A 56,885-nucleotide genomic window follows, 5' to 3' on the forward strand; every position below is an offset into this window, starting at 1 on the left:
CAGCCACAGGAAATTCGCGATGATCGACAGCGCCGCGATGATGACCGCGGTGACCCTCGCCCACGTCTGACCCGCCATCAACGCGATACCCACGAGGACCATGAGGATGCCGAGAACGATGTGGATCCAGCCCCAGCCGGTGAAGTCCAGCTTGTACATGTATTCGACGCCGCGCACGAACACTTCGTCCTCTGCGACGGCGGCGATACCTTGGAAGAGGGAGATGATGCCGAGGGTCACGAGGATCACCGCGGCTCCGATGGAGGTCCCCGCGGCGATCCCTTGTCTGACCCCGCCGTCCCCCTGATTGACACGCACATCTTCGGACATATCGGTCCCTTTCACGAAGTGAGTGGTATCGGTAGTATGCGCGCGGTTCGCCTTCTCGGCATGTTTTTGATCATCGAGATCGGGACACCGGCCCACAGCCGACACGGGGCGGGGCCCGGGCGGGAATTGCGCGGGGCGGCACTGGATGTCGGCGGCGTCCCGCCTGCCAGCGGAAACACGGCGGAGCCCGGCGCGGAGGGCTATCGTCGAGGAGGCCGAAACGCAGTACCCGTCCTCTCACGAAAAGAGACCACCGTGACCGGTACCGAACTCGACGAGATGGGGCCCATCGACTATCTCGTCATCGAATTCCCTGCCGACCGCCCTCCGAACGGTTCCGCACTGCCGCACCTCGTCGACCTGGTCGAGCGCGGCATCATCCGTGTGCTGGACCTCGAATTCGTCCAGAAGAGTACCGACGGGTCCGTCACGGGTATCGACATCGCCGACGTCGGCCTCGAAGGCGACTTGGACGTGACGTTGTTCGCCGAAGCGTACTCCGGGCTGCTCGACGACACCGATCTCGCCGACGCCGGCGAGGCACTGGAGCCCGGGTGCTCGGCCGCCGTCCTGATCTACGAGAACACCTGGGCCGCGCCGTTGGCAACAGCATTGCGCCGCAACGGCGCTCAGCTCGTCGCTTCCGGCCGGGTGCCGGTACAGAGCATCCTGGCGTCGCTCGACGCCCTCGAATCCGAGAGCTGACGACAGCCGCACATCCGAGAGAAAGGTCGAATCCATGCCCGGATTGCTCCGCGGCGTCGCCCGGACCGCCGTCATCGCGGGAACCGCGACGTCCGTATCGAATCGGGTCTCGCGTCGCCAGGGCCGACGTTGGGCTCAGCAGGAACAGGAAGAGTACGCGCGAGCGCAGCAGCAGGCCGCGCCGACACCGCCGCCACCGCCGCCCGCGCCCCCGGCTTCGGGTGGCGTCGACCGGCTCGAGGCACTCAAGCAGCTCGGCGAGCTGAAAACTCAGGGCGTTCTGACCGACGCCGAGTTCGAAGCGGAGAAGGCCCGCATCCTCGCCGGCTGACTCCGCGTGCACGCCTCTCCCGGCGCGCCCTCCCAACGACATTCGGGATGAGCGCGCCGGGAGCCGAGGCGACCGTCCGCGTCAGCTCACGGTCGTCTGCCCCAGTGCGCGGGCCTTGAGCTGCTGGAACTCCGCTTCGTTGATCACACCCGAGTCCAGCAGCGCCTTCGCCTCCGAAATATGTTCGGCGGGAGACTTTCCCGCCACCTGGCGGATGTACTCGTCCGTGGCCTGTTTGGCCTCGGACTGCGCCTCTCGTGCACGCGCTGCCATCCCCCGGCCGCGGACCACCAGGTACACGAGCGCACTCAGGTACGGGAACAGCACCAGCACGATCAGCCACGCGGCCTTGGCCCAGCCGGAGAGATGGTGATCCCGGAACAGGTCGACCAGGATCTGGAACAGCACGATCAGGTACGCCACGAAAGCGAACACCACGACCGTGTACCACACGTAATCCCAAAACGAATCCATGACGTGAACCCCTTCCGAGTAACCGTGCAAACCGATCCCTCCCGAGGAGGGATCCACCGGCTATCTTTGCTCCCGCGGGGCGCGCAAACCCCGAACTTCGCGAAAAAAGGGATATTCGGGTCTGCTCAGATACCGGCGCGCGCCTTCACCAGGCCCTGGTCGATCGCGTCGACGAGCTGCTGCCGGTCGCGCTCGTTGCGCTGCGAGTAGACGTCGGCGAACGTGGCGATCGCGTCGTCGAATTCCGCGTCGGAACCGAGGTACGCCGCGATCGAGATGCGATCGCTCGACCGCGCGTGCCCGTAGGCGAGCACCCGGCCGCACAACCTGCCGTACAACGTCATTCCCGTCGGGGTCATCGCTTCGACGACCGCAGAGCCCTTGCCGTCGCGGAGCTGGCGGATGTAGAAGTCCCGGCGGATCCCGTCGGCGCCGGTCCCCTGCTGCCAGCCGAGGAAGATGTCGCTGGCGGCCTGCATCAGCCGCTGCCCGTTGACGACGCGTTCACCCTCGTTCGAGAACGTCGGCCCGTTCACGTAGTCCGCCAGCACGGAGCGCTGCGCTTCCTTCGCCTGCAGGAACAGGGGATCGTCGTCGTCCTTGCCTCGCATGAGCAGGATCCATGCCCGGGTTCCGACACTGCCGACCCCGACGACCTTGCGGGCCGCCTGCACGAACTCGAACTGCTCGAGCAGGACGCGGCGGTCCCATTGGAGTGTCGCCCGGTAGGACCGGATCCGCTGATGGAGCTCCTGATAGATCAGTTCGGTGTCGAGATCCGCGAAGACCTCCTCGACCGGGACGATGAGCGGTGGTGCGCTGATGATCCGGCGTTCCCCGTCCACCACCGTGGTCAGCTTGCCGAGCGCCTGCACGCTGTCGCGGTGCATCGACTTCTCGATCAGCTTGCGCGTGCGTTTCTTCATCGACGAATCGAGTTCGTCCCGCAGATCCACGAGTTCGGTGGACGGTTCGACGTGCGAGTACCAGACCGCGAGGTTTCCTCGCTCGGCCTGCGCAAGCATCGTCTCGCGGTATTCGGCGGCACACGCCCGGGTGATCCGTTTGCGTTCCTTGCCGGTGAACCCGTTGTCGCGAGCGGCGACCGCGAGACTCGCCACGAGCCTCTTGACGTCCCATTCGAACGGACCGGGATAGGTCTCGTCGAAGTCGTTGACGTCGAACGCCAGCTTGCGTTCCGGGGTGGCGAAGATCCCGAAGTTGCTCAGGTGCGCGTCGCCGCACAACTGGGAATGCAGCCCGCTGTCCGGCGTGCGGGACAGGTCGTCGGCCATCACGAGGGCGGCGCCGCGATAGAACGCGAACGGTGAACTCGACATCCGTCCGTAACGGACCGAGATCAGTTGGGGGATGCGGGTCTCGGCCTGCTTCCGGAGCAGGGCCAGCGGGTCGCGGCCGTCGTCGGGTGAGACTTCGGCGAGCGCGGCGATCGGGGTGGCGCGCCGCGCCGCGAGACCGACCTCGACACGCTCTTCACGCGTGGGGTGCGGAACGACGTGCCCGTTCGTGTCCGACATGGCTGATCCCTCCGAGCGGCTGCGCCGTCGTTCCGGTCCACACGGCCGGTCGTCCGGCAAGCAGGATGTGCGGGTGCCGGCGGCCGGCCGGCGGGTTCCACGGTATCCCGCTCACGGCGCCACGGTGCGGCGAACGACGCACCGATCGCCGTGTGCGGCCGAAGGACCCACCCGCCGGGCGCGACCGAGAGGCGCGGCCCGCTCGGAGAAGCGGTCAGCCGGTCACGCGTGCCGCGTTGCCCGCATCGACGGGCAGCACCGTGCCGCTGATGTGCGAGGATCCCTCGGCGGCGAAGAACAGCACGACCCGGGTGATCTCCGCGGGGTCGAGCCACGGCACCGGCTGTGCGTGCAGGGACGTGAACACCGGGGCCACGTCGTCGGCGGTCGGCTTCTCGAGGTCGGGCCGCAGCATGCCGTACAGGAAGTCGTTGTGGATCATCGGGGTCGAGATGTTGCCGGGAGCGATCGCGTTGACGGTGATGCCGTGCTGGGCGAGGTCGAGCGCGGCGCTCTTGGTCAGACCGATGACCCCCCACTTGGACGCGCTGTAGGCGGCCATGTTCGTGTTGCCGGCACGTCCGAGCATCGAGGATATCGTCACGATCCGGCCGTAGCCGCGCTCGATCATGCCGGGCGCGACCGCCCCGATGGTGTTGAACACGCCCGTGAGGTTCGACGAGATCGCCTCGTCCCACATGTTCTGCGGCATCATCTGCACCGGTGCGGCCACGGAAACCCCGGCGTTGGCGACCGCGATGTCGATGCGGCCGAACTCGTCGGTGGCGCGCGCGACGAGGGCGTCGAGTGCGCCGCGGTCGGCAGTGTCGAGTTTCTCGGCGATCACCCGCCGGCCGGTGGCCTCGACCAGGCGGACGGTTTCGGCGAGGTCGTCGTCGGTCGCGAGTGGGTAGAACACCGCGTCGCTGTTCTCGCAGCGATCACAGATCACGATGTCGGCGCCGCGCTCGGCGAGGGCGACCGCGTGTGAGCGCCCCTGTCCGCGTGCGCCACCGGTGATCAGCGCGACCTTGCCTTCGAATTCGTTCACGTCCACTCCTGTGTCTCGGCTGTCGGAACATCGATACGTGAGTGGGATCGGTTCTACCAGAACCGATCCCACTCAACGGGCCACGGAGGTCAGCGCGTCAGGACCAACCCCGACGTGGGCACCCCGGTGCCGGCCGTGACAAGGACGTTCTCGACGTCCGCAACCTGGTTGACCGACGTGCCACGGACCTGCCGGACCCCCTCCGCAATGCCGTTCATCCCGTGGATGTACGCCTCGCCGAGCTGACCGCCGTGCGTGTTCAGCGGCAGATGCCCGCCGAGTTCGATACCGCCGTCGGCGATGAAGTCCTTCGCCTCACCGGGCTTGCAGAACCCGAGTTCCTCGAGCTGCATGAGCACGTACGGGGTGAAGTGGTCGTAGAGGACCGCCGTCTGCACGTCCTGCGGCGTCAGACCCGACTGTTCCCACAACTGGTTGCCGACGATCCCCATCTCCGGCAGACCCGTCAACCCGTCGCGGTAGTAGCTGGTCATGATGAACTGGTCCTGCGCGCTGCCCTGGGCCGCACCGGCGATCAGCACCGGTGCCTGCTTCAGGTCCTTCGCGCGTTCGGGGGTGGTCACCACGATCGCGACACCGCCGTCCGACTCCTGACAGCAGTCGAGCAGGTGCAGCGGCTCGGCGATCCACCGGGAGTTCTGGTGGTCCTCGATCGTGATGGGCTTGCCGTAGAAGAACGCGTTCGGGTTGGTCGCGGCGTGCTTGCGGTCCGCGACCGCGACCGCACCGAAATCGGCACTCGTCGCGCCGGTCACGTGCATGTACCGTTGCGCGGTCATCGCGACGAACGACGCCGGCGTGCTCAGACCGTGCGGATACGAGAACGCGTTGTCGGTGCCGGACGAGTTGACCTGCGTGGCCAGTGCCGAGTTGACCTGGCCGAAGCGGGCACCCGAGCGCTCGTTGAATGCGCGGTAGGCGACGACGACGTCGGCGACGCCGGTGGCCACCGCCATGGCAGCCTGCTGCACCGTCGCGCACGCGGCACCGCCGCCGTAGTGGATGCGCGAGAAGAACTTCAGGCTCGGGATCCCCACCGAGCGCGCGACCGCGACCTCGGTGTTGGTGTCCATCGTGAACGAGGTGAGACCGTCGACGTCCTCGGGGCGCAGCCCGGCATCGTCGAGGGCGGCGCGAACCGCTTCCGCGGCCAGCCGCAGTTCACTGCGCCCGGAATCCTTGGAGAAGTCGGTGGCGCCGATCCCGACGATCGCGGCGCGACGGGACAGCCCGCTCATGCGGTACCTCCGATCACGAGGGTGGCCTTCGCGTTGATGTGGTTACCGAGACTGTTGCTGCCCACGATGTCGAGGGTGATCAGACCGTCCTCGACGGAGGCGACGGTGCCGGTCAGGTTCAGCGTGTCGTACGCGTACCAGGGCACACCGAGCCGCAGCGAGATCGACTTGACAACGGCGCGCGGGCCCGCCCAATCGGTGACGTAACGCTGCACCAGGCCGGTGTCGGTGAGGATGTTGACGAAGATGTCCTTCGAGCCCTTTTGCTGCGCGAGGTCGCGGTCGTGGTGGACGTCCTGGAAATCCCGGGTGGCCAGCGCGGACGACACGATGAAGGTCGGGTCGCCGTGGATGGACAGGGCGGGCAGGGTTTCCCCCGCGGTCACGGTCCCGATGTTCGAATGCACGGTGTTCATGCGGTCTCCTGACGGGGTGTCCAGGCGTAGAGCGTCCACGGCTGTCCGCCGGTCTCCTCGTCGCCGGGGAAGTCGAGGTAGGTCACCTCGACGGGCGCGCCGATGCGCACGTCGGCGGGATCGACGCCGCGCAGCTCACCGAGCATGCGGATACTTCCCCCGTCGCTTCGCTCGCCCCCAGCGCCCTCCTCCAGCTCGACCAGCGCGACCACGAACGGCAGCGAGCGGCCCGGCACCTTCGGGGCGTGGTGCACGACGTAACTGAAGACGGTTCCGCGCCCGGAAGCGACGACATAGTCGGTGGTTTCGGTCTTGTCGAGCCACAGCGCGGCGACCGGCGGGTGCTGCAGGGAGCCGTCGGGCCGACGCTGGATGCGCAGCTCGTGCGCGGCGACGCCGTCCCAGAAGAACTGCGTGTCCTGCGACGCAGACGGCCGCAGCATCCGGGTCGGGTCGAGATCCTCCGGCACGTCCGCGGTGTCCGCGACGGGTGCCGGTTCCTTGACCGGAGGAGCGAATTTCAGGATGCGGAACAGCATTTCGGCGACGACCTCGTCGCCGACCTTCCAGATGTTGCGTGTGGTGAAGAACCATCCCTCGCCGAGACCGGTCTTCTTCGGGCCCACCACATCCTCGAGGGTGGACTCGATCGTGACCTCTTCACCGGGGCGCAGATAGCGGTGGTAGACCTGGTCGCAGTTCGTCGCGACCACCGAGGTGTACCCGGCATCGTCCAGGATGTTGGTCATCCGGCCGAGCGGATCGTCCTCCTCGCGCTGTGCGCCGAGTCCGCGCATCGTCCAGACCTGCGCCATCGCCGGCGGCGCGACGAGCCCGCCGTGCCCCGCCGCGGCCGCGGCGTCCTCATCGGTGTAGATCGGGTTCTCGTCGCCGATCGCCTCGAGCCAGTTCCGGATCATCGGCATGTTCACCGGGTCGCGACCGGAACGGGCCTTCGACGGGCCGTCGCTGCGGACACGTTCGGCGGCGGCGAGGATCTCCTCGGGTGTCGTCATCGGAAGTCCCTCTCTCACCGCGGGACCCGGGGCATGCCCAGGCCCGCCGTCGCGATCAGCTCGCGCATCACCTCGTTGACGCCGCCACCGAAGGTGATGACGAGGTTCCGCTTGATCTGCATGTCCAGCCAGCTCAACAACTCACCGGTGGCGGGATCGGCGGGATCGCCGTGACGGCCGACGATCTCCTCCGCGAGGCGCCCGACCCGCTGGATGCGTTCGGTGGCGAACACCTTGGTTGCCGAGGCGTCCGCGATGTCGACCGCCTCTGATTCGCTCGCCGCGACCTGCCAGTTGAGCAGTTCGTTGAGCCGGAAGGTCGCGTGGATCTCGCCGAGCGCGCGACGGACATCCGGTTCGCCGAGCAGATCGTTCGCCTTCGCCCATTCGGACACGTGGTCGTAGAGACCGCCGACCTTGCCGGCCGGTCCGAGCATGACGCGCTCGTGGTTGAGCTGGGTGGTGATCAGCTTCCAGCCCCGGTTCTCCTCGCCCACGAGCATGTTCGCCGGGACCCGCACGTCGCTGTAGTAGGTCGCGTTGACGTGGTGGGCGCCGTCGCACGTGATGATCGGGGTCCAGGTGAACCCGGGATCGGTGGTGTCGACGATGAGGATCGAGATGCCGCGGTGCCGCGAGTCTGCGGCACCGGTGCGCACCGCGAGCCAGATGTAGTCGGCGTCGTGGCCACCGGTGGTGAAGATCTTCTGGCCGTTGACGATGTAGGTGTCGCCGTCGCGCACGGCGCTGGTGCGCAGCGCGGCCAGGTCGGTGCCGGCCTCCGGTTCGGAATAGCCGATCGCGAAGTGCACCTCGCCGGCGAGGATGGCGGGCAGGAACTTCCGCTTCTGTTCCTCGGTGCCGTACACCTGCAGGGTCGGTCCGACGGTCTGCAGGGTCACGCTCGGCAGCGGCACGTCGGCGCGGACCGCTTCGTTGGCGAAGATCTGCTGTTCGATCTCGCCGAAGCCGCGGCCACCGAATTCCTTCGGCCAGCCGACTCCGAGCCAGCCGTCCTTACCCATGCGGCGGATGACCTCACGATAGGTGGGGCCGTGCCGTTCGGTGCGCATGATCGCGGCCTCCTCCGGGGAGATGAGGTCCGCGAAATAGGCCCGCAGTTCCGCCTGCAGCGCGCGCTGCTCGTCGGTCAGATCGATGAACACCGGGCCCCCACGAGGTCGAGTCGGTACGAGGCGCCGCCGATGAGGCGCGCCAGATCCTTGGCGGTCGAGGAATAACGGTGCAACGGGTAGGTCACGTCGACCCCGATGCCACCGTGCAAGTGGTGCAGGACACGCATCGCGGGCGGCAGTTCCTCGGCGATCCAGTACGCGGTGACGTCCAGATCGTCGTCCACCGTCGCCGAGCGGGCCCCGTCGTGGGTGACGCGCCAGTTCGATGCGAGCGCCGCGACGTGCAGGGTGCGCGCGGTGACGTAGACGTCGGCGATCTGCTGTGCCACGGCCTGGAAGGTCGCGAGCGGCTTGCCGAACTGGTGCCGCGTGCTCAGGTGCTCGGCGGTCAACGCCGTCGCACCGTCGAGCAGGCCGTCCGCATACGCGCCGATCGAGGCGAGCGCGAGACGGTACAGGACCGCGATGTCGGCGGCGGGGTCCGCCCCGTCGCCGAGGAGCACTCCGACCGCTCCGTCGAACCGTACCGAGAACTCGGGGTCGCCGGTCGCGGACGGGCTCGGGGTCGCGGTGACGCCCTCGGTCGTCGCGTCGACCGCGACGACACCGGCGTCGGTGGGTACCAGAATGTGCCGCGCGGTGCCGGCGTGCGGCACCGCGACGAAGTAGCCGGTGACCGCGTGGCCGCCGTCCACGGGCACTGCCGTCGCGGCCGGCGCGGCCGGGAAGGGCCGCCCCTGCTCGGACAGTGCCGCGGTGAGCACAGCGCCACCCGGAACGTCTGCGAGCAGAGCATCCTGCTGCGCGTCGGTGGCCAGTGCGACGACGGGAAGCACCCCGAAGCCGAGCGTGGCCAGGACCGGAACCGGGGCGGCCTTGCGCCCGATCTCGGTCAGCACCGTCGCGACCTCACCGACGCCGAGTCCGGCGCCGCCGAGGCGTTCGGGCAGAGCGAGTGCGAGCAGGTCGGCGCCGGCGAGCGCTGACCACAGATCGTCTGCGCTCAGGTCGCGGGCGAGCAGGTCGACGGCGACTTCCGCCACCGCCTCCTGCGTCTCGTCACGTGCGAAGTCCACAATTCCACCTTCGATTAGAACGTGTGCCACGTTGTAACACCCCTGAGCGGTTCCATGGAACGCAAGTCCCGGTCACCGGGGCAGCCCCAGCAGACGCTCCGCGGCCAGGCTTAGAAGAATCTGTTCGGTGCCGCCCGCGATGGTCAGGCAGCGCGTGTTGAGGAACTCCCGGCTGAGCGGTCCCTCGACCCAGCCCGCCTCCCCGGCCAGATCCATCGCCAGCTCGGACGTGTCCTGCCGTTGCCGAACACCGATGAGTTTGCGCACGCTCGACGCGGGCCCCGGGTCCTGACCGCCGAGCTGGGCGAGGGTCGTGCGCAGGTCGAGCAGGGAGCCGGCCATCGCCTCCCCGATCTGGACGGCGATGCGATCCTCGGCGACCGGGTCGCCGGGGCTGGACAACTCGATGAGGTCTTCGATGGCCTTGCCGAGCGACGACTTGCTGCCCATCGCGACCCGTTCGTTCGCGAGCGTGGTGCGCGCGAGTTTCCATCCGCCGCCGAGCGAACCGACCACGCAGTCGTCGGGCACGAACACGCCGTCGAGGAAGACCTCGTTGAACAGGGCGTCGCCGGTGATCTCGCGCAGCGGCGAGACGGTGATGCCCGCGGACTTCATGTCCACCAGGAAATAGGTGATGCCCTTGTGTTTCGGCGCATCACGGTCGGTGCGGGCCAGGCAGATCGCCCAGTCCGCGACCTGCGCGAGCGACGTCCACACCTTCTGCCCCTGCAGTTTCCAGCCGCCGTCGACCTTCTCCGCGGTCGTGCGCAGCGCCGCGAGATCGGAACCGGCGCCGGGCTCGGAGAAGAGCTGGCACCACACGACGTCACCGCGCAGCGTCGGCATCACGAACCGCTCGATCTGTTCCGGTGTGCCGTGTTCGAGGATCGTCGGCACCGCCCACCAGCCGATCACCAGATCGGGCCGGTCCACACCGGCGGCGGCGAGTTCCTCGTCGATGAGGATCTGCTCGGCGGCGCGGGCGCCACGCCCGTACGGGGCGGGCCAGTGCGGTGCGAGATAGCCGGACCCGGCGAAGGCGTTGCGGCGCTCCGGCTCGGAAAGACTTGCGAAAGAGGCTATCTCGGCGCGGATGCGGGCGCGGTCGTCGTCGAACTCCGACAGGTCGACACCGAGGTGGCGTCGCACCCCCGCGCGGGTGAGAGCCGTGACCCGTGCGCGCCAGGACGTGGATCCGCCGAGCAGTTGACGGGTGGCGACCGCGCGGCGCAGATAGAGGTGGGCGTCGTGTTCCCACGTGAACCCGATGCCGCCGAGCACCTGGATGGCGTCCTTCGCGGTCTGCACCGCGGCGTCGAGGGAGATCGCGGTCGCTACGGCCGCGGCGATCGGTAGTTCCTCCGGCGTGGCGTCGACGGCGGATGCCGCGTCCCACGCGGCGGCACGGATCTTCTCGGTGCGGCAGAGCATCTCGGCGCACAGGTGCTTGACGGCCTGGAAGGAGCCGATCGGTTTGCCGAACTGTTCGCGGATCTTCGCGTATTCGACGGCGGTGGTCAGTGCCCAGCCGGCGACCCCGGCGAGTTCGGCGGCGGCGAGTGTCGCGGCCAGGTCGCGGACCAGGCCGGCGCGTACGGTCACGACACGGTCGGCGGGGACCGCGACCGAGTCGAGGCGCACCCGCGCGAGGGCGCGGGACTTGTCGAGGGTGTCGAGCGGGTCGAGGTGCAGACCGGCACTGTCGGCGTCGACGAGTGCCCAGCGTTCGTCGTCCCCGCCGGAAGCGGTGGTACGGACGAGGACGGCGACGCCCGGTTCCGCGGCGATCGCCGGTCCGGCATCGCCGCTGAGAGTGAGGCCGTCGGCGGCTTCGGTGGCTCCGACCGCGAGATCGAGCGCGGCGGCGACCGGGATCGTGCCCTCGCCGAGCAGGGCGGCGGTCTTCGCCGCGGAGTCACCGCCGGAACCGAACACGAGGGCGGCGAGTGCGGTCGTGAGAACAGGTCCCGGTGCGAGTTCGTGCGCGGCCTGCTCGAGCATCACGGCCAGGTCGACCGTGGTGGCGCCGAGCCCGCCGGCGGATTCGGGGACGGCGACGCCGAACAACCCGAGTTCGGCGAGCGAACCCCACCCGGGCTGCCACATTTCCGCTGGCTGATGGCGTAGCTTGTCTATCGGTGCCGCGGCGCGCGCCCATGCACGCACGGAGGCCTGGACAGCCCGCTGCTCTTCGGTGGTGGCGATACTCACAGCGGATCTCCGCCTTTCAAAAAATGACATCAACGTCTAGAACGTGTTCTAATATGACACCGGTTCAGAGTCAAGGTGTGAGGAAAAGAAGTCGATGACGACACCGTCCAGCTCGCGTTCGAGCGGGAACGGAACCTTGGCCGCCCTCACCGAGGACGACCTCAGTTCCAACGCCCAGAAGGAACGCCGCAAGCGGATTCTCGACGCGACCCTGGCACTCGCCTCCAAGGGCGGGTACGAGGCCGTACAGATGCGCGCGGTCGCCGAACGCGCCGACGTCGCCGTGGGCACGCTCTACCGATACTTCCCGTCCAAGGTGCACCTGCTGGTCTCCGCGCTCGGCCGGGAGTTCGCACGCATCGAGGGCAAGGGCAAGATCCCCCCGGGTCACACCCCGCTCGAACGCATGAATCTGATGCTCGGCCTCATCACACGGGCCATGCAGCGCGACCCCCTGCTCACCGAGGCGATGACCCGCGCGTTCATGTTCGCCGACGCGTCGGCCGCCGCCGAGGTCGACCGGGTGGGCAAGCTCATGGACCGGCTGTTCGCGCGCGCCATGACCGAAGGCGAGCCGAACGAGGACGAACTGGCCGTCGCACGCGTCATCAGCGACGTGTGGCTGTCCAACCTCGTGGCGTGGCTGACCCGCCGCTCGTCGGCGACCGACGTCGCGCGGCGCCTCGAACTCACCGTCGAACTGCTTCTCGGTGACGGCTCCCGGCGACCCGCAGCCGTGCCCGTCGTCGGCACCTGAGAGCACGGCCACCGGACGTGTAACAGGGAACACGTCCCGAACCGGACATCCGGAGCGACGGGCGGGGCCTATTCCCCTACCGTGGGAAGAATGAGCGCCCAAGACCTCCCGATCGACCTGCGCCGCGCACTCGTCACCGTTGCGCGTTCCCCACGGCTGCTCGTGGCGTCGGACTACGACGGAACGGTCGCGCCCATCGTCGCCGATCCCGACAAGGCGTTCCCTCATGCCGAATCGGTGCGCGCCCTGCGTGCTCTCGCGAGCCTGCCGTCGACGTCGGCCGCAGTCATCTCCGGTCGCGCCCTCAAGGACCTGGCCGCTCTGTCGCGACTCCCCGCCGAGGTTCAGCTGGTCGGCAGCCACGGCTCCGAGTTCGACATCGGATTCGTGCACGCCGTCGACACCGACGCCAGGCAACTGCTGCGCGACATCGTCGAGGGGCTCGAGAGCGTCGCCCGGCTCTACGACGGGGTGCACGTCGAAACCAAACCGGCCAGCGCGGCCCTGCACGTGCGCAACGCCGCCACCCGCGACGCGGAACTCGCGCTGGCCACCGTCCGCAGCGACCTCGCGCGCCTGCCCGGCGTCCAGGTCACCGAGGGGAAGGCCGTGATCGAGCTGTCGGTCGTGCCCACCGACAAGGGTCGCGCGCTCGACATCATCCGCCATCAGGAATCCTCGACGGCGGCCGTGTTCTTCGGCGACGACGTCACCGACGAGAAGGCGTTCCAGTCACTCCACGGCCCGGACGTCGGAATCAAGGTCGGTGACGGCGAGACGGCCGCGGAGTACCGGGTGTCGAGCACCGAGGACGTCGCCGCGGCCCTCGCGTTCCTGCTCGAGCAACGCCGCACCTGGCTGTCCGGTGCCGACGCACCGCGCATCGAGCGTCTCACGATGCTGGCGAGCCCCCGGTCGAAGGCACTGATCACCCCGGACGGCACCGTGTCGTGGCTGTGTCATCCGGAGCCGGACTCGGCCGCGGTCTTCGCGCATCTGCTCGGCGGGGACGCCGCCGGACACTTCACGATCGGCCCGCTGCGCGCAGCGCTGCCGCTGAGCCAGCGGTACGTCGACTCCACCATGACCGTGGTGACGCGCTGGGCGAGCCTGGCCGTCATCGACTACCTGCCGCACGACGTCGAACAGGGACGGACCGATCTGACGCGCGTGATCACCGGCACCGCGAAGGCGGTCGTGACGTTCGCGCCGCGACCCGAGTTCGGGCAGGGTCAGGTCTCCCTCGAAGCGAGCGACGACGGCCTGCGCGTCTTCGGGCTGAACGAGCCGTACGTACTGCGCTCCCCCGGCGTGCGCTGGGACATCACCACCGACGGAACACAGCAGACCGCCCACGCGGTGGTGGACCCGGCGGAGAACGACATCATTCTCGAGCTTCGTTGCGGGACAGAAGATCTGAGTCCACACCCGGTTGCGGAGGTCGAGCGGCGCGCGGAGGCCGAGGCATACTGGTGGCAGTGGGCCGCCGAACTCGACCTGCCGCCGTTGAAGCCGGACCTCATCAAGCGCTCGGCGCTGACCCTGCGCGGTCTCGTGCACGAGCCGACCGGCTCGATCCTGGCCGCGGTGACGACGTCGCTGCCCGAGGAGATCGGTGGTGTCCGCAACTGGGACTACCGCTACTGCTGGCTCCGCGACGCCGCGCTCACTGCCCACGCGCTGGTCAGCGTCGGCTCGCTCGCGGAGGCCGAGTCCTATCTGGACTGGGTGCACCGGGTGCTCGAGACGATCCCCGGTCCGGAACGCCTGCACCCGCTGTATTCACTTGCCGGCGGTCCGCTTCCGCCCGAGGCTGTGCTCGACACCCTGCCCGGGTACGCCGGGTCGCGACCGGTGCGGGTCGGCAACGCCGCCAACCAGCAGGTGCAGCTCGACGTGTTCGGCCCGATCGTCGACCTGATCTCGGCGCTCGCGCACCGGCGCGAGGAACGCGGCGTCCCGCACGCCGAGGCGCTGACCGACCGCGACTGGGACCTGGTGTGCGCCATGGTCACCGCCGTCGAGCGCCGCTGGTTCGAACCGGATCACGGTATCTGGGAGATCCGCGACAACCCGCGGCACCACGTGTACTCGAAGGTGATGGGCTGGCTCACCGTCGAACGCGCCCTGACACTCGCCACGAAGTTCGGTCGTCCGGCCGGTGAGGGCTGGGCGGATCTTCGCGACGAGATCGCCGGCGAGGTGCGGGAGAAGGGCTGGAACGACGAGGTTCGCTCGTACACCGCGGCCTACGACGGTACCGACCTCGACGCTGCGACGCTGTTCGTCGGGCTGACCGGGCTGCTCGACCCGAGCGACGAGAAGTTCCACGCCACGGTCGTGGCGACCGAGGCCGAGCTGCGCAGCGGATCGACGGTGTACCGGTACCGGCACGAGGACGGCCTGCCCGGCACCGAGGGCGGTTTCCATCTGTGCGCGGCGTGGCTCGTCGAGGCGTACCTGCTGGTCGGCGCCCGATCCCAGGCCGAGGCACTGTTCGCTCAGCTCGTGGCGGCGGCCGGCCCGACCGGTCTGCTCAGCGAGGAGTACGACCCGGTCGCCGAGCGTGCCCTGGGCAACCATCCGCAGGCGTACAGCCACATCGGGCTGCTGCGCTGCGCCCAGTTGTTGTCGGGCCAGACCACGTAGCTCTTCGCACACGGAAGCGACAGCCGCACACGTCCTGGACGTGTGCGGCTGTCGCTCTCGTCGGCGAATTCTTTCAGCGAATTATTCTGCGCACCAGAGTCTTTCGGCCGGACCGACGGTGCGGCCCGGGAGCAGTTCGGTTTCCAGCGTCTCAACCTGACCGAACCCGGAATGCGACGGCGCCGCGAGCAGGAGTTCGCCCGTGCGGCGGCCCTTCTCCTTCTGCGGCTGCCGCATGGTGGTCAGTCCCTCGCGCAGCGCCTCGTCGATGCCGTCGAAGCCGGTGATCGACAGGTGACCCGGCACATCGAGCCCGGAATTGTGCGCCCACGCGAGCGCGCCGAGCGCGAGGACGTCGGTGGTGCACATGAGCGCGGTGATCCGCGGATCGGCCGTCATCGCCTGTGCGGCACCGGCGGCGCCGTCGTCGGCGGTGTGGGCATACCGCTCGACGACGGTGAGTTCGGCGGGGTCGAGGCCGGCGGCGGTCATCGCCTCCTGTACACCACGGATCCGCTCGTGCTGCACGTGGAAGCTGTCGGTGGCGAAACGCGACGCGTCGGCGACACCGTCGTGGCGGTCGCGGGCGAGCCGCATGCAGACGACGCCGATCCGCTGATGCCCCAATCCGATCAGGTATTCGGCGAGGCGGCGCATCGAACCGCGGTCGTCGATACCGACGAGCGGCGCGGTGGAGATGCCACGCGGCTGATCGCACACCACGATCGGCAGGTGCCGTTCGAGCACGGCCGCGAGATAGGGGTCGCCGTCGGGCACCGAGTAGACGACGAATCCGTCGACGGAGGACCGGTGCACGACCTGCGCGGCCTCCTCGTCGTCGCGCCCCGGGCCCGCCGGGACCAGGAGCAATCCCTGACCGGCGACCTCGCACGCCTCGGATAGCCCCGACAGGAAGCTCATCGCCGCGGGGTCCCGGAACGAGTAGCTCAGCGCTTCGGTGAGCAGGACCCCCACGGTGCCCGCCTTGCGGGTGCGCAGCGACCGCGCCATCGGGTCGGGTCCGGGATAGCCGCGCCGCTTGGCGACCTCGAAGACACGTTCGCGCAGTTCGGCGGACAACTGATCGGGGCGGTTGTACGCGTTGGAAACCGTGGTCCGCGAAATCTTCAGCTCGGCCGCGATCGAGGCCAGGGTGGCCTGGCGGCGAGGCTGTCGGGACCTGGGCATGCACGGACCGTAGCGGTGTGTCGACCATCACGGCCACCCGGGTGGGGTCCGAAGTCCCCTTCCGGTCCGCTAAAGTAGAACGGTAACGGTTTCCAATAACGTTAGGGTGCCTGCCCGCGGACACGCCCGACGTCGAATCCAGGAGAAGGATCTGTGCGACTGTCCCCCCGCACGCGTGCCGCAACCGCCGCCGTAGCCCTCGCCGGAGTCACCGCGCTGAGCCTGACCGCATGCGGTTCGGGTAGCGACTCCGACTCGGGCGGAATCAAGGTCGTCGCATCGACCAATGTCTGGGGTTCGGTCGCCCAGGCCGTGGCCGGCGACAGGCTCGAGGTCCGGTCGCTGATCACCGAGCCTTCCGCGGACCCCCATTCCTACGAGGCCAGCCCGGCCGACGCGGCGGCGCTCAGCGACGCCTCGCTCGTCGTCTACAACGGCGGCGGCTACGACCAGTTCGTCGACGACGTCCTCGAGGCCACGAACACCGGCGCCGCGACCGTCGACGCGTTCGCGCTGTTCGAATCCGGCGAGAACAGCGACCTGCATGCCGGGCACGACCACGGAGCCGAGGCGACCGATAGCGGCGGAGCCGAGGCGACCGATAGCGGCGAAGCCGAGGCGCACGAGGACGCTCACGAGGAAGACGCCCACGACCACAGCGGCGGCGGTCACGAGGGTCACGATCACGGCGGTGTCAACGAGCACGTCTGGTACGACCTCGCGACAGCCGACGCCGTCGCGCACGCCGTCGCCGATCGTCTCGCCGAACTCGATCCCGAGGGTGCGGACGTTTACCGCGCGAACGCGGCCGCCTTCCACACGCAGTTGCACGAGGTCTCCGATCGCACCGCGGCTGTCGCGGCCGCGCACCCGCAGGCTCCGATCGCGCAGACCGAACCGATCGGGCACTACCTGGTCCAGGCCGCGGCACTGAACGACGTCACCCCCACCGATTTCACCAACGCCGTCGAGAACGGCACCGATCCCTCGCCCGCGTCGATCGCCGCGACCCGTCAGCTTCTGCTCGACAAGCAGGTCAGGGTGCTGATCTACAACCCGCAGACGGAGGACAAGGTGAGCCGCGAGATGCGCAATGCCGCCGAGCAGTCCGGCATCCCCGTCGTGGAGGTGTCCGAGACGCTGCCCGAGGACGTCGACTACGTCCGGTGGCAGACGGACACCGTCGAGAAGCTGACCGCCGCACTCGGTACCCCGGCCTGATCCACCCGCTCGAGAACACGGACTCCGGTGAGCACACACAACCCCGGCGGTTCCCCCGCCGTCGAACTCCGCAAGGCCCGGCTGTCGTTCGGCGACCGCACGCTCTGGCAGGACCTGGACCTGACGGTCCGGCCCGGCGAGTTCGTCGCGGTGCTCGGCCCCAACGGTGCCGGTAAGTCGTCGCTGCTCAAGGTGCTGCTCGGACAGCTCCCGCTCAGCGCAGGCACCGCCACCATCGCCGGTACCCCGGCGAGGACCGGGAACTCGCACGTCGGATACGTGCCGCAGCAGAAGTCGCTCGACGAGGGTGTGCCGCTGCGCGGCCGCGACCTCGTCGGCCTGGGTGTCGACGGGCACCGCTGGGGCACCGGGGTCCGTTTCTGGAAGACCCGCCGCACCGCCGTGGACGCCGCGATCGCGCAGGTCGGAGCCGAGTCGTACGCGAACGCCCCGATCGGCACACTGTCCGGCGGTGAACAGCAACGACTGCGTATCGCGCAGGCGCTCGTCGGCGACCCCCGTGTTCTGCTGTGCGACGAACCGCTGCTCAGCCTCGATCTCGCCAACCAGCACCTGGTGTCCTCCCTCATCGACCGGCGTCGCCGCGACCACGACACGGCCGTGCTGTTCGTTACCCACGAGATCAACCCCATCCTGCCGCTCGTCGACCGCGTCCTCTATCTCGTCGACGGACAGTTCCGCATCGGCACCCCCGCCGAGGTCATGACCTCGGAGGTGTTGTCGGAGCTGTACCGCACGGACGTCGAGGTCCTCGAGATGCGCGGCCGCCTCGTGGTCGTCGGCACCGGCGACGCCATCGACGCGCTCGGCAGCGCCGGCGGACTGCGCCCCGGCGAGGGCGTCCATCACGACCATCACGAGGATCACGCATGAGCAGCAAATTCACCGACGCGATGAGCCGCATGTTCGACTGGCAGGCCACCGTCGATCTGCTGCAGTACGACTTCGTGCAGCAGGCACTGCTCGCCGGCGCGATCCTCGGCCTGCTGGCCGGCATCATCGGCCCGCTGATCGTGAGCCGGCAGATGGCGTTCTCGGTGCACGGCACGTCCGAGTTGTCGCTGACGGGTGCCGCCGCGGCGCTGCTCGTCGGTGTCTCCGTCGGTCTCGGCGCGGTTTTCGGCGCCGTCGTCGCGGCGATCCTGTTCGGTGTCCTCGGCACCCGCGCCCGCGAACGCGACTCGGTGATCGGCGTGGTCATGGCGTTCGGGCTGGGTCTGGCCGTGCTGCTGCTGTGGGCCTACGACGGCCGCACCGGCGCCGCGTTCTCGCTGCTCACCGGCCAGATCGTCGCGCCCGGTGGCACCGGGATCGCCGTGCTGGCCGTGTGCGCCGCGGTCGTCGTCGGCACGTTGGTCTTCATCTACCGGCCGCTGTTGTTCGCGAGCACCGACCCCGAGGTCGCCGCCGCGCGCGGCGTCCCGGTCCGCGCCCTGTCCATCGTGTTCGCGGTGCTGGTCGGCATCACCGCCGCGCTCGGAGTGCAGATCGTCGGCGCGCTGCTGGTGATGGCCCTGCTCATCACGCCCGCCGCAGCGGCCGCGCGGGTCGCGAGCAGCCCACTCGTCGCGACGGTGCTGGCGGTGGTGTTCGCGGAACTCGCCGCGGTCGGCGGCATCCTCCTGGCCCTCGCCCCGGGCGTGCCCGTCTCGAGTTTCATCACCGCGATCGCGTTCGTCATCTACCTGGTCTGCCGGTTCATCGGATCGGCCCGGCAGCGACGGGGCGCCGGGCGGGCCGTCGCCGCGCACTGACGTCGGGCCCTTCCGAGCGGGGTCGATACCCTCGATCCATGGCGACGGTGGACACGGCAGACCAGCAGAATCGCGGGACCGGTCGGTGGGAATTCTGGATCGACCGCGGCGGCACCTTCACCGACGTCGTCGGCCGCCGCCCCGACGGCACGCTGGTCACCCACAAACTGCTGTCGGAGAACCCGTCCCGCTATCGTGACGCGGCCGTCGCAGGCATCCGCGCGCTGCTCGACGTACCCGGCGACGCACCGGTGGGCGCCGATCTCGTCGAGCAGGTCCGCATGGGCACCACCGTCGCGACGAACGCTCTGCTCGAACGCAAGGGCGTGAGTACCGCCCTGGTGATCACCGCCGGCTTCCGTGACGCCCTGCGCATCGGCTACCAGAACCGGCCGCGCATCTTCGACCGCAACATCGTGCTGCCCGAGTTGCTGTACGAGCGGGTGATCGAGGTCGACGAACGCGTCCGCGCCGACGGAACCGTGTTGCGCGCACCGGACCTCGACACACTCGAACCCGCATTGCGTGAGGCTCACGCGGACGGCATCGACTCGGTCGCGGTGGTGTGCATGCACAGTCACCTGTATCCGGAACACGAGCGTGCCGTCGGGGAACTCGCCGAGAAGATCGGGTTCGGCCAGATCTCGCTGTCCGCGGTCGCCAGCCCGCTGATGAAGGTGGTGCCCCGCGGCGACACCGCCGTCGTCGACGCCTACCTGTCGCCGGTGCTGCGCGGCTACGTCGACCGGGTCGCCGAGCAACTGCCCGGCGTGCGGCTGATGTTCATGCAGTCCAACGGCGGCCTGACCGAAGCGCAGCATTTCCGCGGCAAGGACGCCATCCTGTCCGGTCCGGCGGGTGGCATCGTCGGTATGACCCGCATGTCGGAGATCGCCGGGTTCGGGAAGGTCATCGGATTCGACATGGGTGGCACGTCCACCGACGTGTCGCACTTCGCCGGGGAGTACGAGCGGGTGTTCGACACGGTCGTCGCGGGTGTGCGGCTGCGCGCGCCGATGATGGACATCCACACGGTCGCCGCGGGCGGCGGTTCGATCCTGCACTTCGACGGCAGCCGCTACCGGGTCGGTCCCGATTCGGCGGGAGCCGATCCGGGTCCGGCGTCCTATCGCAACGGTGGCCCGCTGACGGTCACCGACGCCAACGTGATGCTCGGCCGCGTCCAGCCCGAACACTTTCCGCACGTGTTCGGGCCGGACGGCGACCGGCCGCTCGACACCGACACGGTGCGTGCCGGGTTCACCGACCTGGCCGCGGAGATCCGCACCGCCACCGGTGACGACCGCTCCCCCGAGCAGGTCGCCGAAGGGTTCCTGCAGATCGCGGTCGCGAACATGGCGAACGCGGTGAAGAAGATCTCGGTGCAGAAGGGCCACGACGTCACCGAATACGCGCTCACCACCTTCGGTGGGGCGGGCGGCCAGCACGCCTGCGCGGTGGCCGACGTACTCGGCATCCGCACGGTGCTGGTGCCGCCGCTGGCCGGCGTGCTCTCCGCCCTCGGGATGGGCCTGGCCGACACGGCGGCGCTGCGCGAGCAGTCGGTCGTCGTCGACCTGTCCGACGAGGCGATGCCGCGGCTCGACGGGGTCGCCGCCGAACTCGAGACCGGCGCCCGCGCCGAGCTGCGCGACGAGGGCATCCCCGACGACCGGATCGTCGTGGCCCGATCCGCACACCTGCGTTACGACGGCACCGACACGTCGGTGCCTGTGCCGCTGGCCGATCCGGCGTCGATGATCGCGGAGTTCGAAGCGGTGCACCGCCGGACGTACTCGTTCCTCATGGACCGGCCGCTGATCGTCGACGCGGTCGCGGTCGAGGCCACCGGCCCGACCCGCCGTCCCGATCTGGCCGGTCTGGGTGCCGGCAACCCGGAGGACGCGGTTCCCGTCACCGTCCGGATGTTCGTCGACGGTGGATGGCGCGAGGTTCCGTTGTACCGGCGCGAGCATCTGGCACCGGGCACCGAGGTCGCCGGTCCCGCGATCGTCGCCGAGAGCCTCTCCACAACCGTCGTCGAGAACGGCTGGTGGGCAACCATTTCCGATCACGGACACCTGGTACTGGATCGCCGGGAAGCACTGGCCGGCGCGCAGGTCGGGACCGAGGCCGATCCGGTGCTGCTGGAAATCTTCAACAACCTGTTCATGTCGATCGCCGAACAGATGGGCACCACCCTCGAATCCACTGCGCAGTCCGTCAACATCAAAGAGCGGCTGGACTTCTCGTGTGCGCTCTTCGATCCGGACGGCAACCTCATCGCGAATGCTCCGCACATCCCGGTGCATCTCGGGTCGATGGGAACCAGTGTGCAGGAGGTCGTGCGGCGGCGCGCGGGTGCGATGAAACCGGGCGATGTCTACGCCGTCAACGATCCGTACCACGGGGGCACCCACCTGCCGGACGTCACCGTCATCACCCCGGTCTTCGAAGCAGGTACCGATACCATCCTGTTCCATGTCGCTTCACGCGGCCACCACGCCGAGATCGGTGGTCTGACACCGGGTTCCATGCCGGCCGGGAGCCGCGACATCCGCGAGGAGGGGGTGCTCTTCGACAACTGGCTGCTCGTCGAGGGTGGTAACTTCCGCACCGGCGAGACACGCGAACTGCTCACCTCCGGGCAGTATCCGTCGCGCAACCCCGACACCAACCTCGCGGACCTGCGCGCCCAGGTCGCCGCGAATGCGCGTGGCGTCACCGAGGTCGGCCGGATGATCGAGCACTTCGGGCTCGACGTCGTGCAGGCGTACATGCGGCACGTGCAGGACAACGCCGAAGAGGAAGTGCGGCGCGTCGTCGACCGGCTCGAGGACGGGCACTACCGGTACGAGACGGATTCGGGTGCGGTGATCGAGGTCCGCGTCACCGTCGACCGTGACGACCGCTCGGCGACAATCGATTTCACCGGGACGTCCGCGCAGTTGCCGACGAACTTCAACGCGCCGTCGTCGGTGGCCCGCGCCGCGGTGCTCTATGTGTTCCGGACACTCGTCGCCGACGACATCCCTCTCAACGACGGATGCCTGCGCCCGCTGCACATCGTGATCCCCGAGGGATCGATGCTCGCGCCGGAATATCCGGCCGCGGTGGTCGCGGGGAACGTCGAGACATCGCAGGCTGTGACCGGCGCGCTGTACGCGGCACTGCGGGTGCAGGCCGAGGGCGCCGGCACGATGAACAACGTCACCTTCGGCAACGCGCGGCACCAGTACTACGAGACGCTCGGCTCCGGGTCCGGCGCCGGCGACGGATTCGACGGCACCTCGGTGGTCCAGACGCACATGACGAACTCTCGGCTCACCGACCCGGAGGTCTTCGAATGGCGGCTGCCGGTGCTGCTCGAGGAGTACTCGATCCGGGCGGGCAGCGGCGGCAACGGTCGCTGGCACGGTGGTGACGGCGGCACCCGGCGGATCCGGTTCCTCGAGCCGATGACCGTCAGCACCCTGTCCGGGCATCGACGTGTGCCGCCGTACGGTATGGCCGGGGGCGAACCGGGGTCGCTCGGCGCGAACCGGATCGAACGCGCCGACGGCGGCGTGACAGAGATGACCGGGTGCGATTCGGTGGACGTGGGGGCGGGCGACGTGCTCGTCGTGGAAACACCGGGCGGAGGAGGGTACGGCCGGCGCTGACCGCGCGGCGCGGCCGGCCGGTACCGCATCCGAGAACGGACACGCCGGGCCGAGAAACACCCGCGATGCCCGCGCCTCCAGCAAGATCGAAAAGGCCACCTCACTCGACCGTCAGGAGCCTCGATGCGATCGACAATCCGCGCCGCACTCATCACCGCGGCGTCCCTTCCACTCGCCGTCGCCGTCCCGGGCCTCGCCGCGGCCGCTGCCGCCGGTGAGGTCACCTACGCCTTCGGCGTCGACGGCAACAGCGTGACCAACACGATCACCAACACCACCTCGGGCCCGCTGACCTGCACGACCTCGCTCGCACCAGCGCCGGGCGGGGTTCTGCCCCCGGTCTGGGAAGTCACCGGTGCCGGCCAGACGCTCTACGATTCGGGCGAGGTACAGCCCGGCAGCACGGTGCAGACGGTGGTCGATGTACCGGACGGCCCGTACGTCGCGCTGGCGTCCTGCGTCAACGCCGACAACACCGCCATGTGGGTGTCCGACTACCCCGGCATCGGCGAGACCCTCGCTCTCTTCCCGCTCGAGGCATTCACGGTCGAGCAGGCATCACCGGTCGTGATCGTCCCGACCGAGACGCCCGCCGTCCCGGCACCGAGCGGTGGGCAGGCCCCGAACCCGGGTTTCGGCAGCAGCTGAGTCCCGGCCGGCAGGGCGGATCGACCGGTCCTCACGACACCTCGGACCGCATGGGACGCGGTTCGGCTCAGCGTGCGTGATCTCCGGGCACCCGACGGCCCGGTGCGGGAGAATTTCGGTATGGCATGGCTCGAGATCGTTCGCAGCGGAGCTTTGACCACAGTCCAGGATCGTGGGCGCGCCGGAGACGCCGAGGCCGGGATCTCCGAGTCCGGTGCGGTGGACCGCACCGCGCACGACGCGGCGAACCGGCTCGTCGGCAACGACCCGGCCGCCGCGACCCTCGAGGTCACCGTCGGCGGGCTCGCGGTACGCAGTGTCGGGGCGACGATCGTCGCGGTCACGGGCGCACGGGTCGCGGTCGCGGTGAACGGCCGTCCGCAGGGCGACTACGCGATGCTGCGCCTCGGTGACGGTGACATTCTCACGCTCGGTGCACCGTCGGAGGGTTTGCGCACCTATGTGGCGGTACGCGGCGGTATCGACGTGCCGGAGGTGTTCGGTAGCCGAGCCACCGACACACGGGCCGGTACCGGCCCGGCGCCGGTGGCCGTGGGCGACCGGCTCCTGGCGGGCGGACTCGCCGCCGAACTCCCGGTGGAGTGTCAGATCCCACCACCGGCCGGCACGCCCGACCCTGCGGTGCTGCGGGTACGCCGCGGACCGCAGGAGCGGTGGTTCAGCGCCGGATCCCTATCCGCACTGACACGCGAAACATGGTCTGTCACAACAGAACTGGACCGAGTAGGCATCCGCCTGCACGGTCCAGGGCCGCTGCACCGGGCGGGCGGTGACCGGTTCCCGGGCGAGCCGACGGTCGCGGGCGCGATCCAGGTGCCCCCGGAGGGGCATCCGATCCTGTTGCTCGCGGACCACCCCGCCGTCGGCGACTATCCGGTGATCGCGGTCGTCGTACCCGAGGACGTGCACATCGCCGCGCAACTGCGTCCGGGACACCGCGTGCAGTTCCGTCGCACGCGCTGACCCGGCAAATGCGGCAGAGACGCTCGGCTACCCGCGACGCTGGCGCGCGATGTCGGCGAGGACGACGCCCGCCGCCACCGACGCGTTGAGCGACTCGACGTCGCCCGCCATCGGGATCGACAGGATCGAATCGCACGTCTCACGCACGAGACGGGACAGACCCTTGCCTTCGGAACCGACGACGATCACGACCGGATCGGTGCCGTCGAAATCGTCGAGGCTCGTGTCGCCGCCCGCGTCGAGCCCGACGACCCGCACACCCTGCGACTGCCAGTCCTTGAGGGTGCGGGTGAGGTTCGTGGCCCGCGCGACGGGAAGCCGCGCCGCGGCACCGGCGCTGGTACGCCACGCGACGGCGGTCACCGCCGCGCTGCGACGCTGCGGGATCACCACGCCGTGACCACCGAATGCGGCGACCGAGCGGATGACGGCACCGAGGTTGCGCGGGTCGGTGATGTTGTCGAGCGCCACCAGCAACGGCCGCTCGTGGTTGTCGCGTGCGGAGGCGAGCAGATCGTCCGGGTGTGCGTACCGGTACGGCGGCACCTGAAGGCCGATGCCCTGGTGCATGCCGTTCGCGGTGAGCCGGTCGAGTTCGCTGCGCTGCACCTCGAGGATCGAGATTCCCGTTTCGGCGGCACGCTGGACGGCCTCCTTGAGACGCTCGTCGGACTCGGCGCCGATCGCGACGTACAGCGCGTTCGCGGGCACACCTGCCCGCAGGCACTCGACGACCGGGTTGCGGCCGAGCACCATTTCCGGACCGTCCTCGGACTTCCGCCCCGCCGGTCGACGACTCCCGCCGCCACCACCGGTGCGCTGGTCGGCGGTCTTCGCAGCGGCACGCGCACGCCGGGCGGCGGGATGGTACGGCCGGTCCTCGGCCTTCGGGGTCGCACCGCGTCCCTCGAGACCGCGACGTCGCTGGCCGCCGGACCCGACGACCTGCCCTTTCTTGCTTCCGCCCTTGCGGATCGCACCGCGGCGCTGAGAATTGCCAGCCATCACTGCCCTGCTTTCAAGGACCACTCGGGTCCGTTCGGCGTATCGGTCACTTCGATGCCCGCCTTCGCCATGCGGTCGCGCACCTCGTCCGCGACCGCCCAGTTCTTCTCCGCGCGCGCCGCCTGCCGCCGTTCGAGTTCGGCGGCGACGAGCACGTCGAGTGCGGCGAGCGCCGCCGAGTCGTCGCGGGACTGTTCCTGCCAGTGCGGATCGAGGGGGTCGACACCGAGGATGCCGAGCATCGCGCGGACCTGACCGGCGATGTGCACGGCGGTGTCGAGATCGCCCGCGTCGAGCGCCTTGTTGCCCTCGCTGCGGCGACCGTGGATCTCGGCGAGCGCCTTCGGCACGCCCAGGTCGTCGTCGAGGGCCGCGGCGAACGCCTCGGTCCAGGTTCCGGCCGGAACGTCACCGGCGCGGTCGCGGGTCTTGAGCACGAACGATTCGAGGCCCCGGTAGGCGGCGGCCGCTTCCTGCAGCGCCGCATCGGAGTACTCGAGCATCGAACGGTAGTGGGCACTGCCCAGGTAGTACCGCAGTTCCTGCGGCCGGACATGCGTGAGGACATTCGGGATCGACAGCACGTTGCCGAGGGACTTGGACATCTTCTCACCGCTCATGGTGACCCAGCCGTTGTGCAGCCAGTACTGCGCGAAGCCGTCGCCCGCGGCCTTGGCCTGCGCGATCTCGTTCTCGTGGTGCGGGAAGACCAGGTCCATGCCGCCGCAGTGGATGTCGAAGGCCTCACCGAGGTAGTAGCCGGCCATCGCCGAGCACTCGAGGTGCCAGCCGGGCCGGCCGCGACCCCACGGAGTCGGCCAGGACGGCTCGCCGGGCTTCGCGGCCTTCCACATCGTGAAGTCGCGCGGGTCGCGCTTGCCGAGGCCGGCACTCTCGCCCTGGTGGACGTCGTCGAGCTTGTGCCCGGACAGCGCACCGTACTGCGGGTAGCTGAGCACGTCGAAGTAGACGTTGCCGTCGGCCTCGTAGGCGTGGCCCGCCTCGATGAGCCGCTGCATGAGGTCGATCATCTGGGTGATGTGGCCGGTCGCTCGGGGCTCCACCGACGGCGGCAGCACACCGAGGGCGTCGTAGGCGCGGTTGAAGGCACGCTCGTAGGTCGACTTCCACTCCCACCAGGGACGACCCGCTTCGGCGGCCTTCCGGAGGATCTTGTCGTCGATATCTGTGACATTTCTCACAAAAGCTACGTCAAGGCCTTGCGCGGACAGCCACCGACGCAGTACGTCGAACGCCACGCCGCTGCGCACGTGACCGATGTGTGGCTCGCCCTGCACGGTGGCGCCACACAGGTACACCGAGGCATGGCCGGGGACCAGCGGAACGAAATCCCGCACGGCCCGCGTTTCGGTGTCGAAAAGGCGCAAGGTCACGACCAGCGATCCTACCGTTCCGATTCGGACGGCAGGACCAGAGCAGTCGCGATGGCCGCCACACCCTCGCCGCGGCCGGTGAGGCCGAGCCCGTCGGTGGTGGTCGCCGAGACCGAGACCGGCGCCCCGAGCAGGTCGGACAGGACCCGCTGCGCTTCGTCGCGGCGCGGCCCGATCTTCGGGCGGTTCCCGATGATCTGCACCGCGGCGTTCCCGATCGTGAAGCCGTCCGACTCGAGCAGCCGCCGGACCTCGGTGAGCATCGACGCACCGCTCGCCCCGGCCATCTCCGGCCGGTCCGTTCCGAACACCGCCCCGAGATCGCCGAGACCGGCAGCGGAGAGCAACGCATCGCACAGTGCGTGAGCTGCGACGTCACCGTCCGAGTGCCCCGAGCACCCGTCGGTCCCTTCGAACAACAGCCCCGCCATCCAGCACGGTTTCCCTGCCTCGACGGGGTGGACGTCGGATCCGATACCGACTCGCACGGTGCTAACGCTCCTGTTCTCGTTCTGCCGTTTCCCTGGGATCCGTGTCCGACGCGAGCAACGCCCGGGCCAGGACCAGATCCAACGGCGTCGTTATCTTGAAGGCGAGCGGGTCGCCTGCGACGGTGTGCACGGACTCGCCGAGTCGTTCGACGAGTCCCGCGTCGTCCGTGGCATCCCCGGCGTCGTCGTTCGCGCGGCGCAGCAGCGCGACGTCGAAACCCTGCGGGGTCTGCACCGCGCGCAGGGTGGAGCGGTCCGGTGTGCCGGTGACCCGCCCGTCCGCGTCGACGCTCTTGATGGTGTCGGCGACCGGTAGAACCGGGATCACCGAGTCCTGCCCGTCGCGCAACTCCCGGGTGACGCGCGCACAGAGGTCCGGCGGAGTCAGCGCCCGCGCCGCGTCGTGGACGAGCACGAATCTGGCATCGCCCGCCGCGTCGAGTCCGGCCCGCACCGAGTCGGCGCGTTCGGCACCCCCGGCGACCACCGTGACGCGAGCCGCGGGCCCCGTTCCGACGAGCTCGCCGGCGGGGATCCCTGCCAGTTCGGGGGGAACGACGATGACGACGCGGTCGACCGCGCCGGAGTCGATCATGGTGCGTACCGCACGCTCGAGCATCGTGCGGCCGCCGAGTTCGACGAACGCCTTGGGCAGGGATTCGCCCAGACGGACGCCGCGGCCGGCCGCCGGAATGATTCCGACGACCGGCCCGCTGCGATCGTTCAACTGCTGTTTTTCGATGTTCGCTGCAGCCACGCGTCAGGACGCGGCGGCGAGAACCTCGTCGAGCAGCGTCTCCGCCTTGACGTCGTCGGTTCCCTCGGCGAGCGCGAGCTCACCGACGAGGATCTGCCGCGCCTTGGCGAGCATGCGCTTCTCACCTGCGGAAAGTCCGCGATCCTGCTCGCGACGCCACAGATCGCGCACGACCTCCGCGACCTTGTTCACGTCGCCGGAAGCGAGCTTCTCGAGGTTGGCCTTGTAGCGGCGCGACCAGTTGGTCGGCTCCTCGGTGTGCGGCGCGCGCAGAACCTGGAAGACCTTGTCGAGCCCCTCTTGCCCGACCACGTCGCGAACACCGACGTATTCCGCGTTCTCCGCAGGAACCCGTACAGTCAGGTCGCCCTGCGCGACTTTCAGAACCAGATATTCCTTCTGCTCACCCTTGATGGTGCGTGTTTCGATAGCTTCGATCAGCGCCGCACCGTGATGGGGGTATACGACGGTGTCTCCGACCTTGAAAATCATGTGTCCCGTGCCCCTTTCGATTCTTCGAGTTTAACACGCGGCCACACGCTGCCCTCATCAACGGTGCAGGTCAGGGGCACGGACACGTGCGCGTAGGGCTTGACAGGCAATCGGTTCCGTGCATCTCGTGACTTCTGCCACACGGCGTCAATATCATGAGCGGTAGAGCGCGCGCGAGCGGCGCCGCCCCACCGTCGTGCCGCGACAACGCCCCCGGGGAAGACCGCGCCGCCCGCAACTACTACTCTGCCTAGTGGATTGCGAGCCTTACTCGAGTGGAGGACAACCCGTGACTGCTCCGAACGCGCCGACTCGCCGAGTCGCGACTGCTCTCGCCCTGGCCGCCGGGGCAGCGCTCACGCTGTCCGCATGCGGCGCCGGCCAGATCAGCCAGACCGCCACCCAGGTCGCGGCCGTCAACGGCAACAGCGGCAACGTCGGCCAGATCGCACTGCGCAATGTGCACGTGATCTACCCGAACTCCGAGGAGTTCTCCATCGAGCCCGGCGGCAAGGCCGCACTCGGCTTCAGCATCGTGAACCTCGATCCGTACACCGCGGACAGGCTGACCGGCATCTCCACCGATTACGCGGCCGCCGCGACCGGTGTCGGCGACCTCGAAATTCCCGCCGGCGGCTCCGTCGTCGCGGGTCTTCCGCCCGCCGAGGCCGCGGACGCCGAGGCGCTCGTCGTCGACGAGTCCCCGAAGCCGGCCGGTGACGAGGAGGAGCCCGACACCTCGGCTCCCGTCGTCGTCGAGCTGACCGGCCTGAAGGAGGGCGTGCGCCCCGGCCTGACCATCCCGGTCACCTTCACGTTCGCCGAGGCCGGCGACGTGACCATCAGCGTTCCCGTCGACGCCGGACCGGAGCTCGAGCGGCACGAGTCCGAGATGTCGCCGGTGGTCGGCGAGGGTCACTGACCCCGTTTTCGTAGCCGGCACGGGGCCGGGCGAGCATCCGCTCGCCCGGCCCCGTGCTTTTCGGTCGGCCCTGATGTCGGTCCGCGCCTCTATCCTGCAGCGCGTGGCCAAGACGAAATCGATCTACCGATGCAGCGACTGCGCGCACACCGTCGCGAAGTGGGTGGGACGTTGTCCCGAGTGCGGCACCTGGGGATCGATGGACGAGACAGCGGCTGTTCCCGCCGCGGTCGCCGCGCGCCCCGGGACATCGCTGGCGCGGGCCGGTGCCGCGGCGGTCCTGCCCACCACGCCCGCCACTCCCCTGACGCTGGTCGACGGCAAGGCCACGCACGCCAAGCCCACCGGGATCCCGGAACTGGACCGGGTGCTCGGCGGCGGGGTGGTTCCCGGATCGGTCGTGCTGCTCGCCGGCGAACCCGGCGTCGGTAAATCCACATTGCTGCTCGAGGTCGTGCATCGCTGGGCCCAGCGCAGTCCCGACGACCGCTCGCTGTACGTCACGGGTGAGGAATCCGCCGGCCAGGTGCGCCTGCGCGCCGACCGCACCGGCTCGGTGCACGACCGGGTGTTCCTCGCTGCCGAATCCGATCTCGCGACGATCTTCGGTCACGTCGAGCAGGTCAAGCCGACGCTGCTGGTCGTCGACTCCGTGCAGACGATGCTCGCCGCGGACGTCGACGGTGTCTCCGGCGGCGTCACCCAGGTGCGTGCCGTCACCAGCGCCCTGACCTCGCTCGCCAAGGCCAGCGGCGTTCCGGTGCTGCTGATCGGGCACGTCACGAAGGACGGCGCGGTCGCCGGGCCGCGGTCGCTCGAGCACCTGGTCGATGTCGTGTTGCACTTCGAAGGCGACAAGCATTCGACACTCCGCATGGTGCGCGGCGTGAAGAACCGTTTCGGGGCCGCCGACGAGGTCGGCTGTTTCGAACTGTCCGAGGACGGCATCGCCGGGGTCAGCGATCCTTCCGGCCTGTTCCTGCAGCACCGCACCGACGAGGTCGCCGGGACCGCGATCACCGTGACCATGGACGGCAAACGTCCGCTGCTCGGAGAGTTGCAGGCACTCGTCGTCCCCACCAACAATCCGTCGCCTCGGCGGGCGGTGAGCGGGCTCGACTCCGCGCGGGTGGCGATGGTCCTCGCGGTGCTCGAACGTCACTGCAGGCTTCCGCTGGGAAAGTCCGACGTGTACGCGTCGACGGTCGGCGGCATGCGCATCACCGATCCGTCCGCGGACCTCGCGCTGGCGCTCGCGGTTGCGTCGGCGGTGCGGGAGCGTCCGCTGCCCGCGGGCACGGTACTGCTCGGTGAAGTCGGCCTCGCCGGGGAGATCCGCCGTGTGTCCGGTGTGGGGCGGCGGCTCGCGGAGGCCGGTCGCCTCGGCTTCACCCGCGCGCTGGTTCCCCGCGACACCGACGGCGTGCCGAAGTCGGTGAAGGCGACCGAGGTGGGCAACATCGTGCAGGCACTCGCGACGCTGCGGAACTAGCGCTTCCGTCAGCGGGCGATGGTTCCCTTCACCCTGTCGGAGAAGGATGCGAACATATGTTCGTGTCCGATGCGACGATCCTGCACGCCGACCTCGACGCGTTCTACGCGTCGGTCGAGCAACGCGACGATCCGTCGCTGCGGGGCCGCCCGATCGTCGTCGGCGGTGGGGTCGTGCTGGCCGCGAGCTACGAAGCGAAGGCGTACGGGATCAAGACGGCGATGCCCGGGCGAGCCGCCCGCGCCCTGTGCCCCGGCCTGATCTCGGTGCCACCACGCATGGATGCCTACAGCCGCGCGAGCAAGGACGTGTTCGCCGTCTTCGACCGGACCAGCCCGCTCGTCGAGGGCATCTCGATCGACGAGGCGTTCCTCGACGTGGGCGGTTTACGACGGATCGCGGGCACACCACTCGACATCGCGGTCGGGTTGCGGCGCGACGTCGCCGACCAGGTCGGGCTGCCGATCACCGTCGGGGTCGCGCGCACCAAGTTCCTCGCGAAGGTCGCCAGCGGCGTGGCGAAACCGGACGGGCTGCTGCTCGTGCCACCGGACGGAGAACTGCAGTTCCTGCACCCGCTGCCCGTCGAACGCCTGTGGGGTGTCGGCAAGGTCACCGCCGCCACCCTCCACGCCCACGGCATCCGCCGCGTCGCCGACGTCGCGGACCACAGCGAGACCGACCTGGTGTCGTTGCTCGGCAAGGCGACCGGCCGGCACATGCACGCCCTGGCCCACGGGTTCGATCCCCGGACCGTCCGCTCCCGGCGTCGGCGCCGCTCGATGGGCGCCCAGCACGCCCTGGGCCGCGGATACCACGATCCCAACTCGGTGGCCGCGACCCTGATGCTCCTCGTCGACAAGGTCACCCGGCGAATGCGGGCCGCCGGGCGGCTGGGCCGCACGGTCGTGCTGCGGCTGCGCTTCGCCGACTACACCCGCGTCACGCGCTCGCACACCCTGCCCGTCGCGACCGCGCGCACCGACACGGTCCGAGACACCGCCCTCGAGCTGCTGCACACCGCGTGGCCGCTCGTCGCCGACCGCGGACTGACCCTCGTCGGGGTCGCGGTCACCAATCTCGACGGCGAGGACACCGAACAGCTGGAACTGCCGTTCGACGAGCGGGTCGACAGGCCCGCCGATCCCAAGCCCGAGGTGGTCACGCACCGGCCGATCGACCGGCACGCCCTCGACGCGGTGCTCGACGACGTTCACAGCCGGTTCGGATCCGGGTCCCTGACGTCCGCGACGCTCCTGGGCCGGGATCACCGCCCAGGGGTGCCACTCCTGCCGGACTGACCTCGGCTCAGACCGACGACGTGCCGTGCGGCGAGGCCGGGACGCCGTCGACGTAGTCCTTCGCCTTGTCGAAGTGCTCGAAATCGACGGTGAGGAACAGGCCGCGGGACGTGGCGACGACGACATCGGGATCGGCCATCGGACCGTCGACGATGCGCGCCTCCGAACTCGTGTACACCTTGCGGCGCACCGTGCCTTCCAGCCGGGCCCGGAACTCGAGCACCGAACCGAGCGGGATCGGCCGCGCGAAATCGACTTCGAGGTGACCGGTGACGACCGGACGCTGCAGCACCATGCACGCCATGCCCTGAACCTCGTCGAACGCGGTGGTCAGGATGCCGCCGTGGATGAAGCCCGGTCCGCCCTGGTAGTAGGTGGCGACGTCGAGCCGTCCGCGGACCTCGAGCCCGTCTCCGACCGTGCAGTGCATCTTCAGCCCGCCCGGCTGGTCGTCGCCGCATCCGAAGCATTTGCTCCAGTGCTGCGGCAGCGCCTCCCCCGGCCGGGGATGGTTCTCCGGGATCTCCGGCAGAACGAGGTCGTCGGGCAGCGTCCAGGTACTACTCATGACGAAGTAATGTAGTTCCGCGTTCGGCTGCCTCCGCCGGGTAGACCGTGCAATTGTGATTGCCGCCGCATGGCCGCACACGGGAGGAGCAAGGTATGACCGACGTGTCGTCCGCGACGCTGCGCGACACGATCGCCCGCCTGGCGCCCGGCACGGCACTGCGCGACGGACTCGAACGGATCCTGCGGGGCCGCACCGGCGGACTGATCGTCCTCGGGTTCGACGAGCGCGTCGCAGCCCTGTGCGACGGCGGTTTCGAACTCGACGTCGAGTTCGCGCCGACCCGGCTCCGCGAACTGTCGAAGATGGACGGTGCCGTGGTCGTGTCCACCGACGGCAGCCGCATCGTGCGCGCCAACGTCCAACTCGTTCCGGATCACCGCATCCCGACGGTCGAGTCCGGGACGCGGCACCGCGCGGCCGAGCGCACCGCGATCGAGACCGGCTACCCGGTCGTGTCGGTGAGCCAGTCGATGAGCATCGTGAGCGTGTACGTGGCCGGGCACCGGCACGTCATCAACGATTCCGCGACGATCCTGTCCCGCGCCAATCAGGCGGTCGCGACCCTCGAGCGGTACAAGGCGCGACTCGACGAGGTCACCCGCCAGCTGTCCGTCGTCGAGATCGAGGACTTCGTGACGTTGCGCGACGCACTGACCGTCGCGCAGCGACTCGAGATGATGCATCGAGTGTCCGTCGAGATCGAGCAGGACGTGCTCGAACTCGGCACCGACGGTCGTCAGCTCGCACTGCAGCTCGAGGAACTGGTCGGCGACAACCAGCTGGCGCGCCAGCTCATCGTCCGCGACTATCTCGCCGGGACCGAGACCCCGTCGTTCACCGATGTCGAACGCACCCTCGAGGTACTCGGCCGGCTGACCGACGTCGACCTGCTCGACCTCACCGTGCTGGCCCGCGCCTTCGGATATCCGGGGACCATCGAGGCCCTCGACACCGCGATGAGCCCGCGCGGGTACCGCGTCCTGCATCGCGTGCCGCGGCTGCAGACCGCGCAGATCCATCGACTGGTCGGATCCTTCGGGACCCTGCAGGGACTGCTCGCCGCGACCGCCGCGGACATCCAGTCCGTGGACGGCATCGGCGCCCTGTGGGCCAGGTACATCCGCGAGGGGCTGTCGCGCCTCGCGGAAGCATCGATCAACGGTCCCTACGACTGAGCGCCGCGCTCACGCGACGTTGAACGGCTCCGGGGTGCTGCGCAGGCCACCGAGCTGCCCGACGACGCTGTATGCGCCCGGCCCGACCGGCTCGCGCGGCGCCTGGCAGCCGGGCGCCGACGTGGTGCCGGACCACTTCACCGAGAACGCCGCCTGGTCGCCCGGGGCGAGCGCACGCAGGTCGGCGGTGGACTCCGGGAAGCAGTCGGTGTTCGACCACAGCCGGGTCGCCCCGTCGAGGCTGTAGACCATCACCTGCTGCAGACCGGCGCCGAGATCGCGCTCGCACCGCTCGGTGCCGATGTTGGTGATGACGATCGTGAACGCGGGTTCGTCGCCGACGCGATAGTTCGGCTGATCCGAGGTGACCCGAACGGCCAGCGACTGATCGGGACACTGCCCCGCGGCGACCGGCGCAGCGGTGGTCGCCGAGCCGGTGGTGTCGGGCGCCGACGTTCCCTCCGCCGACGTCCCCGATGCCGACGTCCCCGACGACGAGCCGCCACCCGACCCTGCCGCGGTTGCCTCCGCGGTCGCGTCGGCGGACGTGGCCGGGGTCGCCGTCACCGACGTCGACGTGACCTCGGCTGCGGTGTTCTCCGTCTCCGGATCGTCGCCACCACCGGTCAGTGCCAGTACGAGCCACACGACGAGTGCCAGCACGACCACACCGACACCGATGGCGAGCGCGCGGCGGCGCCAGTAGATCTCAGGGGGCAGCGGCCCGTTCGGTTCAAGCACGCCTCACACGGTAGGTGCAGGTTCGGGCCGGTGCCACACCGTGCTCGGCGTGTCGCGTCAGTCGACCGTCACACCGATGTCGCCGACGTGGTTCTGGAGTTTGACGCGACCGTCGGAAAGTGCGTAGGTGACACCGACGATGGCGCAACGGCCGTCCTCGACGCGCTCGGCGATGATCCGCGAGCGCTGCATCAGCAGCTTCGTGGTCTCGGCGACGTGGCGGGCCTCGAGTTCGTCGGGGTCGGTGAGTCCCTCGTTGCGGCCCATGAGGATCGACGGCGTGACCCGCTCGACGACGTCGCGGATGAATCCGGGAGGGACGTCACCGTTGTCCAGCGCGGACAGGGTGGCCTTGACGGCACCGCAGCTGTCGTGACCGAGAATCACGATGAGCGGCACGTTCAGGATCGCGACGGCGTACTCGATGGAGCCGAGGACCGCGCTGTCGATGACGTGACCGGCGGTCCGCACGACGAACATGTCGCCCAGACCCTGGTCGAAGATGATCTCCGCGGCCACGCGGGAGTCGCCGCAGCCGAACAACACGGCTGTCGGATGCTGGCCCCCGACGAGTTCGGTGCGGCGGTCGATGCCCTGGCTGGGGTGCTGCGGGGCGTCGGACACGAACCGCTCGTTACCCTCGGACAGGGCCTTCCAAGCGGAGATGGGATTCGAATTAGGCATGGCGCCATTATTCACCCGGCCGCGTGACGCAGATCCCTCGGTGGGGGTTACCGACCGGGAACAACACCCGACATTCCGACAGGAGGACGTGTGAGATGGCCGTCGACGCGACCGCGCTGCTGCGCTGGTACACCGCCGAGGCGCGGGATCTTCCGTGGCGACGCGAGGGCGTCACCGGCTGGCAGATCCTCATGTCGGAGGTGATGCTCCAGCAGACGCCCGTGGCCCGGGTCGCGCCGATCTGGGAGCAGTGGGTGCAGCGCTGGCCGGTGCCGTCGCTGATGGCGGCGTCGAGTCAGGCCGACGTGCTGCGTGCGTGGGGCAAGCTCGGCTATCCGCGCCGCGCGCTGCGCCTGCACGAATGCGCCGGGGTACTCGCCGCCGAGCACGGTGACGTCGTTCCGGCGGACGTCGACACCCTGCTGGGCCTGCCCGGCATCGGGGCGTACACGGCACGAGCGGTCGCGTGCTTCGCCTACGGGCAACGGGTTCCGGTCGTCGACACCAACGTGCGGCGCGTCGTCGCCCGGGCCGTCCACGGCCGGGCCGAACCGGGGAATCCGTCGACGACCCGCGATCTCGCGGACGTCGAGGTGCTGCTGCCGCGTACCCGGTCGCGCGCCGCCACGTTCTCCGCCGCTCTCATGGAACTCGGTGCGACCGTCTGCACCGCCCGCTCCCCCGAATGCGGACGTTGTCCCCTGCCGAGTTGCGCGTGGCTCGAGGCGGGCAGCCCGGCGCACGACGGGCCACCGAAGAAGGTGCAGAAGTTCGCCGGGACGGACCGTCAGGTCCGCGGCAAGTTGATGTCGGTGCTGCGGGAGAGCGACGTCCCGGTCGAACGGTCGGCGCTCGACGTGGTGTGGCTCGTCGACCCCGGTCAACGCGACAGGGCGCTGCATTCGCTGCTCGTCGACGGGTTGGTCGAGCAGACCGACGACGGGCGGTTCGCCCTGGCCGGCGAGGGAACGGACGGTCAGGCGAGCCCCGCCAGGAACCCTTCCACCGCGGCCCGGTAGTCGTCGGGCCGGTCGTCGTGCACGAGATGGCCGGCGCCCGCGACCCGCACGTAGCCGGCGCCGGGACGCTCGTCACGCATGCGCCGCATCTGCCCTTCCGGGGTGATGGTGAACTCCCCCTCGATCAGCAGCGCCGGGACCTGCACGGCACGCCACTCGTCCCAGAAGTGCCGGGTTCCCCACTCTTCGGAGATGTCGCGGAAGGTCGCGACGTCGCCGTGCAGGTACCAACCGTCGGCACGCCGGTCGAACGAGTCGAGGAAGTACCGCCCGGCGACCGGCCCGAAGTAGTCGAGGACGGCGGTTTCGGTGGGGAACGGCTGCGGCCACGCGCCGATCACCGCGGCCCAGTCCGCCGCGGTGCGGCCACGGAAGTCCGGGGCCATGTCCTCGAGGACGAGAGCGGCGACCCTCTCCGGATGCGCGGCGGCCAGGCACCAGGCGTGCAACGCCCCCATCGAATGCCCGATGACGACGAGCGGCTCGGCGAGCACCGCGCCGTCGAGGTGCCGGGCCAGATCGGCGACGAACGCCTCGGTGGTCAGTTCGTCAGGCGCGGGGCGTCCGTGCGCGGCGGCGTCGAACGTGTGGACGTGGCCGTGATCGCGCAACCACGGCACGTGCCGCCGCCAGGTGCGTGCGCTGCCCATCAACCCGTGCAACAGCAGGATCGGTCGTCCGGAACCGCCTTCGTCGTGCAACACACCCGACAAGGTAGCGGAGTAGGCTCGCGGCCATGGCAGTCGTGAAGATCAACGCAATCGAGGTCCCCGAGGGCGCCGGCCCCGAACTGGAGAAGCGATTCGCGAATCGCGCAGGCACCGTGGACAAGTCGCCCGGTTTCCTGGGTTTCCAGCTGCTGCGCCCCACCGCCGGCGAGAACCGCTACTTCGTGGTGACGCAGTGGGAGTCGGAGGAGGCGTTCGCGGCGTGGCGCGACGGGGATGCCCGTGCCGCCCATGCCGGTGAAGCCAAGAAGCCGGTCGCGACCGGTGCGTCCCTGCTCGAATTCGAGGTTGTCCTGGACGTCAAGAAGTCCTGACCCCCATCCACTGAGCCGTACGACAGCCGCGCGCGTCCTCACGCGCGCGGCTGTCGTGTTCGTCTGCATTCGCACCGGCCCGTATGTTCGGTGAACTGCCGGCGGAAGTCGGCGAGCGCCACCCGGGCGGCGAGAATCCCCCATCACACGGCGCAGCTGTCTCCGTCGGCCACGTCGGTGACGGTGCCGGTTTCGGCGGCGTCGTCGATCGCGCGCTGCAGCAACGCGAGGAACACGTCCTTCGGCTGCGCACCCGAGACCGCAACGGCGCGATTCGCGACGAAGAACGGCACCCCGGTCACGCCCAGCATGCGGGCCTCGAGCAGGTCCGCGCGCACCGCATCGGCACCTGCGTCGCCGTCGAGACCGACGCGGACCTCGTCGGAGTCGAGGCCGGCCGACGCGGCGATCCGCACGAGCGTGTCGCGGTCGTCGACGACCTCACCCTCGACGAAGTGCGCGCGGAACAACGCCTCGAGCAACTCGTTCCGCCGCTCACCCGCCAGGTGCAGCAGCCGGTGCGCGTCGAAGGTGTTCGCCGCGATCACGGTGGTGAAGTCGATTTCGAGGCCGTCCTGCGCGGCGACGTTCGCGACGTGCGCGAACATCTGCCGCACCTGTTCGACCGGCATCCCCTTCATCTCGACCAGCGCGTCGATCTCGGGGCGCCGCAAGCCGGCCGGTGTGTCCGGCGCGAGCTGGTACGAGCGCCAGGTCACGGACACTCGGTCGCGGTGCTCGAATTCGGCCAGCGCCTCGGCGAAGCGCCGCTTTCCGATGTAGCACCATGGGCATGCGATGTCGGACCAGATCTCGATCGTGGCCGTGTTCTCGGGGAAACTCACGTGCCGATGCAACAGCCGGCGGGGCCGGGATGTTCCCGCGCGCGGCTCATTCCAGCGCCGCGTCGAGGCTGATCTTCACTCCCGTCAATGCCTTGCTCACCGGGCATCCGGCCTTCGCGGCCTGGGCTGCGTCGGCGAATCCGGCGGCGTCGAGGCCCTCGACCTCACCGCGCACGGTCAAGGTGATGCCGGTGAGCCGGAACCCACCGGCCGGGTCGGGGCCGAGCGAGACGTCGGCGGTCACCTCGAGACTCTGCGGTGTTCCCCCCGCCTCGGCGATCAATGCGGACAACTGCATCGCGTAGCACGACGAATGCGCGGCGGCGATCAGTTCTTCGGGGCTGGTGGTGCCGTCGGCGTCGTCCGCGGCGCGCTTCGGGAACGACACGTCGAAGGTGCCGCGCCCGGAGCTGGTCAGTTCCACCTGTCCGGAACCGTCCTGAAGGCCACCGTTCCATGCGGTGCGTGCGGTGCGTGTGGGCATGTGCGCTCCTCTCGACTCGAATACGAACCGTGTTCGCTGCCGAACCTACGCCGCGGCAACGAAATCGGCTTACGGATCCGTATTACCCGGAAAACCCGCGATTCAATAGGACCGGAACTGTCCTGAATTCGATCGATCATGGTTCCATGACAACCACGACAGCCGATCCCCGTCCCCTGTTCCGCTCTGCACTCGTGTGGGCGCACGAACTGTTCGCCGGAGTCACCCCCGATCAACTCGCCGATCCCACCCCGTGCGCCGAATTCGACGTCCGCGCCATGATGGGGCACCTGACCGCGACCGTCGAACGCGGGCGCCTGCTCGGTCTCGGCGAGGATGTCGCCGACGCACCCGAAGTGATCACCGGTGTCGACGACGACGCCTGGCCCGCCACCCTGGACAACACGGCCGACCGCTACTGGCAGGTGTGGAACGACGCCGCGGTGCTCGACCGGGCCGTCGTCGCGCCGTGGGGGACGTTCCCGGGCCGCGCCGCGATCCTGGTCTCCCTGAACGAGGTCCTCGTCCACGGCTGGGATCTCGCGGTCGCGACCGGGCAGCCGGCGGAAGCCGATCCCGTTCTGGCGCAGGCGGCGCTCTCGATCATGCAGAAGGCCCTGCCGGAATCACCCCGCGGTGGATACGTGCCGTTCGGGCCGGTCGTCACGCCCGCGGCCGACGCCGGTGCGACCGAGCGCCTCGCGAACTGGGCCGGTCGCGTGACCGCGCCCTGGCGCGGCTAGGACGAACGCGAACGGGCGGTACCCCTGCAGGGGTACCGCCCGTTCGTCGTGCTCCGTTCCGGCGCAGCGGGCCCGGTCCTACTGGGCTTCCGCCTCGCCCTCCGCCGTCTTCGCCAGAGCGACGGCCGGGGAGTCCGGAACCTCGGCCGGCTTCTCGCTCGGCGTGAACGTGAACTTCGCGTTCTCGCCTGCGCCCTGACCGTCCCAGCCCTCGACGTCGACGAGGACGATCTGGCCGGGGCCGATCTCGCCGAAGAGGATCTTCTCGGAAAGCTGATCCTCGATCTCGCGCTGGATGGTGCGACGCAGCGGTCGCGCACCCAGAACCGGATCGAAGCCACGCTTGGCGAGCAGCGCCTTCGCCTTCTCGGTGAGCTCGATACCCATGTCCTTGTTCTTCAACTGGGTCTCGACCCGGCCGATCATCAGGTCGACCATCTCGATGATCTGGTCCTGAGTGAGCTGGTGGAAGACGATGATGTCGTCGATGCGGTTGAGGAACTCGGGGCGGAAGTGCTTCTTGAGCTCGTCGTGAACCTTGTTCTTCATCCGCTCGTAGTTCGACTGGTCGCCGGTGCCCGACGAGAAGCCGAGGCCGACGGCCTTCGAGATGTCGGACGTGCCCAGGTTCGAGGTGAAGATCAGCACCGTGTTCTTGAAGTCGACGGTGCGACCCTGACCGTCGGTGAGACGACCGTCCTCGAGGACCTGCAGGAGCGTGTTGTAGATCTCCTGGTGGGCCTTCTCGATCTCGTCGAACAGGACGACGGAGAACGGCTTGCGGCGCACCTTCTCGGTGAGCTGGCCGCCTTCCTCGTAACCGACGTACCCGGGAGGCGCACCGAACAGACGCGACGCGGTGAACCGATCGTGGAACTCGCCCATGTCGATCTGGATGAGCGCGTCGTCCTCGCCGAACAGGAAGTTCGCCAGCGCCTTGGACAGCTCGGTCTTACCGACACCGGACGGGCCGGCGAAGATGAACGAGCCGGACGGACGCTTCGGGTCCTTCAGGCCGGCACGCGTGCGACGGATCGCCTTGGCGACGGCCTTGACCGCATCCTCCTGGCCGATGATCCGCTTGTGCAGCTCCTCCTCCATGCGGAGCAGACGGGTCGTCTCCTCCTCGGTGAGCTTGAACACCGGGATTCCGGTCCAGTTCGCGAGGACTTCGGCGATCTGCTCCTCGTCGACCTCCGCGATGACGTCCAGGTCACCCGCACGCCACTGCTTCTCCCGCTCGGCGCGCTGGGCGACGAGCTGCTTCTCCTTGTCCCGCAGGCTCGCGGCCTTCTCGAAGTCCTGCGCGTCGATCGCGGATTCCTTCTCACGACGGGCGTCGGCGATCCGGTCGTCGAACTCGCGCAGGTCCGGCGGCGCGGTCATCCGGCGGATACGCATCCGCGCCCCCGCCTCGTCGATGAGGTCGATGGCCTTGTCCGGCAGGAAGCGATCGTTGATGTACCGGTCCGCGAGGGTCGCAGCGGCGACGAGCGCCTTGTCGGTGATCGAGACGCGGTGATGCGCCTCGTACCGGTCGCGCAGCCCCTTGAGGATCTCGATGGTGTGCTCGACCGTCGGCTCCCCGACCTGCACCGGCTGGAAGCGGCGCTCGAGCGCGGCGTCCTTCTCGATGTACTTGCGGTACTCGTCGAGGGTGGTCGCGCCGATGGTCTGCAGCTCACCGCGGGCCAGCTTCGGCTTGAGGATCGACGCGGCGTCGATCGCGCCCTCCGCGGCACCCGCACCGACCAGCGTGTGCAGCTCGTCGATGAACAGGATGATGTCGCCGCGGCTGTTGATCTCCTTGAGGACCTTCTTCAGCCGTTCCTCGAAGTCACCGCGGTAGCGGGAACCGGCGACCAGCGAACCGAGGTCGAGCGTGTAGAGCTGCTTGTCCTTCAGCGTCTCGGGGACCTCGCCGTTGACGATGGCCTGCGCGAGACCCTCGACGACGGCGGTCTTGCCGACACCGGGCTCACCGATGAGCACCGGATTGTTCTTGGTGCGGCGGGACAACACCTGCATGACCCGCTCGATTTCCTTCGCGCGGCCGATGACCGGATCGAGCTTGCCCTCGAGCGCAGCCTGCGTGAGGTTGCGTCCGAACTGGTCCAGCACGAGCGACGTCGACGGGGTGCCGGCCTCGCCGCGGCTCGTGCCGGTCTCCTGGGGCTCCTTGCCCTGGTAACCGGACAGCAGCTGGATGACCTGCTGACGCACACGGTTGAGGTCGGCGCCGAGCTTGACCAGCACCTGAGCCGCGACACCTTCACCCTCGCGGATCAGGCCGAGCAGGATGTGCTCGGTACCGATGTAGTTGTGTCCGAGCTGCAGCGCTTCGCGCAGGCTCAGCTCGAGAACCTTCTTGGCACGGGGCGTGAACGGGATGTGCCCGGACGGCGCCTGCTGTCCCTGGCCGATGATCTCCTCGACCTGGCTGCGCACGCCTTCGAGCGAGATTCCCAGCGACTCGAGCGACTTCGCGGCCACGCCCTCACCCTCGTGGATGAGGCCCAGGAGGATGTGCTCCGTGCCGATGTAGTTGTGGTTGAGCATCCTGGCTTCTTCCTGAGCCAGGACGACGACGCGCCGCGCGCGATCGGTGAACCTTTCGAACATCGCACTCCCTCACACTCTCCGGCCGGCGGATCCGGTACGAGGATTTGTCCCGGACCCGGCCGCCGCGTTTCGCTCCGGCACTCGAGTCGTCGTCGAACCGGCGAAGGTTCCACGACCCCACTTGACACTCTAGTTGCCGCGGTTTCGGCCCGCTTCCCCTCTACCCTGTTCGGCGGTACTTCGAAACCCGGTCACGAGTGCTAACGCTGCACGTCGTCCATACGTTTCCGCAAGCTCTACGCCTGCAGCGAACACGCATCGGGGCCCGCCGGCGTCCGCGGTCACCGCCCGCAGCGCGCGCCGGCCGATCTGCACACAGCTGCTACCGGGAAACGGCGAGGCGCCACCCGCGCAATTTCCGGGTGACGCCTCGCCGGTACGAATTTCGGGCCGCTACAACTCGCTATGCGTGCGCTTCGTTGTAAGCCTCGACAATTTCCGCGGAGATACGTCCGCGGGCCGAGACCGCATAGTCGTTCTCGCGAGCCCATTCACGAATGACCGCGCTCTTCTCGCGATCCGAGGTGCCGTTCCGGGAAGCCTTCCGGCCGACCGGTGCGGCCGGAACCGACTTGGGACGCTTCCGGCCGCCCACCTTCCGGGCGTGCTCCACCCAGAATTCCAATTGCTCGCGCAGTTTCGCAGCATTGTCGTCGGACAGATCGATCTCGTAGGTGACCCCGTCGATCCCGAATTCCACGGTCTCGTCCGCCGCCGATTCCTGATCCACGTCGTCGATCAGCGTGACAGTGACCTTCTTCGCCATGTGCCGCAATTCCTCTCGAATGAAACGCCCAGCCCCCCGGCTACGCGCACAAGAGTACATGCGAATTAGACAATGGCAATACGGATTCCAGGTATGTGTGCGATGAATTACCTGGAGGCGGGCCGGACAATTGGAAACAGGATGGTTTCCCTGATTCCCAGTCCGGTGAGCGCCATGAGCAGACGATCGATTCCCATACCCGTACCGGTCGTGGGCGGCATACCCTGTTCCATCGCCGCGAGGAAATCCTCGTCGAGAACCATCGCCTCGTCGTCACCGGCCGCGGCCAGGCGCGCCTGATCGACGAAACGCTCCCGCTGGATCACCGGATCCACGAGTTCGGAATATCCGGTCGCCAGCTCGAATCCGCGCACGTACAGATCCCACTTCTCGGTCACCCCGGGCTTACTGCGGTGATCACGGGTCAACGGCGACGTCTCCACCGGGAAGTCGCGGACGAACGTGGGCTGGTACAACTGATCGCCGCACATGTGCTCCCACAATTCCTCCACGAGCTTGCCGTGGCCGTATCCCTTGTCCTTCGGCACTTCGAGACCGACCCGATCCGCGAGCGCCAGCAGTTCCTCGACCGAGGTGTCCGGCGTGACCTCCGTACCGATCGCCTCGGACAACGAGGGATACATCTCGAGGGTCTTCCATTCGCCACCCAAGTCGTACTCGGTGCCGTCCGCGAGAGTCACCACGTACGACCCGAACACCGCGAAAGCGATCTCCTGGATCATCTCGCGGATCATGCGCGCCGAATCGTCGTAGGTTCCGTATGCCTCGTACGTTTCGAGCATCGAGAATTCCGGCGAATGCGTCGAGTCGGCGCCCTCGTTGCGGAAATTCCGGTTGATCTCGAAGACCTTGTCGATTCCACCCACGACGCAGCGCTTGAGAAACAGTTCGGGTGCGATGCGCAGGAACAGATCGATGTCGAGCGCATTCGAATGAGTAACGAACGGCCGCGCTGCGGCACCACCGTGCAAGGTCTGCAACATCGGGGTCTCGACCTCGAGGAAGCCGCGACGCTCGAGCGCGTTGCGCAGTTCCCGGACCACCGCGACACGCATCCGCGCGTTCTCACGGGCCTCCGGACGCACGATCAGGTCGACGTAACGCTGCCGGACCCGCGACTCCTCGCTCATCTCCTTGTGCGCGACAGGCATCGGACGCAGCGACTTCGCGGCCATCTCCCACCTGTCCGCCATGACGCTCAGCTCACCGCGACGGGAACTGATCACCTCGCCGTGCACGAACACGAAGTCACCGAGATCCACATCGGACTTCCACGCCGCCAGCGAGTCCTCGCCGACACCGGCCAGGCTCAGCATGACCTGCAGCTGCGTGCCGTCGCCCTCCTGCAAGGTCGCGAAGCACAGCTTGCCGGTATTGCGGAAGAACATCACGCGACCGGCGACACCGACCTGCTCGCCGGTGGCGGTGTCGGGTTCGAGCTCGGGGTACTTCGCGCGGATCTCCGCGAGAGTGTGGGTGCGGGGCACGACGACGGGATACGCGTCCTTGCCCTGCGCCAGGAGTCGTTCGCGCTTCTCGCGGCGGACCCGGATCTGCTCGGGGGTGTCGTCGGGCTGCTGAACGCTGGCATCACTCACGGGTAACCAGACTATCGGAACCCGCAGGCACCGACGCCGCAGACCTCCCCGGCGAACACCGAGCTCAGCACAAAGGTGAGCGGAGCTCAGTGAGCCGTGACGCGGGCCACGTCCTCCGCGATGTGCCGCGCACGCGTGACGGCATCGACGAGGCCGGCCGTCCTGATGGCGGCGTACCCGCCGACGAGGCCGGTCGCGCGGCGGAGACCGAGTTCCTGCAGCGCCGCGACGGAGCGGTGCGCGGCAGGCCCGTCCGCGGAGACGACGACCCACTCGACGTCCCGGTCGACGGCGAGCGCCAATCGCTCGGGCCCGGCCGGATCGAGACGGCGGGTCAGCAGGGAGGAGTCGATCGCGAGAGCACCCGGGAGCGTGCCCTGGGCGGTGCGCTCGGCGCTGGTGCGGATGTCGACGACGACGGCGCCGCGTGCGACGGCGGTGGCGAGTTCCGCGGGATAGGTCCGCTCGGTGGTCAGCGGCAGCAGGCCGACCGAAGCCGAAGCAGGAGACGCGGAGAAAGATGCAGAAACGGAAAGCGCGGCGCGCATGAGAAAACTCCCAGGAATGTGTTATCGGTCGAGGCGGACGTCAGCCTCGACAACACTCCTGGGCGCTCATGCAGCGGATCACGGCGACCATTCTTACACAGATTCCCGACCGGGGGAACCGTGCCGTGCGGAACGCCGGGCCTGGTTCCGCTCGAACACCAGACGCAGCCCCTCGAGAGTGAGATCCGGCTCGTGGTGCTCGATCGACGTCGCCTCTTGCATGATCAGCGGCGCACTGTCGCCCGTGCCGATCACCGCGACATCGTCGCGATCGAAGCCGGGGACCTCGGAACGCACCCGGCGCACGAGACCGTCGACCATGCCGGCGAAGCCGAAAACCGCACCGGACTGCATGCATTCGACGGTGTTCTTGCCGACCACCCCGCGCGGCCGGGTGAGTTCGACCTTCCGCAGCGCCGCCGACTGCGACGCGAGAGCATCCATGGAGATCTCGACGCCGGGCGCGATTGCCCCACCGAGGAATTCACCCTTGCCGGAGACGACGTCGACGCATGTGGACGTGCCGAAATCGACGACGATGCACGGACCACCGTAGAAGTGGTGCGCGGCAAGACTGTTGACGATCCGATCGGCGCCGACTTCCTTGGGATTGTCCACGAGCAGCGGTACGCCGGTACGCACACCGGGCTCGACGACCACATGCGGCACTTCCGCCCAGTACTTTCCGAGCATGCCGCGCAGTTCGCGGAGCACCGACGGCACGGTCGACAACGCGGACACCGCCGTGATCCGGTCGACATCCGCGCCCAGCAGCCCACGGAAGAGCAGCGCGAGTTCGTCGCCCGTCATGCCCGCATCTGTGCGAACACGCCAGTCCTGCTGCAGTTTCGAGTGCGAGCCACTACCGGTGAACAGGCCCAGAACGATGTTGGTGTTCCGGACGTCGACGGCGAGCAGCACCGTTACACCAGCGAACCGGAGTCGAGCGTGGCGAGCATGCGCGGGGTGATCAGACCCGATCCCTCCGGCGCGTGCGCCGGGTCGTTGCCCAGCTCCACCTGGCGGTTGTCGGCGTCGACGAACACCACGCGCGGGTCGTAGTCCTTGCATTCCTGCTCGTTCATCACACCGTAGGCGATGAGGATGACGAGGTCACCGGGACTCACCAGACGTGCTGCGGCCCCGTTGATCCCGATGATGCCGGATCCACGCTCACCCGCGATGACGTACGTCTCGAGGCGGTTGCCGTTGTTGATGTCGACGATGCACACCTGCTCGCCCTCGAGCAGGTCGGCGGCGTCCATCAGGTCCTGGTCGACGGTCACCGAACCCACGTAGTGCAGGTCCGCGTGAGTGACCGTGGCGCGGTGGATCTTCGACTTCATCATGGTGCGAAACATGTTCTGGCCTCAGCTCTTGTCGTTCTGGTTCTGCTTGTTCAGCGGTTCAGGAGGTCGTCGTCGGCGGCAGGATCGACCGGTCCGGTCGCCCGTTCCAGGAAGCCGGTGCCGATCGCGACACCGACGTTGTCGATGAGGCGGGTGGACCCGACCCGCGCGGCCACCAGCAGACGGCCGTCGCCACGCTCGGGCGGCGCCCCGAGATCCACACCGCGCACCTCGAGGTAGTCGAGCTCGATCTCCGGCGCGGACGCGAGCACTCCGCGGGCCGCGTCCAGGATCGCCTCGGAACCACCGGCGGCGGCGTGTGCTCCGGCGACGAGCGCCGCCGACAGCACGGTCGCGGTTTCGCGCTGCTGTTCGTCGAGGTAGCGGTTCCGCGAGGACAGAGCGAGCCCGTCCTGCTCGCGGACGGTCGGGACGCCGACGATGCGGACGTCGAAATTGAGATCGGCGACCATCTGCCGGATCAACGCGAGCTGCTGGTAGTCCTTCTCGCCGAAGAACGCGTTGTTCGGCGCGACGATCTGCAGGAGTTTCGCGACGACCGTGAGCATGCCCGCGAAGTGCGTGGGCCGGCTGCCGCCCTCGAGTTCCGCGCCGAGCGTCCCCGGGTGGATCGTCGTGCGGCGACCGTCCGGATACATCGCCGACACCGTCGGCACGAACGCCAGGTCGACCCCGGCCTCGCGCAGCAGCTCGAGGTCCGCGTCGAGGGTGCGCGGGTAGGCGTCGAGGTCCTCGTTCTCGCCGAACTGGAGCGGATTGACGAAGATCGAGACGACCACGACGGCACCGGTCAGCTTGGCCTGACGCACCAGTTCCAGGTGACCGGAGTGCAGGGCACCCATGGTCGGTACCAGCGCGACCGTCCGTCCGACGCCGCGCAGCGCCTTGGTCACCTTCGTCAAGGCGGCCGGCTCGTGGTGCACGGTCAATTCACCGCGCACGTACCCGCCCCGTCCCGTTTCACTCACCGTGTTCATTCCCTTCGAGAAGCTCGATCAGCTCCGGTTTCGAGCCCGTACGCTGCGCCGACCGCAGCGACAGTGCCCGGTAGCCCGCGGCGATCTGCGGGTCCACCTCGTCGAGCACCTGCAGATGCGTGGCGACGGCGGCGACATCGCCGCGTGCGACCGGGCCGGTCAACGCCGACGGGCCACGGCGCAACGCATTGTCGAGGGCGGCGACGAGCAGCGGCTGCAGGACCCGTTCGGCGACGCCGCCGGGATCGTCGTCGACGAGCTGCTGGCCGAGCAGTTCCTGGCCCTCGAGCGCGACCCGAAGAGCCGCGACGGCATCGACGACGAGGGTGACGAGATGGTTGCTGCCGTGGGCGAGCGCCGCGTGGTAGAGCGGACGCAGGTCCTCCCGCACCCGGACCGGCTCGCCGCCGATCTCGAGGACGAGGGACTGCGCGATCGCGTAGCCGATGTCGTCGGCGGCGGTGATCCCGAAGCACGCCGACGACAGCCGGGCGGTGTCTTCGTCGTGCCCGGTGAACGTCATGGCCGGGTGGATCGCGAGGGGAACCACTCCCTGTTCGGTGAGCGGCGCGAGCACCGCGATGCCGTTGGCTCCCGAGGTGTGGGCGACGATGGTGCCGCGCGGGACCGTCCCGGTCGCGGCGAGGCCGGTGACCAGATCGGCCAGTTCGGAGTCGGGAACGGCGAGAATCAGCAGGTTGCAGCGGCCCGCGACGACGTCGACGGGCAGAATTTCGGTATCGGGCAACCGGGTGCGAGCGCGATGCTTGGACGCCTCGGACACCGCCGAACAGGCCACGACCACATGGCCGACCTTCTCGAGTGCCGCGCCGATCGCGGTCCCCACACGACCGGCGGACACGATGCCGACGGTGAGACGTGCGGGGGCAGGCGCGTTTGTGATCCCGAAGGAAGTCACGGGAGTCCTCTCGTTCGTTCCAGTCCCGCTCGGCGGGTACCAGACGTTCTGCCCGACAATAGCGCGGCGCAATCGGCGTCGGCCACGGATGCCGGGGGTGATCTGCGCCTCACCGGAAGGACGGGCGACCCGAGGAGAGGGTGCCCGGTCAGCGTTCCGTGGACAGCGACGCGAGGATGTCGGCGACGCTGCGGCCCTGCGGCTCGCTCTCCTCGCCGGCGGCTTCGGCGCGGAGCCGGCGCGCCCGGCGACCGGTCGCCGGCAGGTTGGAGAGAACATCGGCCCCGGACGCGTCGGCCGATTCGGCGGCCTCGTCGGCGGCAGGAGTCCCGTCCTTGCGGCGGTCCGGCTTCGCCTCGGCCTTGCGGAGGTCCGGCTTCGCCTCGGCCGTCGCGGTCCGGCCCCGTTCCGGAGCCACCACGGTGGTCTCTGCGGTGAGCGGTTCGTCGTCCGGGGACGCGAAGGCCGGTCCGGCCGGTCGCGGCGCGGTGACCTGCGTCGATTCGGCGCGCGGCCCGATCTCCTGAGCCGGCTTCGCGACGGAGTTCAGTGCGGTGCGATCCTCCGGCATTCGGCCGTCGAACAGCATCTCGAGGTTCCGGCGCAGGGCTGCGAGATCCGCGCGGAGCTGGGCCATCTCGTCGGCCTCGACCTCGAGCTGGGAACGGACCTTCTGCTCGACGGTCAGTTCGTACTCGCGCCGCGCCGAGATCTCCCGTTCCAGCTGCAGTTCGTAGACGGTCTTGAGGTCCTCGACCTTCGCCTTCTCGAGGGCCGATTCGCGACGGTACTTCGTCATGGCGATCGCACCGACGGTCGCTGCCCACAACGCGACGACGACGCCGACGCGCAGCAACTGCACACTTTCACTGAAGACCAGGAACAGCGACGCGGCCATGGCGAGGGCGAGAAGCGCTGCGACGATCACCGAACCTGCACTGCGCCACTGCCGACGTTCGTTCCTGTCCCGGCCCGAGGTCCCCATGCGGACCAGGGTACTGGTCCCGAGCGTGATCCCCGAGGATCGGCGTCCGGCACTCTCAGGCAGCGGGTTCGCCCGGGTCCTCGGGGGTCTTGCAGCAATGTTCGAGCCACAACGCCGCCGCGACGAGGAGGAACGCACCGATCGCCCCGACCACCACTCCGGAGGTGTCCTCCGAGGCGGCCTGCACGAACGACCGTTGCGGCAGCAGGTACAACAGGAAACCTGCCCAGACGCCGAGGGCCGCGGAACCCACGAGCGCGGACGCCTTCGCGAGCGCCACCGCGCGGGCCACCGTAATCGGATGGAGCTGGCGCGGCCCGTCGCCGATCTCCCGCTTGCCGACCCGTGAACGGATCATGAAGGCGAGCACGACTTCGAGCAGTGCCACCGGGTACAGCGACGCACCCGCGTAGACGGGGATCGGCGGCAACGAACCGTAGAGGGTTCGGACCAGCAGCCACGCGACGACCGCGGCGAGCACCGCCAGGGCGAACAGGTCGCGGATGCGTGTGGACTTCAGCACCGGTTCACCCCTGCCGTCCCGGGTCCTGCTGTCCGGGTGCGTCGCCCACGAGCAGCAGGTCGGTGCGGTGCACGCCGTCGCGTTCGGCCTCGTCGAGATCGGCGAGCCAGTCCGCCAGCGGCCGATCGTCACCGTCGACGGCGAGCGTGCCCTCCGGTGCGACGTCGAGCCACGGAACCAGCACGAACGCTCGCTGGTGAGCCCGCGGATGCGGCAGTGTCAGTTCCGGATCGTCGCTGACGATCCCGTCGCACGTCACCACGTCGACGTCGAGGCTGCGCGGCCCCCAGCGCTGGATCCGGACCCGGTCGGCGGCGGCTTCGAGCTGCTGTCCCAGTCGCAGCCAGCCGCGGCTGTCGAGTTCCGGGTCGTCGGCGATCACGATGGCGTTCAGGAAGTCCTGCTGGTCGACCCCGCCCCACGGTGCTGTCGTGTAGACCGGGGAAACCGCGACGATCCGGTCGCCCAGCGCCTCGGTGACCGAACGCAGATGCGCGAGCCGGTCCCCCAGGTTCGACCCGATGGACAGCACCGCGCGGCTCATGGCCGACGCGTCCGATCGACGACGACCGCGACGTCCCCGAACGTGAGCGGGATCGGCGCGGACGGCTTGTGCACGGTGACCTCGACCCGCCCCACCCGCGGGTCGGTGAGCACATCGTCGGCGATCTCTCCCGCCACGGTTTCGATCAGGTCCCGCGCGGGGCCCGCGACGATCGCGGCGGCCCGTTCGGCGAGGATCCCGTAGTGGAGGGTGTCGCCGAGGGCGTCGCTCGACGCCGCGGGTGCGAGATCCATCCAGGCGACGATGTCGATCAGGAAGTCCTGACCGTCGCGCTTCTCGTGCTCGAACACCCCGTGGTTGCCGCGCACGCGCAGCCCACGCAATTCGATTCGATCGCTCATCCGAGTTCTCCTGCCGCACTGCCCCGCTGCCAGGCCCCCGCGACCGCGAGCGCGTCGAGGGATGCCCGCACGTCGTGCACGCGCACACCCCACGCGCCGTGGGTGACGGCGAGCGCAGACACCACCGCGGTGGCGACCTCACGTCCTGCGGGCGGCCGCGGCTCGCCGCCGGGCTCGGCGAGCAGCGAGCCGAGAAAACGCTTGCGGGAGGCGCCGATGAGCACCGGGAATCCGAGCTCGGTGAGCTCGGGGAGCCGGTGCAGCAGCTCCCAGTTGTGGTCCGGTTGCTTCACGAATCCGAGACCGGGGTCGAGGATCAGGTCCTGTGGGTCCACCCCCGCGGCGACGGCCACGTCGACCTGGGTGAGCAACTCGTCGCGCACCTCGCGCACGACGTCGTCGTAGTGGGTCGATCCGCCGGCGTGGACGAATCCGTCCGACGGCCGCCAGTGCATGAGGATCCACGGCACGCCGGCGGACGCGACGACCCGGGCCATGTCCGCGTCGGCGCGACCGCCCGACACGTCGTTGACGAGCGTCACGCCTGCCGAGATCGCAGCCTCGGCAACCGACGCACGCATCGTGTCGACACTGGTCACGATGCCTTCGGCAGCGAGCGCCTCAATCACCGGGACGACTCGGCCCGCCTCGACCACGGCGTCCACGCGCTGTGCGCCGGGCCGCGTCGATTCGCCGCCGACGTCGACGATGTCGACACCGAGTGCCTGCAGTTCGAGTCCGCGTGCGATCGCCGTGTCGCGATCGAGGTAGCGACCACCGTCGGAGAACGAATCACTGGTCACGTTGAGAACGCCCATGACGACCGGGCGTTCGAGGTTCCGCAGCGTGCTCACCGGCGCAGGATCAGATCCAGGGCTTCGGCGCGGGAGGCCGAGCTGGTCTGGAACAGCCCGCGCACCGCCGACGTCGTGGTACTGGCACCGGGCTTGCGGATGCCGCGCATCGCCATGCACAGGTGCTCGGCCTCGACGACGACGATCGCGCCGCGCGGATCGAGCTTGCGGACGAGCGCGTCGGCGATCTGGCTGGTGAGCCGTTCCTGCACCTGCGGGCGCTTGGCATAGAGGTCGACGAGCCGCGCCAGCTTGGACAGTCCGGTGACCCGGCCCGTCGGGCCCGGGATGTAACCGACGTGCGCGACACCGTGGAAGGAGACCAGATGGTGCTCGCAGGTCGAGTACATCGGGATGTCGCGGACGAGGACGAGTTCCTGGTGTCCTTCGTCGAAGGTCGTGTTGAGAACGTCGTCCGGGTCCGTGTACAGCCCGGCGAACACTTCGCGGTATGCCCGTGCGACGCGTCCCGGGGTGTCGAGCAGACCTTCCCGATCGGGGTCCTCACCGACCGCGATGAGCAATTCCCGGACCGCGGCTTCGGCTCGGGCCTGATCGAAGGCCCGGCCGGTAGCCAGGCTCAACGCCTCTCCCTCGTCCGCCGCAGTCGCGGAACCCGCAGCGGTATTCAGGTGATTCACCGACACCCGACCGTCCTCCACTCTCGTTGAAATCGGCTTCAGCGCGGGCCGGTCGGCCCCTCCCAGGGCTGCGTGGACGGCGGCTCCGGTGCCTGCTGGTCTTCGTCCTGCCGATCACCGGTATCGGCGGGACGCGCAGGTTGAGTCCACTGAGGGTAACCGGGATAGGTACTGCGAGGCTGCTCGGCCTCCTGCGGCGGCCATCCGGGCGCCGACCATCCGGCGGGAGCGCCGTAGTCGGGCCGGGTCGCATGCCGCGGTCCTCCGGTGTACTGGCCGGGCTGCGGGAACCCGGGCATGGGCTCGGACGCCGGGACCGGCTGCGGCGCCGGATACCCGTTGCCCGGACCCTGCGGCGGAGTCCCGTAGCCGCCACCCTCCTGCGGATATTGCGGCGGGTTCTGCTGCGGCGCCATCTGCTGGGCCGGTTCCTGTTGCGGCATCATCGGCTGCGGCACGACCTGCTGCGGGGGCAGCGGCTGCGGCTTGACCAGCGGGACCGCCGGCTGCGGCGGCCACGGCTCACCGCGCTCGGCGGCGAGCTCCGCAGGAGTCTTGATCGGCGGGCGATCCGAGGGGACGCGGTCGCCGAAATCGTTGAACGCGGTGATACGGGGGCGCTTGTCGACCGACGCGAGGATGCGTTCGAGGTCCTTGCGGGTGAGGGTCTCGTGTTCGAGAAGCTCCCCGGCGAGCAGATCGAGTGCGTCGCGATACTCGTTGAGGATCGACCACGCTTCGGTGTGGGCCGCTTCGATGAGGTTGCGGACCTCCTCGTCGATCTCGCGAGCGACCTCGTGCGAATAGTCCGAGGCCTGGCCCATCGACCGGCCGAGGAACGGATCGCCCTGTTCCTGCCCGTAGCGGACCGCACCGAGCTTGGCGCTCATGCCGTACTCGGTGACCATCGCACGGGCGATCTTGGTGGCCTGGTCGATGTCCGACGAGGCACCGGTGGTCGGCTCGTGGAACACCAGTTCCTCGGCTGCGCGGCCACCCATCGCCATGACGAGGCGGGCGATCATCTCGGATCGGGTCATCAGGCCCTTGTCGTCCTCGGGGACCGTCATGGCGTGACCGCCGGTACGTCCGCGCGCGAGGATCGTCACCTTGTAGACCGGTTCGATGTCCGGCATCGCCCACGCGGCGAGGGTGTGCCCGCCCTCGTGGTAGGCGGTGATCTTCTTCTCGTGTTCGCTGATGATGCGGCTCTTGCGGCGCGGACCACCGATGACACGGTCGACGGATTCCTCGAGGATCGCCTCGGTGATCACCGTGCCGTTCTCGCGGGCGGTGAGCAGCGCGGCCTCGTTGACGACGTTCGCCAGGTCTGCGCCGGACATGCCGACCGTGCGCTTCGCCAGTCCTTCGAGGTCGGCGTTCTGGTCGATCGGCTTGCCCTTGGAGTGGACCTGCAGGATCGCGCGGCGACCGGCGAGGTCGGGGTTGGTCACGGGGATCTGACGGTCGAAGCGGCCGGGACGCAGCAGCGCGGGGTCGAGGATGTCGGGGCGGTTGGTCGCGGCGATGAGGATGATGCCCTGCCGGTCGCCGAAACCGTCCATCTCGACGAGCAACTGGTTCAGGGTCTGCTCACGCTCGTCGTGACCGCCGCCGAGGCCGGCGCCACGCTGACGGCCGACCGCGTCGATCTCGTCTACGAAGATGATGCAGGGGCTGTTCTGCTTGGCCTGCTCGAACAGGTCGCGCACCCGGGACGCACCGACACCGACGAACATCTCGACGAAGTCGGAACCGGAGATCGTGAAGAACGGAACGCCGGCCTCGCCCGCGACCGCGCGCGCGAGCAGCGTCTTGCCGGTGCCGGGCGGGCCGTACAGCAGCACGCCCTTCGGGATCTTCGCGCCGAGCGCCTGGTAGCGGGCGGGGTTCTGCAGGAAGTCCTTGATCTCGTACAGCTCTTCGACGGCCTCGTTGGCGCCTGCGACGTCCGCGAACGTCGTCTTCGGCATGTCCTTCGACAGCTGCTTCGCGCGGGACTTGCCGAAGCCCATCATGCCGCCGCGGCCACCGCCCTGCATGCGAGTCATCATGAAGAAGAACACGCCGAGCAGGATGATCATCGGAACGACGAACAGCAGGATCGACGTCAGCCAGCTCTCCTGGGTGACGGCGGTGTCGAACTCGCCGGCGCCCGACGCGGCGACCTTGTCGAAGATCTGCTCGGATGCCGAGGCCGGGTACTTGGCGAGGATCTGCGTCTGATTCTCGGTGGAATCGTTCCCGCTGTTCAGCCACAACCGGACCTGCTGTTCGCGGTCGTCGATCTGCGCCTTGGACACGTTCTTCGCATCGAGCTGCGCGATGGCCACCGAGGTGTCCACCTTGGTGAATCCACGCGTGTCGTTCCCGAAGTAGCTGAAGGCGTAGATGACCAACAGAATGCCGGCGACTATCGCCAGATTACGGAACACTGTCTTGCGATTCATACAGGTTCGGCCCGGCCGGCCGGTCCTTTCGATAGTGCGGTCATCAGTGTGGTCATCGGTGGTGAGCGTGCGTTGACCGGTGACGATCCGGCCAACGCAAGGTTACCGCGTGCGCATACCTCGCCGCCGGTGCGTAGTCCACCCTCCGGAGCTTCAACGCCCGGAACCGGCCTCGCGTTCCCACGCGGGGCGATCGGTTCGACGAAGCGACTTCGGCTGCGGGCGGGGCCGTCGGCGTGGGTATCATTTCGCATGGCCACGCGGGATCCGCATGCCGCCTCCGGTACCGAACCGACGCAGGTGCCGGGCTCCGAGACCACACAGGTCACGGGCGGTGAGACGAGCCGGTTCGAACCCACCCGTGCCGCAGAACCCACCCGCGCCGCAGAACTCACCCGGGCCGCCGAGGCCGTGACGGATCCGATGACCCCCGGTGTCCCGGTCACCGTCGAGGAACTGCGTGCAGGCCGCCGGATCGACGATTTCGACCTGCTCACCAGCCTCGGCCGCGGTGCCTTCGGACGGGTGTTCCTGGCTCGGCAGCTCTCCATGCAGCGGCTCGTGGCGGTGAAGATCTCTCCGGATCAGGGCAGTGAGGCGCAGACCCTCGCGCAGCTCGACCACGACTACATCGTCCGCGTGTTCGACCAGCGGATCCTGCCCGACCAGGGCCTCCGGTTGCTGTACATGCAGTACGTCCCGGGCGGAACCCTGCTGCACGCGCTGCACCGGGTGCGGCGCACACCGCCGGAACGACGCGACGGTTCCCTCCTGCTCGACGCCATCGACGAGAGCCTCGCGGACAGGGGCGAGATCCGGCCCGCGGAATCGGCCGTACGCGGCGAACTCGAATCACTGAGCTGGCCGGAAACCGTGGCGTGGCTGGGACGGCGGCTCGCGGAAGCGCTCGCGTACGCCGACCGGCGCGGGGTACTGCACCGGGACGTCAAGCCGGCGAACGTACTGCTCACCGCGGAGGGAGTTCCTCTGCTGGCCGATTTCAACATCAGTTACGCGGAGTCCGTCGGAGGCAGCTCCCCCGTCGCCTACCTCGGTGGCTCCCTCGCCTACATGTCGCCCGAGCAGCTCGAGGCATGCCATCCGGGATTACCGGGAACCGCCGCCGACCTCGACACACGCAGCGACATCTACGCCCTCGGATTGATGCTGTGGGAGCTGCTGGCCGGGGTCCGCCCGGGAGATCCGGAGCCTGGGGAAGCACTCGACACGAACACCCTGCCGGCGCTCGAAACGATGGTGCGACGACGGAGGGTCGGCCTCACCCCGGAAATGCTGGACAAGCTGCCCGCGGATTGCCCACAGACCTTGCGACGGGTCCTCGCGAAATGCCTCGAACCGAACCCGGCGGATCGCTGGTCGTCGGGGACGGAACTGGCCCAGCAGTTCGACCTGTGTCTCGACGCCCGCGCCCGCGACCTCGTCGATCCCCCGCCGGACAGCTGGCGGGCCCGCTTGCGCGGGGCCGCCGTGCCGGTCCTGGTCGCCGCGATCGGCATCTCCAACGCCCTCGCGGCCCTGTACAACTACCAGCACAACTCGTCGCTGATCATCGAGAAACTCCCGCCCGACACCCGACAGGACTTCGAGGCCGTGTCGCTGATCGCCAACGCGGTCCTGTTCCCCTTGGGTGCCCTGCTGATCGTGTATCTGGGCCGTCGACTGATCACGGTGCCGCGCGGACTGCGCCACGGACGCACCTACGATGCCGTCACCCTGGCCCGCACCAGACACGACGCCCTGCTGTTCAGCGACCGGGTCGTCGCGGTGGTGATGAGCCTGTGGATCGCGTCGGGAATCGCGTTCCCCGTCGCGCTGAGCGTGATCACCGGGGAGATCGACACCCGCGCCGCCACACACTTCGTCACCTCGATGGTCGTGTGCGGAGCGATCGCGGTGGCGTATCCGTTCTTCTTCGTCGCCTTCTACACGGTTCGGTCGCTGTATCCGGCGGTCCTGCCGCACGTGTCCACCGACGCCACCGACGCCCGCGAACTCGAGGGCCTGCACCGCCGCAGCATCCGCTATCTGGCGGTCGCGGCGGCGGTTCCGCTGGTCGGAGTTGCCGGTGTGACGTTCCTGACCGCCTACGAGATCCC

General features: G+C 68.9%; 55 protein-coding genes (2 of these 55 cut by a window edge). 18 read left to right on the forward strand and 37 right to left on the reverse strand.

Annotated elements, in window-relative coordinates; translation table 11 throughout:
- Positions 1–330, reverse strand: partial view of a DUF7144 family membrane protein gene (locus tag A8G15_RS03925; RefSeq protein WP_068155501.1) — the 5' portion only. Its footprint begins 96 nt before the window's first position; 330 of the gene's 426 nt are visible here — the first part of the coding sequence; it begins with the start codon at positions 328–330; its stop codon lies beyond the left edge, outside the window.
- A gap of 279 nt (positions 331–609) precedes the next feature.
- Between A8G15_RS03925 and A8G15_RS03930 the strand changes: the two genes are divergently transcribed.
- Positions 610–1,035 (forward strand): DUF6325 family protein, encoded by a 426-nt coding sequence (locus A8G15_RS03930; RefSeq protein ID WP_425415062.1) that lies wholly within the window; start codon positions 610–612, stop codon positions 1,033–1,035.
- Positions 1,036–1,069: 34 nt separating this feature from the next.
- Positions 1,070–1,366, forward strand: coding sequence for an SHOCT domain-containing protein (locus tag A8G15_RS03935; protein WP_068155504.1), 297 nt, complete (start codon positions 1,070–1,072; stop codon positions 1,364–1,366).
- 81 nt (positions 1,367–1,447) lie between these two features.
- Here A8G15_RS03935 and A8G15_RS03940 read toward each other — a convergent pair whose 3' ends face one another.
- The 9 genes from A8G15_RS03940 to A8G15_RS03980 form a co-directional block, all read right to left on the reverse strand.
- Positions 1,448–1,840 carry an SHOCT domain-containing protein gene (locus A8G15_RS03940; RefSeq protein ID WP_068155505.1) on the reverse strand — a complete coding sequence of 131 codons (393 nt, stop codon included), beginning with the start codon at positions 1,838–1,840 and terminating at the stop codon, positions 1,448–1,450.
- Between the two features lie 125 nt (positions 1,841–1,965).
- On the reverse strand, positions 1,966–3,378 hold the full coding sequence (locus A8G15_RS03945) for a DUF2252 domain-containing protein (protein ID WP_068155508.1): 1,413 nt from the start codon (positions 3,376–3,378) through the stop codon (positions 1,966–1,968).
- Between the two features lie 214 nt (positions 3,379–3,592).
- A complete protein-coding gene (locus A8G15_RS03950; RefSeq protein WP_068155700.1) occupies positions 3,593–4,429 on the reverse strand; it encodes a mycofactocin-coupled SDR family oxidoreductase in 837 nt (278 codons plus the stop codon).
- 89 nt (positions 4,430–4,518) lie between these two features.
- Positions 4,519–5,688: a lipid-transfer protein gene (locus tag A8G15_RS03955; RefSeq protein WP_068155510.1), complete on the reverse strand. Its 1,170-nt coding sequence runs from the start codon at positions 5,686–5,688 to the stop codon at positions 4,519–4,521.
- Positions 5,685–6,104, reverse strand: a complete 420-nt coding sequence (locus tag A8G15_RS03960; protein WP_068155512.1) for a MaoC family dehydratase — start codon at positions 6,102–6,104, stop codon at positions 5,685–5,687. The genes A8G15_RS03955 and A8G15_RS03960 overlap by 4 nt, the downstream gene beginning before the upstream one ends.
- Positions 6,101–7,120, reverse strand: coding sequence for a bifunctional MaoC family dehydratase N-terminal/OB-fold nucleic acid binding domain-containing protein (locus tag A8G15_RS03965; protein WP_068155514.1), 1,020 nt, complete (start codon positions 7,118–7,120; stop codon positions 6,101–6,103). Before A8G15_RS03965 ends, A8G15_RS03960 begins: the two co-directional genes overlap by 4 nt.
- Positions 7,121–7,134: 14 nt before the next feature.
- Positions 7,135–8,286 carry an acyl-CoA dehydrogenase family protein gene (locus A8G15_RS03970; RefSeq protein WP_068155516.1) on the reverse strand — a complete coding sequence of 384 codons (1,152 nt, stop codon included), beginning with the start codon at positions 8,284–8,286 and terminating at the stop codon, positions 7,135–7,137.
- Positions 8,271–9,332, reverse strand: coding sequence for an acyl-CoA dehydrogenase family protein (locus A8G15_RS03975; RefSeq protein ID WP_068155518.1), 1,062 nt, complete (start codon positions 9,330–9,332; stop codon positions 8,271–8,273). Before A8G15_RS03975 ends, A8G15_RS03970 begins: the two co-directional genes overlap by 16 nt.
- A gap of 72 nt (positions 9,333–9,404) precedes the next feature.
- Positions 9,405–11,546, reverse strand: a complete 2,142-nt coding sequence (locus A8G15_RS03980) for an acyl-CoA dehydrogenase family protein (RefSeq protein WP_068155520.1) — start codon at positions 11,544–11,546, stop codon at positions 9,405–9,407.
- A gap of 94 nt (positions 11,547–11,640) precedes the next feature.
- On the opposite strand from A8G15_RS03980, the gene kstR reads away from it, so the two are divergent.
- Both kstR and otsB read left to right on the forward strand, forming a co-directional pair.
- Positions 11,641–12,303, forward strand: coding sequence for a cholesterol catabolism transcriptional regulator KstR (gene kstR / locus A8G15_RS03985; protein WP_068155523.1), 663 nt, complete (start codon positions 11,641–11,643; stop codon positions 12,301–12,303).
- A gap of 90 nt (positions 12,304–12,393) precedes the next feature.
- Positions 12,394–14,952, forward strand: coding sequence for a trehalose-phosphatase (otsB, locus tag A8G15_RS03990; RefSeq protein ID WP_068155526.1), 2,559 nt, complete (start codon positions 12,394–12,396; stop codon positions 14,950–14,952).
- Positions 14,953–15,033: 81 nt separating this feature from the next.
- On the opposite strand, the gene A8G15_RS03995 is transcribed toward otsB, so the two are convergent.
- Positions 15,034–16,140, reverse strand: coding sequence for a LacI family DNA-binding transcriptional regulator (locus A8G15_RS03995; RefSeq protein WP_068155527.1), 1,107 nt, complete (start codon positions 16,138–16,140; stop codon positions 15,034–15,036).
- A 153-nt stretch (positions 16,141–16,293) separates the two neighbouring features.
- Here A8G15_RS03995 and A8G15_RS04000 point away from each other — a divergent pair, with 153 nt between their 5' ends.
- From A8G15_RS04000 to A8G15_RS04025, 6 genes are all read left to right on the forward strand, one after another.
- Entirely contained in the window at positions 16,294–17,361 is a 1,068-nt protein-coding gene (locus tag A8G15_RS04000; RefSeq protein WP_068155530.1) for a metal ABC transporter solute-binding protein, Zn/Mn family, read from the forward strand.
- Between the two features lie 27 nt (positions 17,362–17,388).
- Positions 17,389–18,255, forward strand: a complete 867-nt coding sequence (locus tag A8G15_RS04005) for a metal ABC transporter ATP-binding protein (RefSeq protein ID WP_068155533.1) — start codon at positions 17,389–17,391, stop codon at positions 18,253–18,255.
- Positions 18,252–19,136: a metal ABC transporter permease gene (locus tag A8G15_RS04010; protein ID WP_068155535.1), complete on the forward strand. Its 885-nt coding sequence runs from the start codon at positions 18,252–18,254 to the stop codon at positions 19,134–19,136. Before A8G15_RS04005 ends, A8G15_RS04010 begins: the two co-directional genes overlap by 4 nt.
- Before the next feature lie 38 nt (positions 19,137–19,174).
- The gene (locus A8G15_RS04015; protein ID WP_156665242.1) at positions 19,175–22,798 is read left to right on the forward strand and encodes a hydantoinase B/oxoprolinase family protein; all 3,624 of its coding nucleotides are present in this window, start codon (positions 19,175–19,177) and stop codon (positions 22,796–22,798) included.
- A 123-nt stretch (positions 22,799–22,921) separates the two neighbouring features.
- A complete protein-coding gene (locus A8G15_RS04020; RefSeq protein ID WP_068155537.1) occupies positions 22,922–23,446 on the forward strand; it encodes a hypothetical protein in 525 nt (174 codons plus the stop codon).
- Between the two features lie 120 nt (positions 23,447–23,566).
- Positions 23,567–24,430: a 5-oxoprolinase subunit C family protein gene (locus A8G15_RS04025; protein WP_068155704.1), complete on the forward strand. Its 864-nt coding sequence runs from the start codon at positions 23,567–23,569 to the stop codon at positions 24,428–24,430.
- Positions 24,431–24,457: 27 nt separating this feature from the next.
- Here the strand turns inward: A8G15_RS04025 and rlmB are convergent, their stop codons facing one another.
- The 5 genes from rlmB to carD are packed head-to-tail and all read right to left on the reverse strand — an operon-like array spanning position 24,458 to position 28,569.
- Complete coding sequence (gene rlmB / locus A8G15_RS04030; RefSeq protein ID WP_068155539.1) at positions 24,458–25,435, reverse strand: 23S rRNA (guanosine(2251)-2'-O)-methyltransferase RlmB; 978 nt, start codon at positions 25,433–25,435, stop codon at positions 24,458–24,460.
- Positions 25,435–26,829 (reverse strand): cysteine--tRNA ligase, encoded by a 1,395-nt coding sequence (gene cysS / locus A8G15_RS04035; RefSeq protein ID WP_068155540.1) that lies wholly within the window; start codon positions 26,827–26,829, stop codon positions 25,435–25,437. The genes rlmB and cysS overlap by 1 nt, the downstream gene beginning before the upstream one ends.
- An 11-nt stretch (positions 26,830–26,840) precedes the next feature.
- On the reverse strand, positions 26,841–27,317 hold the full coding sequence (gene ispF / locus A8G15_RS04040; RefSeq protein ID WP_068155542.1) for a 2-C-methyl-D-erythritol 2,4-cyclodiphosphate synthase: 477 nt from the start codon (positions 27,315–27,317) through the stop codon (positions 26,841–26,843).
- Between the two features lie 4 nt (positions 27,318–27,321).
- Positions 27,322–28,047 (reverse strand): 2-C-methyl-D-erythritol 4-phosphate cytidylyltransferase, encoded by a 726-nt coding sequence (gene ispD / locus A8G15_RS04045; protein ID WP_068155705.1) that lies wholly within the window; start codon positions 28,045–28,047, stop codon positions 27,322–27,324.
- A gap of 33 nt (positions 28,048–28,080) precedes the next feature.
- Complete coding sequence (gene carD, locus A8G15_RS04050) at positions 28,081–28,569, reverse strand: RNA polymerase-binding transcription factor CarD (RefSeq protein WP_068155544.1); 489 nt, start codon at positions 28,567–28,569, stop codon at positions 28,081–28,083.
- 289 nt (positions 28,570–28,858) lie between these two features.
- Between carD and A8G15_RS04055 the strand changes: the two genes are divergently transcribed.
- The 3 genes from A8G15_RS04055 (at position 28,859) to dinB (ending at position 32,284) form a co-directional block, all read left to right on the forward strand.
- Complete coding sequence (locus A8G15_RS04055; RefSeq protein WP_068155546.1) at positions 28,859–29,491, forward strand: copper chaperone PCu(A)C domain-containing protein; 633 nt, start codon at positions 28,859–28,861, stop codon at positions 29,489–29,491.
- A 103-nt stretch (positions 29,492–29,594) separates the two neighbouring features.
- Positions 29,595–30,983: a DNA repair protein RadA gene (radA, locus tag A8G15_RS04060; RefSeq protein ID WP_068155707.1), complete on the forward strand. Its 1,389-nt coding sequence runs from the start codon at positions 29,595–29,597 to the stop codon at positions 30,981–30,983.
- A 56-nt stretch (positions 30,984–31,039) separates the two neighbouring features.
- Positions 31,040–32,284 (forward strand): DNA polymerase IV, encoded by a 1,245-nt coding sequence (dinB, locus tag A8G15_RS04065; protein ID WP_068155547.1) that lies wholly within the window; start codon positions 31,040–31,042, stop codon positions 32,282–32,284.
- A 7-nt stretch (positions 32,285–32,291) separates the two neighbouring features.
- Here the strand turns inward: dinB and A8G15_RS04070 are convergent, their stop codons facing one another.
- Positions 32,292–32,852, reverse strand: coding sequence for a PaaI family thioesterase (locus tag A8G15_RS04070; protein ID WP_068155549.1), 561 nt, complete (start codon positions 32,850–32,852; stop codon positions 32,292–32,294).
- A gap of 95 nt (positions 32,853–32,947) precedes the next feature.
- Between A8G15_RS04070 and disA the strand changes: the two genes are divergently transcribed.
- Positions 32,948–34,030: a DNA integrity scanning diadenylate cyclase DisA gene (gene disA / locus A8G15_RS04075; protein ID WP_068155550.1), complete on the forward strand. Its 1,083-nt coding sequence runs from the start codon at positions 32,948–32,950 to the stop codon at positions 34,028–34,030.
- 9 nt (positions 34,031–34,039) lie between these two features.
- Here disA and A8G15_RS04080 read toward each other — a convergent pair whose 3' ends face one another.
- Both A8G15_RS04080 and A8G15_RS04085 read right to left on the reverse strand, forming a co-directional pair.
- The gene (locus tag A8G15_RS04080) at positions 34,040–34,771 is read right to left on the reverse strand and encodes a hypothetical protein (protein ID WP_068155552.1); all 732 of its coding nucleotides are present in this window, start codon (positions 34,769–34,771) and stop codon (positions 34,040–34,042) included.
- 57 nt (positions 34,772–34,828) lie between these two features.
- The gene (locus A8G15_RS04085; protein WP_068155555.1) at positions 34,829–35,455 is read right to left on the reverse strand and encodes a carbonic anhydrase; all 627 of its coding nucleotides are present in this window, start codon (positions 35,453–35,455) and stop codon (positions 34,829–34,831) included.
- A gap of 95 nt (positions 35,456–35,550) precedes the next feature.
- Between A8G15_RS04085 and A8G15_RS04090 the strand changes: the two genes are divergently transcribed.
- A complete protein-coding gene (locus tag A8G15_RS04090; protein WP_068155556.1) occupies positions 35,551–36,474 on the forward strand; it encodes an HhH-GPD family protein in 924 nt (307 codons plus the stop codon).
- Here the strand turns inward: A8G15_RS04090 and A8G15_RS04095 are convergent.
- Positions 36,432–37,178, reverse strand: coding sequence for an alpha/beta fold hydrolase (locus A8G15_RS04095; RefSeq protein WP_068155708.1), 747 nt, complete (start codon positions 37,176–37,178; stop codon positions 36,432–36,434). The genes A8G15_RS04090 and A8G15_RS04095 overlap by 43 nt on opposite strands.
- Positions 37,179–37,210: 32 nt before the next feature.
- Between A8G15_RS04095 and A8G15_RS04100 the strand changes: the two genes are divergently transcribed.
- Positions 37,211–37,516, forward strand: coding sequence for an antibiotic biosynthesis monooxygenase family protein (locus A8G15_RS04100; protein WP_068155559.1), 306 nt, complete (start codon positions 37,211–37,213; stop codon positions 37,514–37,516).
- Positions 37,517–37,659: 143 nt separating this feature from the next.
- On the opposite strand, the gene A8G15_RS04105 is transcribed toward A8G15_RS04100, so the two are convergent.
- Both A8G15_RS04105 and A8G15_RS04110 read right to left on the reverse strand, forming a co-directional pair.
- Complete coding sequence (locus A8G15_RS04105) at positions 37,660–38,361, reverse strand: DsbA family oxidoreductase (protein ID WP_068155561.1); 702 nt, start codon at positions 38,359–38,361, stop codon at positions 37,660–37,662.
- Between the two features lie 46 nt (positions 38,362–38,407).
- Entirely contained in the window at positions 38,408–38,845 is a 438-nt protein-coding gene (locus A8G15_RS04110; RefSeq protein WP_068155563.1) for an OsmC family peroxiredoxin, read from the reverse strand.
- A 146-nt stretch (positions 38,846–38,991) separates the two neighbouring features.
- On the opposite strand from A8G15_RS04110, the gene A8G15_RS04115 reads away from it, so the two are divergent.
- Positions 38,992–39,588, forward strand: coding sequence for a TIGR03086 family metal-binding protein (locus A8G15_RS04115; protein WP_068155565.1), 597 nt, complete (start codon positions 38,992–38,994; stop codon positions 39,586–39,588).
- Between the two features lie 78 nt (positions 39,589–39,666).
- Here A8G15_RS04115 and A8G15_RS04120 read toward each other — a convergent pair whose 3' ends face one another.
- From A8G15_RS04120 to ftsH, 15 genes are all read right to left on the reverse strand, one after another.
- Complete coding sequence (locus A8G15_RS04120) at positions 39,667–42,210, reverse strand: ATP-dependent Clp protease ATP-binding subunit (protein ID WP_068155566.1); 2,544 nt, start codon at positions 42,208–42,210, stop codon at positions 39,667–39,669.
- 403 nt (positions 42,211–42,613) lie between these two features.
- Complete coding sequence (locus tag A8G15_RS04125; protein ID WP_068155568.1) at positions 42,614–42,976, reverse strand: histone-like nucleoid-structuring protein Lsr2; 363 nt, start codon at positions 42,974–42,976, stop codon at positions 42,614–42,616.
- A gap of 107 nt (positions 42,977–43,083) precedes the next feature.
- A complete protein-coding gene (gene lysS / locus A8G15_RS04130; RefSeq protein ID WP_068155570.1) occupies positions 43,084–44,595 on the reverse strand; it encodes a lysine--tRNA ligase in 1,512 nt (503 codons plus the stop codon).
- 86 nt (positions 44,596–44,681) lie between these two features.
- Positions 44,682–45,143, reverse strand: a complete 462-nt coding sequence (locus A8G15_RS04135; RefSeq protein ID WP_068155573.1) for a rhodanese-like domain-containing protein — start codon at positions 45,141–45,143, stop codon at positions 44,682–44,684.
- A 93-nt stretch (positions 45,144–45,236) separates the two neighbouring features.
- On the reverse strand, positions 45,237–46,064 hold the full coding sequence (locus A8G15_RS04140; RefSeq protein ID WP_068155575.1) for a type III pantothenate kinase: 828 nt from the start codon (positions 46,062–46,064) through the stop codon (positions 45,237–45,239).
- 2 nt (positions 46,065–46,066) lie between these two features.
- Entirely contained in the window at positions 46,067–46,504 is a 438-nt protein-coding gene (gene panD, locus A8G15_RS04145; RefSeq protein ID WP_068155577.1) for an aspartate 1-decarboxylase, read from the reverse strand.
- Positions 46,505–46,542: 38 nt separating this feature from the next.
- Positions 46,543–47,490 carry a pantoate--beta-alanine ligase gene (gene panC, locus A8G15_RS04150; protein WP_068155578.1) on the reverse strand — a complete coding sequence of 316 codons (948 nt, stop codon included), beginning with the start codon at positions 47,488–47,490 and terminating at the stop codon, positions 46,543–46,545.
- A complete protein-coding gene (locus A8G15_RS04155; RefSeq protein ID WP_068155581.1) occupies positions 47,474–48,409 on the reverse strand; it encodes a Rossmann-like and DUF2520 domain-containing protein in 936 nt (311 codons plus the stop codon). Before A8G15_RS04155 ends, panC begins: the two co-directional genes overlap by 17 nt.
- A 148-nt stretch (positions 48,410–48,557) precedes the next feature.
- Positions 48,558–49,394: a DUF6779 domain-containing protein gene (locus A8G15_RS04160; protein WP_211270110.1), complete on the reverse strand. Its 837-nt coding sequence runs from the start codon at positions 49,392–49,394 to the stop codon at positions 48,558–48,560.
- A gap of 55 nt (positions 49,395–49,449) precedes the next feature.
- Positions 49,450–49,917 (reverse strand): DUF3180 domain-containing protein, encoded by a 468-nt coding sequence (locus A8G15_RS04165; RefSeq protein ID WP_068155584.1) that lies wholly within the window; start codon positions 49,915–49,917, stop codon positions 49,450–49,452.
- Between the two features lie 4 nt (positions 49,918–49,921).
- Entirely contained in the window at positions 49,922–50,461 is a 540-nt protein-coding gene (gene folK / locus A8G15_RS04170) for a 2-amino-4-hydroxy-6-hydroxymethyldihydropteridine diphosphokinase (protein WP_068155586.1), read from the reverse strand.
- Positions 50,458–50,823 carry a dihydroneopterin aldolase gene (gene folB, locus A8G15_RS04175; RefSeq protein ID WP_068155588.1) on the reverse strand — a complete coding sequence of 122 codons (366 nt, stop codon included), beginning with the start codon at positions 50,821–50,823 and terminating at the stop codon, positions 50,458–50,460. The genes folK and folB overlap by 4 nt, the downstream gene beginning before the upstream one ends.
- Positions 50,820–51,641 (reverse strand): dihydropteroate synthase, encoded by an 822-nt coding sequence (gene folP / locus A8G15_RS04180; protein WP_068155712.1) that lies wholly within the window; start codon positions 51,639–51,641, stop codon positions 50,820–50,822. Before folP ends, folB begins: the two co-directional genes overlap by 4 nt.
- Before the next feature lie 32 nt (positions 51,642–51,673).
- Entirely contained in the window at positions 51,674–52,309 is a 636-nt protein-coding gene (gene folE, locus A8G15_RS04185) for a GTP cyclohydrolase I FolE (protein WP_211270112.1), read from the reverse strand.
- A 47-nt stretch (positions 52,310–52,356) separates the two neighbouring features.
- Positions 52,357–54,768 carry an ATP-dependent zinc metalloprotease FtsH gene (gene ftsH, locus A8G15_RS04190; protein ID WP_068155590.1) on the reverse strand — a complete coding sequence of 804 codons (2,412 nt, stop codon included), beginning with the start codon at positions 54,766–54,768 and terminating at the stop codon, positions 52,357–52,359.
- Between the two features lie 252 nt (positions 54,769–55,020).
- On the opposite strand from ftsH, the gene A8G15_RS04195 reads away from it, so the two are divergent.
- Positions 55,021–56,885, forward strand: partial view of a serine/threonine-protein kinase gene (locus A8G15_RS04195; RefSeq protein ID WP_068155593.1) — the 5' portion only. 154 nt of this gene lie beyond the right edge of the window; only the first 1,865 of its 2,019 coding nucleotides appear in the window; it begins with the start codon at positions 55,021–55,023; its stop codon lies off the right edge, out of view.

Source organism: Rhodococcus phenolicus, assembly GCF_001646785.1.
GTDB classification, from domain to species: Bacteria; Actinomycetota; Actinomycetes; order Mycobacteriales; family Mycobacteriaceae; genus Rhodococcus; species Rhodococcus phenolicus.

Bases quoted from the DNA above. Each gene is read 5' to 3' on its own strand.
- A8G15_RS03930 (WP_425415062.1), top strand. From the start codon at position 610: ATGGGGCCCATCGACTATCTCGTCATCGAATTCCCTGCCGACCGCCCT.
- A8G15_RS03935 (WP_068155504.1), top strand. From the start codon at position 1,070: ATGCCCGGATTGCTCCGCGGCGTCGCCCGGACCGCCGTCATCGCGGGA.
- A8G15_RS03940 (WP_068155505.1), bottom strand. From the start codon at position 1,840: ATGGATTCGTTTTGGGATTACGTGTGGTACACGGTCGTGGTGTTCGCT.
- A8G15_RS03945 (WP_068155508.1), bottom strand. From the start codon at position 3,378: ATGTCGGACACGAACGGGCACGTCGTTCCGCACCCCACGCGTGAAGAG.
- A8G15_RS03955 (WP_068155510.1), bottom strand. From the start codon at position 5,688: ATGAGCGGGCTGTCCCGTCGCGCCGCGATCGTCGGGATCGGCGCCACC.
- A8G15_RS03960 (WP_068155512.1), bottom strand. From the start codon at position 6,104: ATGAACACCGTGCATTCGAACATCGGGACCGTGACCGCGGGGGAAACC.
- A8G15_RS03965 (WP_068155514.1), bottom strand. From the start codon at position 7,120: ATGACGACACCCGAGGAGATCCTCGCCGCCGCCGAACGTGTCCGCAGC.
- kstR (WP_068155523.1), top strand. From the start codon at position 11,641: ATGACGACACCGTCCAGCTCGCGTTCGAGCGGGAACGGAACCTTGGCC.
- otsB (WP_068155526.1), top strand. From the start codon at position 12,394: ATGAGCGCCCAAGACCTCCCGATCGACCTGCGCCGCGCACTCGTCACC.
- A8G15_RS03995 (WP_068155527.1), bottom strand. From the start codon at position 16,140: ATGCCCAGGTCCCGACAGCCTCGCCGCCAGGCCACCCTGGCCTCGATC.
- A8G15_RS04010 (WP_068155535.1), top strand. From the start codon at position 18,252: ATGAGCAGCAAATTCACCGACGCGATGAGCCGCATGTTCGACTGGCAG.
- A8G15_RS04015 (WP_156665242.1), top strand. From the start codon at position 19,175: ATGGCGACGGTGGACACGGCAGACCAGCAGAATCGCGGGACCGGTCGG.
- A8G15_RS04020 (WP_068155537.1), top strand. From the start codon at position 22,922: ATGCGATCGACAATCCGCGCCGCACTCATCACCGCGGCGTCCCTTCCA.
- A8G15_RS04025 (WP_068155704.1), top strand. From the start codon at position 23,567: ATGGCATGGCTCGAGATCGTTCGCAGCGGAGCTTTGACCACAGTCCAG.
- rlmB (WP_068155539.1), bottom strand. From the start codon at position 25,435: ATGGCTGGCAATTCTCAGCGCCGCGGTGCGATCCGCAAGGGCGGAAGC.
- carD (WP_068155544.1), bottom strand. From the start codon at position 28,569: ATGATTTTCAAGGTCGGAGACACCGTCGTATACCCCCATCACGGTGCG.
- dinB (WP_068155547.1), top strand. From the start codon at position 31,040: ATGTTCGTGTCCGATGCGACGATCCTGCACGCCGACCTCGACGCGTTC.
- A8G15_RS04070 (WP_068155549.1), bottom strand. From the start codon at position 32,852: ATGAGTAGTACCTGGACGCTGCCCGACGACCTCGTTCTGCCGGAGATC.
- disA (WP_068155550.1), top strand. From the start codon at position 32,948: ATGACCGACGTGTCGTCCGCGACGCTGCGCGACACGATCGCCCGCCTG.
- A8G15_RS04085 (WP_068155555.1), bottom strand. From the start codon at position 35,455: ATGCCTAATTCGAATCCCATCTCCGCTTGGAAGGCCCTGTCCGAGGGT.
- A8G15_RS04090 (WP_068155556.1), top strand. From the start codon at position 35,551: ATGGCCGTCGACGCGACCGCGCTGCTGCGCTGGTACACCGCCGAGGCG.
- A8G15_RS04100 (WP_068155559.1), top strand. From the start codon at position 37,211: ATGGCAGTCGTGAAGATCAACGCAATCGAGGTCCCCGAGGGCGCCGGC.
- A8G15_RS04110 (WP_068155563.1), bottom strand. From the start codon at position 38,845: ATGCCCACACGCACCGCACGCACCGCATGGAACGGTGGCCTTCAGGAC.
- A8G15_RS04115 (WP_068155565.1), top strand. From the start codon at position 38,992: ATGACAACCACGACAGCCGATCCCCGTCCCCTGTTCCGCTCTGCACTC.
- A8G15_RS04120 (WP_068155566.1), bottom strand. From the start codon at position 42,210: ATGTTCGAAAGGTTCACCGATCGCGCGCGGCGCGTCGTCGTCCTGGCT.
- A8G15_RS04125 (WP_068155568.1), bottom strand. From the start codon at position 42,976: ATGGCGAAGAAGGTCACTGTCACGCTGATCGACGACGTGGATCAGGAA.
- A8G15_RS04135 (WP_068155573.1), bottom strand. From the start codon at position 45,143: ATGCGCGCCGCGCTTTCCGTTTCTGCATCTTTCTCCGCGTCTCCTGCT.
- panD (WP_068155577.1), bottom strand. From the start codon at position 46,504: ATGTTTCGCACCATGATGAAGTCGAAGATCCACCGCGCCACGGTCACT.
- panC (WP_068155578.1), bottom strand. From the start codon at position 47,490: ATGAACACGGTGAGTGAAACGGGACGGGGCGGGTACGTGCGCGGTGAA.
- A8G15_RS04160 (WP_211270110.1), bottom strand. From the start codon at position 49,394: ATGGGGACCTCGGGCCGGGACAGGAACGAACGTCGGCAGTGGCGCAGT.
- folK (WP_068155586.1), bottom strand. From the start codon at position 50,461: ATGAGCCGCGCGGTGCTGTCCATCGGGTCGAACCTGGGGGACCGGCTC.
- folB (WP_068155588.1), bottom strand. From the start codon at position 50,823: ATGAGCGATCGAATCGAATTGCGTGGGCTGCGCGTGCGCGGCAACCAC.
- folP (WP_068155712.1), bottom strand. From the start codon at position 51,641: ATGGGCGTTCTCAACGTGACCAGTGATTCGTTCTCCGACGGTGGTCGC.
- ftsH (WP_068155590.1), bottom strand. From the start codon at position 54,768: ATGAATCGCAAGACAGTGTTCCGTAATCTGGCGATAGTCGCCGGCATT.